Annotated in this window: 51 protein-coding genes, 7 pseudogenes and 3 riboswitches (1 of these 61 cut by a window edge); of the genes and pseudogenes, 25 read left to right on the top strand and 33 right to left on the bottom strand. The window is 53.2% G+C overall.

What is annotated here, in order from left to right; translation table 11 throughout:
- A pseudogene (locus tag AP057_RS03555) lies at positions 1–1193 on the bottom strand (ISLre2 family transposase); the annotation flags it as partial.
- Here AP057_RS03555 and AP057_RS03550 point away from each other — a divergent pair.
- Positions 1192–2118, top strand: a pseudogene (locus AP057_RS03550) (IS4-like element IS5377 family transposase); the annotation flags it as partial. The pseudogenes AP057_RS03555 and AP057_RS03550 sit on opposite strands and share 2 nt — an antisense overlap.
- An 11-nt stretch (positions 2119–2129) precedes the next feature.
- Positions 2130–2513 (top strand): annotated as a pseudogene (locus AP057_RS15990) (transposase); the annotation flags it as partial.
- Between the two features lie 210 nt (positions 2514–2723).
- Here AP057_RS15990 and AP057_RS03545 read toward each other — a convergent pair.
- Positions 2724–3386 carry a hypothetical protein gene (locus AP057_RS03545; protein WP_055358084.1) on the bottom strand — a complete coding sequence of 221 codons (663 nt, stop codon included), beginning with the start codon at positions 3384–3386 and terminating at the stop codon, positions 2724–2726.
- A gap of 171 nt (positions 3387–3557) precedes the next feature.
- Between AP057_RS03545 and AP057_RS03540 the strand changes: the two genes are divergently transcribed.
- From AP057_RS03540 to AP057_RS03530, 3 genes are all read left to right on the top strand, one after another.
- Positions 3558–3752, top strand: a complete 195-nt coding sequence (locus tag AP057_RS03540) for a hypothetical protein (protein WP_033015881.1) — start codon at positions 3558–3560, stop codon at positions 3750–3752.
- Positions 3753–3946: 194 nt separating this feature from the next.
- A complete protein-coding gene (locus tag AP057_RS03535) occupies positions 3947–4531 on the top strand; it encodes a cell wall hydrolase (RefSeq protein ID WP_055358083.1) in 585 nt (194 codons plus the stop codon).
- Between the two features lie 230 nt (positions 4532–4761).
- The gene (locus tag AP057_RS03530; RefSeq protein WP_033005507.1) at positions 4762–4941 is read left to right on the top strand and encodes a DUF2187 family protein; all 180 of its coding nucleotides are present in this window, start codon (positions 4762–4764) and stop codon (positions 4939–4941) included.
- 32 nt (positions 4942–4973) lie between these two features.
- Here the strand turns inward: AP057_RS03530 and AP057_RS03525 are convergent, their stop codons facing one another.
- The 8 genes from AP057_RS03525 to AP057_RS03490 form a co-directional block, all read right to left on the bottom strand.
- Positions 4974–5657: an NAD(P)H-binding protein gene (locus AP057_RS03525; RefSeq protein WP_055358082.1), complete on the bottom strand. Its 684-nt coding sequence runs from the start codon at positions 5655–5657 to the stop codon at positions 4974–4976.
- Positions 5658–5710: 53 nt separating this feature from the next.
- On the bottom strand, positions 5711–6208 hold the full coding sequence (gene queF / locus AP057_RS03520) for a preQ(1) synthase (protein WP_025948364.1): 498 nt from the start codon (positions 6206–6208) through the stop codon (positions 5711–5713).
- A gap of 52 nt (positions 6209–6260) precedes the next feature.
- Entirely contained in the window at positions 6261–6995 is a 735-nt protein-coding gene (gene queE, locus AP057_RS03515; protein WP_055358081.1) for a 7-carboxy-7-deazaguanine synthase QueE, read from the bottom strand.
- A complete protein-coding gene (gene queD / locus AP057_RS03510) occupies positions 6995–7432 on the bottom strand; it encodes a 6-carboxytetrahydropterin synthase QueD (protein ID WP_033015875.1) in 438 nt (145 codons plus the stop codon). Before queD ends, queE begins: the two co-directional genes overlap by 1 nt.
- Entirely contained in the window at positions 7429–8100 is a 672-nt protein-coding gene (queC, locus tag AP057_RS03505; RefSeq protein ID WP_033015873.1) for a 7-cyano-7-deazaguanine synthase QueC, read from the bottom strand. The genes queD and queC overlap by 4 nt, the downstream gene beginning before the upstream one ends.
- Before the next feature lie 171 nt (positions 8101–8271).
- Positions 8272–9384, bottom strand: coding sequence for a GerAB/ArcD/ProY family transporter (locus AP057_RS03500; protein ID WP_055358080.1), 1113 nt, complete (start codon positions 9382–9384; stop codon positions 8272–8274).
- A 26-nt stretch (positions 9385–9410) separates the two neighbouring features.
- Positions 9411–10496 (bottom strand): Ger(x)C family spore germination protein, encoded by a 1086-nt coding sequence (locus AP057_RS03495; RefSeq protein WP_055358079.1) that lies wholly within the window; start codon positions 10494–10496, stop codon positions 9411–9413.
- An 11-nt stretch (positions 10497–10507) separates the two neighbouring features.
- Positions 10508–12022: a spore germination protein gene (locus tag AP057_RS03490; protein WP_055358078.1), complete on the bottom strand. Its 1515-nt coding sequence runs from the start codon at positions 12020–12022 to the stop codon at positions 10508–10510.
- A gap of 139 nt (positions 12023–12161) precedes the next feature.
- Between AP057_RS03490 and AP057_RS17410 the strand changes: the two genes are divergently transcribed.
- Positions 12162–12365 carry a hypothetical protein gene (locus tag AP057_RS17410; protein ID WP_033015868.1) on the top strand — a complete coding sequence of 68 codons (204 nt, stop codon included), beginning with the start codon at positions 12162–12164 and terminating at the stop codon, positions 12363–12365.
- Positions 12366–12538: 173 nt separating this feature from the next.
- Here the strand turns inward: AP057_RS17410 and AP057_RS03480 are convergent, their stop codons facing one another.
- A complete protein-coding gene (locus tag AP057_RS03480) occupies positions 12539–13585 on the bottom strand; it encodes a membrane protein (RefSeq protein ID WP_049625071.1) in 1047 nt (348 codons plus the stop codon).
- Positions 13586–13744: 159 nt separating this feature from the next.
- Entirely contained in the window at positions 13745–14491 is a 747-nt protein-coding gene (locus AP057_RS03475; protein WP_055358077.1) for a FixH family protein, read from the bottom strand.
- Positions 14492–14758: 267 nt separating this feature from the next.
- Here AP057_RS03475 and AP057_RS03470 point away from each other — a divergent pair, with 267 nt between their 5' ends.
- The 3 genes from AP057_RS03470 (at position 14759) to AP057_RS03460 (ending at position 17988) form a co-directional block, all read left to right on the top strand.
- Entirely contained in the window at positions 14759–16891 is a 2133-nt protein-coding gene (locus AP057_RS03470) for an ATP-dependent Clp protease ATP-binding subunit (RefSeq protein ID WP_055358076.1), read from the top strand.
- Between the two features lie 280 nt (positions 16892–17171).
- Positions 17172–17579, top strand: a complete 408-nt coding sequence (locus AP057_RS03465; RefSeq protein ID WP_050368421.1) for a nucleotidyltransferase domain-containing protein — start codon at positions 17172–17174, stop codon at positions 17577–17579.
- A complete protein-coding gene (locus AP057_RS03460) occupies positions 17569–17988 on the top strand; it encodes a DUF86 domain-containing protein (protein ID WP_055358075.1) in 420 nt (139 codons plus the stop codon). The genes AP057_RS03465 and AP057_RS03460 overlap by 11 nt, the downstream gene beginning before the upstream one ends.
- A gap of 27 nt (positions 17989–18015) precedes the next feature.
- Here AP057_RS03460 and AP057_RS03455 read toward each other — a convergent pair whose 3' ends face one another.
- The 5 genes from AP057_RS03455 to AP057_RS03435 all read right to left on the bottom strand — a co-directional run bounded on the left by AP057_RS03455 (position 18016) and on the right by AP057_RS03435 (position 22993).
- On the bottom strand, positions 18016–18669 hold the full coding sequence (locus tag AP057_RS03455; RefSeq protein WP_055358074.1) for a TetR/AcrR family transcriptional regulator: 654 nt from the start codon (positions 18667–18669) through the stop codon (positions 18016–18018).
- Positions 18670–18680: 11 nt separating this feature from the next.
- Positions 18681–19706: an ABC transporter permease gene (locus AP057_RS03450; RefSeq protein ID WP_055358073.1), complete on the bottom strand. Its 1026-nt coding sequence runs from the start codon at positions 19704–19706 to the stop codon at positions 18681–18683.
- Positions 19703–20431 (bottom strand): ABC transporter ATP-binding protein, encoded by a 729-nt coding sequence (locus AP057_RS03445; protein ID WP_049625072.1) that lies wholly within the window; start codon positions 20429–20431, stop codon positions 19703–19705. Before AP057_RS03445 ends, AP057_RS03450 begins: the two co-directional genes overlap by 4 nt.
- 131 nt (positions 20432–20562) lie before the next feature.
- The gene (locus AP057_RS03440) at positions 20563–21078 is read right to left on the bottom strand and encodes a GNAT family N-acetyltransferase (RefSeq protein ID WP_055358072.1); all 516 of its coding nucleotides are present in this window, start codon (positions 21076–21078) and stop codon (positions 20563–20565) included.
- Between the two features lie 220 nt (positions 21079–21298).
- On the bottom strand, positions 21299–22993 hold the full coding sequence (locus AP057_RS03435; RefSeq protein ID WP_055358070.1) for a M3 family oligoendopeptidase: 1695 nt from the start codon (positions 22991–22993) through the stop codon (positions 21299–21301).
- Between the two features lie 269 nt (positions 22994–23262).
- A riboswitch (Lysine riboswitch) is annotated at positions 23263–23443 on the top strand.
- A 74-nt stretch (positions 23444–23517) separates the two neighbouring features.
- Here AP057_RS03435 and AP057_RS03425 point away from each other — a divergent pair.
- The 4 genes and pseudogenes from AP057_RS03425 to AP057_RS03410 all read left to right on the top strand — a co-directional run bounded on the left by AP057_RS03425 (position 23518) and on the right by AP057_RS03410 (position 28055).
- Positions 23518–24942, top strand: coding sequence for an amino acid permease (locus AP057_RS03425; protein ID WP_055358069.1), 1425 nt, complete (start codon positions 23518–23520; stop codon positions 24940–24942).
- Between the two features lie 123 nt (positions 24943–25065).
- Positions 25066–26352: pseudogene (locus tag AP057_RS03420) on the top strand (TolB family protein); the annotation flags it as partial.
- 401 nt (positions 26353–26753) lie between these two features.
- A pseudogene (locus AP057_RS03415) lies at positions 26754–27488 on the top strand (alpha/beta hydrolase family protein); the annotation flags it as partial.
- 18 nt (positions 27489–27506) lie between these two features.
- Positions 27507–28055: a short-chain dehydrogenase gene (locus tag AP057_RS03410; RefSeq protein WP_055358067.1), complete on the top strand. Its 549-nt coding sequence runs from the start codon at positions 27507–27509 to the stop codon at positions 28053–28055.
- A 61-nt stretch (positions 28056–28116) separates the two neighbouring features.
- On the opposite strand, the gene AP057_RS03405 is transcribed toward AP057_RS03410, so the two are convergent.
- Complete coding sequence (locus AP057_RS03405; RefSeq protein WP_033006192.1) at positions 28117–28683, bottom strand: phosphate propanoyltransferase; 567 nt, start codon at positions 28681–28683, stop codon at positions 28117–28119.
- An 89-nt stretch (positions 28684–28772) separates the two neighbouring features.
- Entirely contained in the window at positions 28773–29222 is a 450-nt protein-coding gene (locus tag AP057_RS03400) for a MarR family winged helix-turn-helix transcriptional regulator (RefSeq protein ID WP_014195273.1), read from the bottom strand.
- Positions 29223–29438: 216 nt separating this feature from the next.
- On the opposite strand from AP057_RS03400, the gene AP057_RS03395 reads away from it, so the two are divergent.
- The gene (locus AP057_RS03395) at positions 29439–30173 is read left to right on the top strand and encodes a ZIP family metal transporter (protein ID WP_055358065.1); all 735 of its coding nucleotides are present in this window, start codon (positions 29439–29441) and stop codon (positions 30171–30173) included.
- An 88-nt stretch (positions 30174–30261) separates the two neighbouring features.
- Here the strand turns inward: AP057_RS03395 and AP057_RS03390 are convergent, their stop codons facing one another.
- The 5 genes from AP057_RS03390 to AP057_RS03370 form a co-directional block, all read right to left on the bottom strand.
- Entirely contained in the window at positions 30262–30804 is a 543-nt protein-coding gene (locus AP057_RS03390; RefSeq protein ID WP_033015827.1) for an acireductone dioxygenase, read from the bottom strand.
- Between the two features lie 29 nt (positions 30805–30833).
- On the bottom strand, positions 30834–31466 hold the full coding sequence (locus tag AP057_RS03385) for a methylthioribulose 1-phosphate dehydratase (protein WP_055358063.1): 633 nt from the start codon (positions 31464–31466) through the stop codon (positions 30834–30836).
- A complete protein-coding gene (gene mtnX, locus AP057_RS03380) occupies positions 31463–32125 on the bottom strand; it encodes a 2-hydroxy-3-keto-5-methylthiopentenyl-1-phosphate phosphatase (RefSeq protein WP_015374251.1) in 663 nt (220 codons plus the stop codon). Before mtnX ends, AP057_RS03385 begins: the two co-directional genes overlap by 4 nt.
- Positions 32122–33363 (bottom strand): 2,3-diketo-5-methylthiopentyl-1-phosphate enolase, encoded by a 1242-nt coding sequence (gene mtnW / locus AP057_RS03375; protein ID WP_055358062.1) that lies wholly within the window; start codon positions 33361–33363, stop codon positions 32122–32124. The genes mtnX and mtnW overlap by 4 nt, the downstream gene beginning before the upstream one ends.
- 77 nt (positions 33364–33440) lie before the next feature.
- Positions 33441–33549: riboswitch (SAM riboswitch) on the bottom strand.
- 139 nt (positions 33550–33688) lie between these two features.
- Complete coding sequence (locus AP057_RS03370; RefSeq protein WP_033015817.1) at positions 33689–34864, bottom strand: pyridoxal phosphate-dependent aminotransferase; 1176 nt, start codon at positions 34862–34864, stop codon at positions 33689–33691.
- Positions 34865–34960: 96 nt separating this feature from the next.
- On the opposite strand from AP057_RS03370, the gene AP057_RS03365 reads away from it, so the two are divergent.
- The 6 genes from AP057_RS03365 (at position 34961) to AP057_RS03340 (ending at position 42100) form a co-directional block, all read left to right on the top strand.
- Positions 34961–35776, top strand: coding sequence for a carbon-nitrogen family hydrolase (locus tag AP057_RS03365; protein ID WP_055358060.1), 816 nt, complete (start codon positions 34961–34963; stop codon positions 35774–35776).
- A gap of 93 nt (positions 35777–35869) precedes the next feature.
- Positions 35870–36038: riboswitch (SAM riboswitch) on the top strand.
- An 85-nt stretch (positions 36039–36123) separates the two neighbouring features.
- A complete protein-coding gene (gene mtnK / locus AP057_RS03360; RefSeq protein ID WP_033015813.1) occupies positions 36124–37311 on the top strand; it encodes an S-methyl-5-thioribose kinase in 1188 nt (395 codons plus the stop codon).
- 69 nt (positions 37312–37380) lie between these two features.
- A complete protein-coding gene (mtnA, locus tag AP057_RS03355; protein ID WP_033015812.1) occupies positions 37381–38448 on the top strand; it encodes an S-methyl-5-thioribose-1-phosphate isomerase in 1068 nt (355 codons plus the stop codon).
- A complete protein-coding gene (locus tag AP057_RS03350) occupies positions 38435–39598 on the top strand; it encodes a sugar ABC transporter substrate-binding protein (RefSeq protein WP_033015810.1) in 1164 nt (387 codons plus the stop codon). Before mtnA ends, AP057_RS03350 begins: the two co-directional genes overlap by 14 nt.
- On the top strand, positions 39595–41145 hold the full coding sequence (locus AP057_RS03345; protein ID WP_055358058.1) for a sugar ABC transporter ATP-binding protein: 1551 nt from the start codon (positions 39595–39597) through the stop codon (positions 41143–41145). Before AP057_RS03350 ends, AP057_RS03345 begins: the two co-directional genes overlap by 4 nt.
- Positions 41087–42100, top strand: coding sequence for an ABC transporter permease (locus AP057_RS03340; protein WP_033015807.1), 1014 nt, complete (start codon positions 41087–41089; stop codon positions 42098–42100). Before AP057_RS03345 ends, AP057_RS03340 begins: the two co-directional genes overlap by 59 nt.
- 74 nt (positions 42101–42174) lie before the next feature.
- On the opposite strand, the gene AP057_RS03335 is transcribed toward AP057_RS03340, so the two are convergent.
- Both AP057_RS03335 and AP057_RS03330 read right to left on the bottom strand, forming a co-directional pair.
- Entirely contained in the window at positions 42175–42678 is a 504-nt protein-coding gene (locus AP057_RS03335; protein WP_033015805.1) for a methylated-DNA--[protein]-cysteine S-methyltransferase, read from the bottom strand.
- Positions 42668–44884, bottom strand: a complete 2217-nt coding sequence (locus AP057_RS03330; RefSeq protein WP_055358057.1) for a PAS domain S-box protein — start codon at positions 44882–44884, stop codon at positions 42668–42670. The genes AP057_RS03335 and AP057_RS03330 overlap by 11 nt, the downstream gene beginning before the upstream one ends.
- Positions 44885–45106: 222 nt before the next feature.
- On the opposite strand from AP057_RS03330, the gene AP057_RS03325 reads away from it, so the two are divergent.
- Positions 45107–46876: a B12-binding domain-containing radical SAM protein gene (locus AP057_RS03325; protein WP_055358055.1), complete on the top strand. Its 1770-nt coding sequence runs from the start codon at positions 45107–45109 to the stop codon at positions 46874–46876.
- Between the two features lie 56 nt (positions 46877–46932).
- Here the strand turns inward: AP057_RS03325 and AP057_RS17405 are convergent, their stop codons facing one another.
- The 5 genes from AP057_RS17405 to AP057_RS03310 form a co-directional block, all read right to left on the bottom strand.
- Positions 46933–47082, bottom strand: coding sequence for a hypothetical protein (locus tag AP057_RS17405; RefSeq protein WP_196332684.1), 150 nt, complete (start codon positions 47080–47082; stop codon positions 46933–46935).
- The gene (locus AP057_RS17400; RefSeq protein ID WP_011230441.1) at positions 47075–47242 is read right to left on the bottom strand and encodes a hypothetical protein; all 168 of its coding nucleotides are present in this window, start codon (positions 47240–47242) and stop codon (positions 47075–47077) included. Before AP057_RS17400 ends, AP057_RS17405 begins: the two co-directional genes overlap by 8 nt.
- Entirely contained in the window at positions 47239–47394 is a 156-nt protein-coding gene (locus AP057_RS17395; protein ID WP_162839643.1) for a hypothetical protein, read from the bottom strand. The genes AP057_RS17400 and AP057_RS17395 overlap by 4 nt, the downstream gene beginning before the upstream one ends.
- A gap of 248 nt (positions 47395–47642) precedes the next feature.
- Positions 47643–47903 (bottom strand): hypothetical protein, encoded by a 261-nt coding sequence (locus tag AP057_RS16890; protein WP_049624198.1) that lies wholly within the window; start codon positions 47901–47903, stop codon positions 47643–47645.
- 76 nt (positions 47904–47979) lie between these two features.
- On the bottom strand, positions 47980–49224 hold the full coding sequence (locus AP057_RS03310; RefSeq protein ID WP_055358054.1) for an MFS transporter: 1245 nt from the start codon (positions 49222–49224) through the stop codon (positions 47980–47982).
- A gap of 229 nt (positions 49225–49453) precedes the next feature.
- On the opposite strand from AP057_RS03310, the gene AP057_RS03305 reads away from it, so the two are divergent.
- Positions 49454–49654 (top strand): alpha/beta-type small acid-soluble spore protein, encoded by a 201-nt coding sequence (locus AP057_RS03305; RefSeq protein ID WP_025948410.1) that lies wholly within the window; start codon positions 49454–49456, stop codon positions 49652–49654.
- Between the two features lie 332 nt (positions 49655–49986).
- On the opposite strand, the gene AP057_RS03300 is transcribed toward AP057_RS03305, so the two are convergent.
- Positions 49987–51402, bottom strand: coding sequence for an amino acid permease (locus AP057_RS03300; protein WP_055358053.1), 1416 nt, complete (start codon positions 51400–51402; stop codon positions 49987–49989).
- Positions 51403–51722: 320 nt separating this feature from the next.
- Between AP057_RS03300 and AP057_RS15985 the strand changes: the two are divergent.
- The 3 genes and pseudogenes from AP057_RS15985 to AP057_RS03290 all read left to right on the top strand — a co-directional run bounded on the left by AP057_RS15985 (position 51723) and on the right by AP057_RS03290 (position 53976).
- Positions 51723–52041 (top strand): annotated as a pseudogene (locus AP057_RS15985) (DUF485 domain-containing protein).
- Positions 52026–52502: pseudogene (locus AP057_RS03295) on the top strand (cation acetate symporter); the annotation flags it as partial. The pseudogenes AP057_RS15985 and AP057_RS03295, both read left to right, overlap by 16 nt.
- A 286-nt stretch (positions 52503–52788) precedes the next feature.
- On the top strand, positions 52789–53976 hold the full coding sequence (locus AP057_RS03290) for an IS701 family transposase (protein ID WP_055358052.1): 1188 nt from the start codon (positions 52789–52791) through the stop codon (positions 53974–53976).
- Between the two features lie 68 nt (positions 53977–54044).
- On the opposite strand, the gene AP057_RS03285 is transcribed toward AP057_RS03290, so the two are convergent.
- Positions 54045–54395 carry the 3' portion of a GNAT family N-acetyltransferase gene (locus AP057_RS03285; protein WP_015374232.1) on the bottom strand. The gene runs 144 nt beyond the window's last position, so only the last 351 of its 495 coding nucleotides appear in the window; its start codon lies off the right edge, out of view; its stop codon occupies positions 54045–54047.

Here is a 54395-nt window from a genome sequence, read left to right as displayed (position 1 = left end):
CCGTTTGGCCTGTTCAACCCGCTTGGACTTCGTCGAGGCCGAGGCTGCCCTCCGGGGCTCTTCCTCCTCCAACCGCCCCTTTCTCCACCCGGCCCCGTCGATTCGGGCTGCCATCGCTTTCAGAAACGCCCGAAGCCCTTGGTCTTTCCAGCTGCGGCGGGATTTCACCCGATGCGCAAACCGGCTCATCACGCTCTCGGCGTGGCCCATCGCACGCATGCCGGTCGTCTCCACCCCTTGCTCCGACAGCCACTCCCGGTAGTCCCGGATGCATCCCGGCATCGACTCGATCCGGCGAATCAAGGCGGCCAGCTGTTGTTCTTTGCCTTCGTCCTCCAACGTGCCGACCGCGCTGTTCAGCTCCACGAGAAGCCCTCTTCGTCTTGTTTCGCCAGCTTCTTCCGCACGTCCCGCCAACACGGATGGTCCGAGAGGCATTGGCGCAGCTCCCGCGCCACATGAAATCGATCCAGCTGAAAGCACGCCCGTTTTCCGAAATACTCCCGGCAGGCCGTGATCCACGACGCCGCGTCGCCGTTGATGATCAACAGGTCCCGGCACGGATCATAGGCATATTCCTTCATCAGCCACTCTTCGAACCGTTCCCACACGTCTCCCTCCCCTTCATGGAGGTAGTGGCGCCGGTTCACCAGCTCAAGCTGCGACCCGTTTCGTTTCCATCCCTCGTGAACCGCCAAGATTTTCTCCTCTTTCGCCCGTTTCCCTTTCCCCTGGCGGGAAATGAACAGCCCATCCGCCTCCACAAACAGCACCCGGCCGTGCCGTTGGGAAACAGGGTGATGCAGCGAGACAGGGGCCTCCAGCACCAGTTGGCGAATTGCCTCGTGGCTTAGGACCGCATACCCCACGATCGACTCCAACGTACGGGCCGCTTTGCGGTAGGAAGAGCACTCTACGGCCAACTCGACCGCCGTTTCCTCGAGGCAAGGGCTGATCGACTGCGCTCCATCAAAGCCCAGTTCGGCATCCAGCAAGAAGGTATACGCCCCCGCCTGCCGATCATAGTAATCGTTCCGTCGAAACATCACTTCTCCAAACAGCGTTTGGATCGTGGTCGGCCGTTTGTCTTTCAGCTGATACCGGCGCTTGCCCCGCGCTTCCGCCAGTTGTTGATCAACCTCCTCCAAAAGGGCCGCCAACAAGACAGCGAACACCTTTTGAAGAGTTCTTAGATTCCATTATTCCACAGTATCCAAGAAAGCGAAAGAAGTTCCCTATGACATCATGAAACGCTTGTTGGCGTTGATCATTTCCAAGTGCAACCGCCAAACCCGCCGTTCGCTTCGGTTTCCCAAACCGCTTCGGGTGGTGGATTCGACGACCGTCACRGTCGGGAAAAACCGCCTSCCATGGGCKCCGTATCACGGCGAACGCGCCGGAGTGAAGCTGCACGTCGCGTATTCGCCGGAATCCTCGCTGCCGGCAGACGTGGTGGAAACGACCGGACTGCGTCAYGATGGCCCRGTGGGAGAACAGTTGACGAACGCTCAACAAGTGCTSGTGGAAGACCGGGCGTATTTCAAAATCGAACGCCTCGATCGATTTGTGGAGCAGCATCAGCTCTTTGTCATTCGAATGAAGGACAACATCGAACTTCATCAGAAAAAAAGCTTGAAACGCCTTTCCAGCACATCCTCATCGGTTCAAGCCGACTTCACGTGCCAGTTGGGGACGAAACAATGCCGCTCCACCAAGCGTCACCGGGTAGTGATCTTTCGAGATGCGAATGGCCGCGACATTCGGGTCGTGACGAACCTCTTCCATGCGTCTGCGGAAACCATTGCCGACATGTACCAACAACGTTGGACTGTTGAGGTCTTTTTCCGTTGGGTGAAGCAATATCTGAATGTCCCGACCTTGTTTGGCACGACGGAAAATGCGGTATACAACCAACTGTTTGCGGCGTTCATCGCGTATGTGTTGCTGCGATGGCTGTATGATCAAACCAAAAAACAGACGAACGTCTCTCTTTCCTTCATTTCGTTCGTTCGCCGTTTTTTCTCTGGGCAGCTTCCTCTCGATTGGAAATCCGGGATGGCCGCTGCTTTGTTTGAGTATGCCCAAATTTATGGAAGGCGTATGTATAATTTTGGATAATCAACACTCGTGAGCAGATTGAAATCATTCCTAAGCATCATGCCAGGTTCTTTGAGATTCAGTACAAATATGAAATGCCTGAAGATCAAAGAGAATTAAATGACCAAAAAGCACTGGCAATTGATTTAGGATTAAACAATTTTGCCACTTGTGTCACATCAGATGGCAGATCATTCATCATTGATGGGCGGAGATTAAAAAGTATAAATCAATGGTTTAACAAAGAAAATGCCAGACTTCAAAGCATAAAAGATAAGCAAAAAATCAAAGGCACCACTCGTAAACAGGATGTCAATGGCGCATTAAACATCTTAAAGAAAAGTAAAGCTGTAGACCTGAGTGTCTTATGCTCTAGCGGCGAAGTGGACACGCCTCAAAGAATAAGGATTGCTTGAAGCAGTCAAACTTCTTTGGAAGCCCCCACTTCAAATTTTCGCTAGAAAATTAAGTGGGGGTAGTTCACACCTTTCGTTCTCTTGATGCAAGAGAAAGGTGGATGAGGAAAGATACCGATTCATCCCCCACTTGCGCTCACGCATGGAAGTGAGGATTTTCTCGGCTCCAGATGTAAAAAAGACCGCCATTCGGCGGTCTTTTTTGGCATCTTACCGATAGGGGCCATACGAGATTGGAAAGCCAGGCGCATACGGGGTTCCTCCGCCATAATATGGAGGCAGCGGCGCAGCGGGATAGCCATAGCCATACGGCATCACCGGGGCATACAGCTGCGGCGCCATCGGTGGATAGTACAGCGGCGCATACGGATGTGCGCCAGGAACGAAACCTGGTGTCGCACCAGCAGCCATTCCAGACAGCGTGCCAGGAACGGCCACGGGAGCCGTGCTGCCAGCCGGGGGAACGTTTTCTGCATACGGGGCCGTCATGCCATACGGAATAGCGGCGTCATCAGGCGTCATCGGCGGCGTGTTTTCTTTCCCACCCATCGGCCAAACGGAAGCATGGGCCATATTCGGCCCGGCTCCTAAACCGAGCGGCGGCGCCGGCAGCATCATATCGGAGCTGTCCGGACTGTCAAATTCGTCCGGACTGTCAAGGTGGGCCGGACTGACCAAAGGAGCCATCGGCACAGCCGGCGGACACCAGTAGCCATAAGGAGTCACCGGCGAATAATACGCTGTCGGCATTGCCGCTGGTGCGGTCGGCAGCGGCGCCACGGGCGGTGCATTATTGTCCATTCGCTCGGCCTTATCGCCTTGGTTTGAGGCGTTCAGAAACGGATCATTCATATGAGGGTCCCAATGATTCATTGTCCTCTCCCTTTCTCGCTCATAGTTGTCGGGGCGCGTACCCATCCATATTGTATGTCGGCACAAGCAAAGGGTGTTTGCCCGGCCAAAATATAGGTATTTATCCTAAACGCCGGTTGCGCTATGATAAATAACAGCAGCAACCTCACATGGACGTTGGGAGGGAATCAGATGGATGAAACGTTGGCGGCCAAACAAATCCATGATTTGCGCAACGGAATCATCTCCGAACTGCTGGTGAAAAAAGAGGACTTCCCTGTTTTTCGCGCCGTGCTCGTCAAACAGCCCGATTTTAAACGATTTCGCGGCATCGCCCAGCGCGGCGGCCACATTATTTATCACTATACAGATGTTCCGCGCAGCTGAACGTTCCCGTCTTTGCGGCTTCACATCCGGCTTTCCGCCCCGAAAGCCGGATGTTTTGGCTTGCGGAGAAATTTCCATTCCTCCTATGAAACTAGTCATTTCAATGCTTCGCGCACTTTTTCCATTATTTCGATAATGAATCATCTTCCCATCCTTGTTACTCTAGTAGCGAGTTTACGAGAGGAGGGATCAGGATGAAAAAAGGAAAAGCATGGGTGATGGCGGTGTTGTGCGGAATATTTTTCTTTGCCGGCCATGCCGATGCGGCAACCATCCACACTGTCAAGCGCGGCGACACGCTTTGGAAAATCGCGAAGCAATACGGCGTGCCGCTCAAACAGCTGATGCAAAAAAATAGAAAAGACGATCGGCTGTATCCTGGCGAAAAACTGATCATCCCGAACGCAGGCATTACAGCGGCGGAAAAAGACTTGCTCGCTCGCCTCGTCCATGCTGAGGCGAAAGGGGAGCCGTACGCCGGGAAAGTAGCCGTGGCAACGGTCGTGCTCAACCGCGTCGACCATCCGGATTTTCCGGATACGATCCGCGCTGTTATTTATGAGCGCTCTGGCGGCCATTATGCATTCACGCCGGTCGCAAACGGAACGATCAATGAACCCGCTGACCGTGAATCATATCGCGCCGTTGAAGAAGCACTTGCTTTTCGCGGTTTAGGAAACGGCTCGCTCTATTTCTACAATCCGAAAACGGCGAAAAGCAAATGGCTGCGCTCCCGTCCGGTGACGGTCGTCATCGGCAACCATGTGTTTGCCAAGTAGACGAAAACAAGGGGACGGCTTCGCCCCTTGTTTTTTTTAAATATCAGATTTTAGGAAAGAAACCTCTTTACTTGTGCATAAAAATAAGGCAAACTAGTAAAAAAGCGCCTGCTCCTTTTTATAAAGAGCGGGCACAACGGCCAGGGCGCACCAGCCGGCCGCCTTTTCGGCCGATCACGCCCGTTTTAGCCGCCGACGACTATATTCGGTTTAAAAAGGGGAATGATAGAATGGTGAAAAAAGCAAAAGTCGGGGACATTATTGAATTTAAAAATGGATTGCGCGGCATCGTGGAAAAAGTGAACGAAAACTCGGTCATCGTCGATTTGACATATATGAAAAACTACCGCGAGCTTGATTTGCAAGAGCGGACGGTGGTCAACCATAAAAATTATAAGATTATTGAATAGAAAAAAGAGGCCGTCAAGAGCCTCTTTTTTGTTTACGAAATGCGGGCGAGTTCATCACATTCATAGATGTGGACGCCGTTCGCTGCGGACGCCGCCCGGTAAAACATCGCCAAAGCAAGCTGATGGGCGTCAACCGGCTTATATTTTTTCCATTTGCCGACGAACAAAAACGGCAGCCGGCATAACAGCCACCCGGCGAGCATCTCGCCAAGGCGGAACTCCCGACGCTTGCCGACGAGCAACGATGGACGGAAAATATGAAGCGATGGGATGGAAAGCCGCTGCAACGCCTCTTCCACCTCTCCTTTGACGCGCTGGTAAAAAAACGGCGAACACGGGTTGGCGCCAACCGAAGAGACGGTCAAAAAGCTTTTCACGCGGCACTTTTCCGCCAACGCCGCCGCGCGCAGCGTATATTCATAGTCAACTTGAATGAACTGCTGCTTCGTTTTCGCCTTTTTCCGCGTCGTTCCGAGGCAGCAAAACACATCATCGACATAAAAATGCCGCTCATACGATTCAAGCCGCGCAAAATCGACGACGACTTGCTGCAGTTTTTCATGTTTAATCGGCAGCGGGGTGCGGACAAAAATGGTCACTTGCCGGTACAAATCCGACTCAAGCAGCAACTTGAGCAGTTCCCCGCCGACCAAGCCGCTCGCCCCAAGCAAAAGAGCTGTTCTTCGCTCCAACGCCAAAACCTCCAAGGCAAACATTCATTGTCCATTATATAGGAGTTGGAGCGAAAAAACTACCTCTTTTTTCATCTCTAGCGGTTGTCGACTTTTTCTGGATACAAGTCGTGGTTGAGCAGCCGATATTCCGCCATTTTTTCGTATTTCGTCCCCGGGCGCCCCCAGTTGCAGTACGGATCGATGGAAATGCCGCCGCGCGGGGTGAATTTGCCCCACACTTCGATATAGCGCGGTTCCATGACTTTAATCAAATCGTTCATAATGATGTTGACGCAGTCTTCGTGAAAGTCGCCATGATTGCGGAAGCTGAACAAATACAGCTTCAACGATTTGCTTTCGACGCATTTTTTGTCCGGGATGTAGCTGATGTAAATCGTCGCGAAGTCCGGCTGGCCGGTTTTGGGACATAGCGAGGTGAACTCCGGACAATTGAACTTCACGAAATAATCCCGGTCAGGATGTTTGTTGTCAAACACTTCAAGCAGATTGGGGTTGTACGTAAACGAATACGTTGTCCCTTGATGGCCAAGCAGCGTCAAGTCTTTCAATTCTTCCTCTTTTCTTCCTGCCATTCCTTCATTCCTCCCTCATTATTCATTGCCGGGCGAATCGCCGCACCCCGCTTTACACGCCGCGCTTGTTTCCCCAAAGAAGCGTGTGCAGCTGCGGCAGGATGTGGACGTCGGCCAGCTCCTCCGAATCGGCGGCTCGTTCCACCAGCCATTCCAACCGATGGAGAAGCTTCGCGCGGAGTGCATCCACATCTGAATCGGCCACATCGGCGTTTCCTGTCTGCAAATAAAACGGAACACCTGGGTAGCGGCAGTGCACCTCTTTCGCATACGCCAAATCGGTGTCATCAAAGACGACGACTTTCAAGCTGATGCGCCGCACCCGGCTTTGGTCAGCCTGCAGCCGTTCCATGATTTGATCGAGCGCCGACCAGTCGGTGTCCATCCCCGAACTTGGCGGTTTTGGGGAAATGGTGACATCGTCTACATCGAGCAGCCAGTCTTGCCAGCGGCTCCCTTGCGTTTCAACCGCAACGCGCACCCCTTTTTCGTGAAGAAGGGCGACAAGCTCTCCAAGAGCGGCAATGAGAAGCGGGTTGCCGCCTGAAATCGTCACGTGGCGGAAGCGGCGGCCGCCCATGGCTTCAAGCCGCCGCCAAATGTCGTCTGCCGTCAACTGCTCGATCTCGTCTTTCGCTGATCCGTCCCACGTAAACGCCGAATCGCACCAGCGGCAGCGATAATCACAGCCGGCTGTGCGGACGAACATCGTCTTTTGGCCGATCACCATTCCCTCTCCTTGGATGGTCGGACCAAAAATCTCCAACACCGGAATCGTGCGCGTCATTACCGGTCCCCCGCTTTCGGCCGGTAGACGACATAACTTGTCGACGTTTCGCGGACAAACACTTGCAAACATTTCGGCTTGTGCGGCAGCGTATCCAAATAGCGCTGAATCGTTTCATAAATCGTGCGCGCCACCACTTCCGACGTCGGAAACCGATTCGGGTCATGACCGTCAAACCAATCGCTATGGTCGTTGAGCAGCGTATGGTCCAGCTTGCGATGAACGAGCTGTTTTAACGTTTGAAAGTTGACTAAAAAACCGCTCTCATCAAGCTCATCGCCGGCGACCGTCACATTGACGATGTACGTGTGGCCGTGCACGTTTGCGCAGCTTCCGGCCGCTTCGTGCGGGATGAAATGGGCGGCGGCGATGTGCATATCTTTGTTCAACTCATAACGGTAATCGTGCCAAACTTGAGGATAGAGCTGATGCATCATTGTGCTTCCACCCCCGCTTTTTCCCGCAAATAGTCATCCAATCCGCGCTTGCGCAGCACGCATGCTGGACATTCGCCGCAGCCGTCGGCGATGATGCCGTTATAGCACGTCAGCGTCTTCGTGCGAATGAACTCGAGCGCCCCGAGCTCATCCGCGAGCTTCCACGTCTCCGCTTTCGTCAGCCACATGAGCGGCGTATGAATGACAAATTCGTAATCCATCGCTAAATTCAGCGTGACGTTCAATGATTTGATAAACACATCGCGGCAGTCCGGATAGCCGCTGAAATCTGTTTCGCACACTCCGGTGACGAGATGGCGCGCGCCCCGTTGTTTGGCAAACACCGCGGCGAATGATAAAAACAACAAATTGCGCCCGTCCACAAACGTCGTCGGCAGCTCGCCTTCCTTTTGTTCGATGGCGATATCATCACGCGTCAAGGCGTTCGGCGCCAATTGCCCAAGCAGCGACATATCGAGCACCGTATGGCGAACGCCAAGCTCAGCGGCAATTGCCTGAGCGACTTCAATTTCGCGGCGATGACGCTGCCCATAGTCAAACGTCACCGCTTCCACTTCCCCAAACTGCTCTTTCGCCCAAACCAAACACGTCGTGCTGTCTTGGCCGCCGCTGAAGACGACAACCGCCTTTTCTTCCTTCATCTTCATCACAATCAACCTCCTTCTGAATCAGCAGAAGAAGAGGTTTCCAAAACAAAAAGGCCATACCCCTAGGATACAGCCGTCCCTAGTTTTTTATAGAGGGTTTTGCTAGAAACCTCTCCCGTACAAGCGTACGGAATTGCGATTCTTCTGTTTTTCTTCTTTACTATACCATACTTATGGCTTTTGTTGTAGCGCCTTTTTCACTTTTTCCGCCACCCATACGTACACATACAGGAGCGGAACATACACCACGACAAGATAAAATCCCGCCTTCGCTGTCCATTCCGTCAACTGCTCAATATGTGTCTTCTCCTGAAAAAACATTCCCCCGACAAACAAGCAAGCGAGCAGCACCGGAAGCGAACGGCGCTGCTGAACAGCAAACAGCTGTTTGATCACGCGCGTCACCGCCCAAATAGAGACCGCGATGATCGGGAACACAACAAGCACATAAATCGAGATGACAATATACTCCATCCGCTCGATAAACGGCACTTCCGGAATTTTGGCCATCGTCAGCGTCGGCCATGTAATATGCTGAATTTGCTCTTTGTTATAAAACACGATGGAAATAAGGATCAAAACAAAATAAATGAACATCGTAAATGCGTTGGCCGCATGCGCCCACTTTTGCGAGGACGGAGCCTGTTTTAAAAACGGGTAATACATCAGCAGCATTTCAAACCCTAAATATTGCAGCACCATCTCTTTCGATGCTTTTGCCAATTGCCCAAACGAATGGTCGAACACCGGCAATAAATTCCGGTATTGAGCATACTCAAGCGGAAAGAAAAACATCGGAAAAATCGTCAACAGCGGAATCACCACCCCCCAAACGCATAAGCCGACAACGACGCGAAACCCGCCGGAGACGACATAATACGTCATCAGCAAAAACATAAGGCTGAACTGCCACGCCCCCATCAACGGGAACACCCATACTTTAATGACTTCAATGTATGATTGAAGCACCATAAACGCCGCCAACGCGTAGTAAAAAAGAAGTCCAAGGCTCAGCACCCCGCCGATCCACCGCCCGAAGTACTGTTCATGAAGCGACACGAGGTCTCCGCCTGATGGCAAATGCGACAGCAGCCGATACATGAGCCAAATCAACACGTGCGCCGACAGCCCGGCCATTAAGACTGCCATCCAGGCATCCTGCCCCGCCTCTTTCATCAGTGGACGCTGAAAATTGAGTGCCCCGACCCCAACTTGCGTAGCATGAATGACAAAAAACACAAGAAACGGGGAGATGAGAAACCGTTCCTGAATGGCCTGCTTCATCCTAATCCCTCCTCATGTTCCCCGTCTTATTCGCCAATGCCGGTATGGACGATATCCACCGTGACGTGCGGGCGGATGTCTAGTTCCGGGTATTCACGGTAAAACGCGTCGGAATCCCAATGTCTTGTCACACTGCGAACAAAATCGCCGATGCCGAGCGGGTCAATCCGTTTTTTCTGAAAATAACGGAATAACCGACGCATATTATGCTCCAATTCATTTTGCATTTTTTTCTTCACATCAGCAAACAAATCTTGACCCGGCTGATCGAGCCATGACGGGTAATCTCTCACCGACGCATGGATATGGACGAACACATCAAGCACATGGCGGCCTCCATCACGCTTCCATTCATATTTCGGCTTCGCCCATAAGTTTTGCAGCATCACCCGATCCTCGCCCTGTTTCCCGCGATTCCCAACCTTCAGCTGGTAGACGCCGTTTTTCGTTTCTCCAAGCAAAATTTTCATTAAAAACGAATCACGCAAACTCACATGCCCCACGTATCGGTCGTCGCGAAACAACGCGACCCCTTCAAGCTTGGCGAAATCTCCTTTTTTCTCAAAATACGGCAAAAACGGATCGCTGCCTGGGGAAAAATAGCGATACAAAAACAAGTGCAAATTCGTTTTCGGCAAGTTCATCGACTGCTCATTCTGCTCCACCAGATTCGGCAAATACAACGTATCGCTCAGCGTCGTGTTCGCCGCGATTTTCAGCAGCTCCTTCGCGCTTTCTTCCGCCACGCCAAGCAGCAAATGACTGCCGACTTTGTTGTTGCGCGCGAGGCTGTGCGTAATTTGCGTCACCCCCCGCCTGGCAAACTCCTTGCCGAACAAAATCAAGCGCAGCTGCCCTTCCTCAACCGGCAGCGCGGATTTCGATGACAGGCGCGGAATCAAGTCGTAGACCGTCGGCGACGTCGTCGTCAGCATATTCGGCTTTGTCATCGGCCCTTGCTTGAACGTCGGGTACACCGCGGTGCCCGTGTAGCGGCCGTTCTCGAAATCATACCCCATCTGTTGGATAATTTGAATTTCATCAATCGGCCGCGAACTGGCGCAGCCGCCAAGCAACAGCAGCGCACCGAGCCATAGAAGCCCACGCCTCATCACGATCCCCCTTACTCATCAATATCGCGTTTTTGCTTCGCCGCATTCGGATCGTAACGAAACCGCGACCGCGGACGAAGAAACATCGGCCGCTCCGCCGTTTCACTGTATGGCGAACGAACGAATGTATCGCGGAAGCTGCGCACACGAAATGGATAAAACGGCAGCAAATACGGATAGCCAAACGACTGCAGCCGCCCTAAATGAATGAGCAGCCCGCAGACGGCAAAGATAATGCCGATCCCGCCCCAACATGCAGCAAACAAAATAAACGGAAACCGAATGAACCGGATCGTGTTGGACATTTTGAAAATCGGCGTTGTAAACGAAGCGAGCGCCGCCAACGCGACGACAATCAACAAAAACGTACTCGTCAGCCCGGCATCAACGGTTGCTTGCCCGATGACAATCCCGCCGACAATCCCGAGCGTTTGTGCGACTTTCGTCGGCAGCCGCGCCCCGGCCTCGCGCAACAGCTCGATCGTAATTTCCAAAAACAGCACCTCGAGCATCGGCGGAAACGGCACGTTCGCGCGGGAATAAATGATCGGACCGAGCAAGTCTTCGGGAATCATTTCATAATGATACGTCAGCACCGCCACATAAATCGGCGACGCTAACACCGAGAACGCAACGCCGAAAAACCGAATGAGCCGCAAAAACGTGCCGAGCACCCATGGCAAATAATAGTCTTCCGGCGACGTAAAAAAATCGAAAAGAGCGGCGGGGCCAATCACGGCATACGGGGAGCCGTCGCAAAAAATGGCCACCTGACCCGACACAAGCGCATAGATGGTCCGGTCGATCCGCTCGGTCGAGATAAAAAGAGGAAACGGCGTCCGTGAATTGTCCGCGAGCAGCTGATCCAAAATGGCGTTGTCAAACACGACGTCAAAATGAATGGACTCAAGCCGCTGCGTCACCGTTTGAACGACTTCCGGATTGGCGACGCCATCGATGTAGGCGATGACCACTTTCGTTTTCGACACCGAACCAATCGACATTTCCCGAAAGACAAGATTCGGCGTCACCACTTGCCGGCGGATGAGATGCAAGTTGACGCCGACATTTTCCACAAATCCGACTTTGGGCCCAACGACGCTGAATTCGTTTTCCGAATCATTGTTTTCCCGAAGCCCTAAATTTTCGGCGGCGGCGCCCATGAGCGCCGCTTTGTTCGGTTGCTCGCGGAAGGTGACCGCGACAAACCCTTTCAGCACCTTCTCTTCAATCAGCGCCGTGTCTTCGCTCACTTCAATGCGCAGAATCGGCACGATTTGCTGCAAGTCTTCCAAGCGGACCGTCGGATGGTTTGGAATGTCGTTTTGCAAATGGCAAAGAATCCGCTCTTGCAGCACTTGCGGATCGACGAGTGAATCAAAATAATAAATCGACAGCTCCTTGCCTCCCACAACAAACGACACTTCGACAAAATCGCTCGATTGCCGCAGCGTTTCCCAAAGCTGCGAAATGGGCCGCTGAGGGGGGCGTTTTTTCTTTTTTTTCCAAAATGAGAATAAACCCACGAACATCCCCTCGCCTTTCCGTTTACGGCATAGTCTTCCAATCGATCGATATTTTTATGCATCCCCCTTTCATCTTATTGATTAGACAAAATATTCTATATATTATTGAAAATAGATAAATAAAAAAAGAGAATCGTCTATGAGCGAACTGACGAAACAGCGTCGGTCGAAACGAGCGTTGAAAAAAATGACAGAAACGGCCGACTTTTCCGATATGGTGCAAGAGACGGAGGCGGGGCTCGAGCGGCAAACACTCGCTCTTCATGAACTGGCGGGAGAAGCTGACGCCCTGGCCGACGCAGCCCGCAATTTGGAAGCGATGATCGCCCGTTTTCGCTCGTAATCATGCTTTCAACATCCGCATGCGGGAGGACCATCTCGAAAAAAGCCCCCGTTTTGCGAAATGCAATGAAAGCGAGGGAATGCCTATTGGGTGGGCGGTGTACGGAAAAACAATAAGCCCTTTCACCCCCGCACCAGAACAGAAGAGGCAGGGAAAGCGAAAGGGCCTGTTTGCTAACGCGGCAGCTTGCGGCGCCAAAGGAGCCACAATAACATCAGGCTCATGTAGCCAAACAGCGGATAAAGAAACGACAACAACTCCCCATAGCGAAACGGGCTGACCGCGACAAACACCAACACGAGCAGCACGCCGATCCCTTTTCCACTGATCGGCACCCAAATGCGCGCTTGACGGGCAAGCCCAAACAAGCCGCCGATGACCGAGGTAAAAATTTCTCCGTAAATGACGACGACATACAACCAATATAGCATGGCAAAAAACGCACGAACTACTTCGGCCATCGGAATATCGTAACCATCCTTTTGCGGAAACGACAGCAACACAATATGGTTGAGAAGCAACAACCCTGTTAGGATCCCCCCACCCAACATCGCTCCGCGCCTCACCGCCCGCTCACTGGCCGCTTCGCGGGCAACGGGCACCAACACCGCTTGCGCCATCGCCAAGTTAAACGCCGCATACGAAAACGGGGACAACATTGCCTTCAGTGAATAATCCGATGCCGCTATATCCGGTCGGCATAAGTCTCCAGCCATCATCATTTTGATCCATACGGCAACGCTCAAGATCATCATCATCGGCACGACGAACACGTTGACGCCAAACAGCCCTTTGCGGTCAAACAACATGACAAGAAGCGCCAAACCGAGCGTCAGTGTGACGCCCGCCTGTCTCGGCCAGCCGATCTGCTCTTCAAACACGGCACCCGCCCCGGCGATCATCACCGCCGTCACCCCCGCGATCATCGCCGTCATCACAAGCGTCACAAACGGACTCAACATTCTTCCGAACAAATAGCGATTCAATTCATCATAGGACGCGGCTCCAATGCGGCGCGCCATCACCATGAGCCGCGCGCCCCCCCATATAAACAAACAACCGCTGATGATGATGCCAACCGTTCCAGCCGTCCCATAACGAGTGAAAAATTCCATAATCTCTCTTCCGGTCGCAAATCCTGCCCCAATCACCGTTCCAACGTAAACAGCAGCGATTTGCCACGCCTCCGACCAATCGTGTCTCTTGCCCAAATCCTCCATCTCCCTCCTTGTCCGTTGCTTTTCCATATATATGTATATGTCCGGCATGGACAAGAAAGACGACAGAACGAAAAAAGAAGGCATCCGAGACAAGATGCCTTCTCACACACCGCAAACTCTCTTCATTAATATGGCATGCGATGTGAAATCGCGTTTCCATCAATGAACTGTCACGTGTTCGACTTGATGTTCGTGCAGCCCGCCGCTTCCTTCGACGTGCACTTTCACCGAATACGTTCCTTTGTTGGCAAACATGGCCATGGCTTCGTACTCGCCGTTTCCTTTTTCCTTTGCATCGACAAATTCATGCTTATTGTCCGCCTGCCAAATCTCAAAACGAACGGTCGCACCTGTCAACGGCCTCCCATCTTTGGAGAGGCGGACGGTCAACGCCGCCGGTTTTCCGGCTTCGAACGAACGGGACGACAGCGAAATGGCGACGGTGCCATGATGGTGTTCTTCAGCACTGCCTTGGGAATTTTCGCTCGCACCGTCGGCCGTCGCCGCCTGTTCCGGGTTGCCGGCGACAATATCTTTTTTCGGCATGTTATGCATATCGCGCGCCGTCACATGGGCGACGACCGAATATGTTCCCGCTTGGGTAAACGTTTTTTCCACCGAGTAGCGGCCATCGCCGTCATGCTTCGCTTCAAGCATTTCCCGCTCGCTGCTTCCGTGTTTCCATACTTCAAACTTGACTTCGCTCGCATCGTCCACTTTTTCACCGCCGTACGTCACGACGCAGGCGAGCTTGGTCGGCTTGTTCAAATCGATATGATCCGGCGCATCGATTTTCACGTCAAGCACGGCCGGCGTCTCAGCTTGCTTGTTGTGATTTGTACAAGCAGCCATGATCATCATCCCCAAAAGTACAACAGCAAACGCGAAACCAACCTGTCTTCTCATCTTCACCTTTCTCCTTTTTCCTTCAAATTCATGATCATCATGAGCACCAAAGACGGAGTCTTTTCCGCCTCTTTTTCTGTTTTTCACTCTATCATAGTTTTGCCGCAACTACATTAGTATTCACCATTTTTTCAAAAACATTTCGTCGTTATCACAATTTTTTTGTACAAAACACTTGAAAGTCAAAAAAGGTCAAAGTATAATAAAGTCGTAAGGTCAAAGAAAGTCAAAGTCAAATCCCGAATAAGAGAAAAGGGGGTATGCCTCATGCGCTGCCAAGCATGCCAACAACGTGAAGCAACAGTGTTTGTCAACTTGCAATGGAACGGGGAAAAACAACAACTTCACCTGTGCCATGAATGCTATGAAAAGCAAAAACAACAACTGTCCATTCCAATGAACTTCGGCTTTTCGCCGTTTTCCTTTGATGACTTCTTTACTAGCCCGTTCACAGCCGCCAACGCCGGAATGAGCGCGCCGAAAACGATGGCGAAACGCCCGCAAAGCCATGGCGGTGGATTTTTGGATCAATTCGGCCGCAACTTGACGCAAATGGCCAAAGCGGGCTTGATCGATCCGGTCATCGGCCGCGACAAAGAAATCGCCCGCGTGATCGAAATTTTAAACCGCCGCAACAAAAACAACCCGGTGTTGATCGGGGAGCCGGGTGTCGGGAAAACAGCCATCGTTGAAGGGCTTGCGCTGAAAATCGCCGAAGGGCAAGTGCCGGAAAAACTATTGAACAAAGACGTGTACTTGCTTGATGTGGCGTCGCTTGTCGCCAACACCGGCATCCGCGGTCAATTTGAAGAGCGGATGAAACGGCTCATCGCCGAATTGCAAGAGCGGAAAAACATCATCTTGTTCATTGACGAAATCCACCTGCTCGTCGGCGCTGGCGCCGCTGAAGGCTCGATGGACGCCGGCAATATTTTAAAACCGGCGCTCGCCCGCGGGGAACTGCAAGTCGTTGGGGCGACGACGCTCAAAGAATACCGGCAAATTGAAAAAGACGCGGCTCTTGAGCGCCGCTTCCAACCGGTCATCGTCCACGAGCCGACCGTTGAGGAAGCGATCGTCATCTTAAAAGGCATCCAGCCGAAATACGAACAATTCCACCATGTCCGCTATACGGATGAAGCGATCGAAGCGTGCGTGAAACTGTCGCACCGCTACATTCAAGACCGCTTCCTCCCGGACAAGGCGATCGACTTGCTTGACGAGGCCGGCTCGAAAGCGAACTTGCGCCTCGGTCCGACCGATGAAAAACAACTGCAAGAGCGGTTGATGCAAATCGCGAAAGAAAAAGAACAAGCGGCGAAAGAAGAAAACTACGAATTGGCGGCGAAACTGCGCGATGAAGAGCTGAAGCTCGAAAAACAACTCGAGCAAGGCGTCAACCAAGAACGCCCTGTCGTCGATGCCGCCGACATCGAACAAATCATCGCCGAGAAAACCGGCATCCCGGTCGGCAAGCTGCAAGCCGATGAAAAAGAAAAAATGAAACATCTTGAAGAACACTTGGCGAAAAAAGTGATCGGCCAAGCGGAAGCGGTGAAAAAAGTCGCCAAAGCCATTCGCCGCAGCCGCGCCGGCTTGAAAGCGAAAAACCGCCCGATCGGTTCGTTCTTGTTCGTCGGCCCGACCGGCGTCGGGAAAACGGAGCTCGCCAAAACGCTCGCTGAAGAGCTGTTTGGCACAAAAGACGCCATGATTCGCCTCGATATGAGCGAATACATGGAGAAACATTCCGTCTCGAAGCTGATCGGTTCGCCGCCGGGCTATGTCGGCTTTGAAGAAGCCGGCCAGCTGACGGAAAAAGTGCGCCGCAATCCGTACAGCATCATCTTGCTTGACGAGATTGAAAAGGCGCACCCGGATGTACAGCACATCTTCTTGCAAATTTTAGAAGATGGCCGCCTAACCGACAGCCAAGGCCGCACCGTCAGCTTCAAAGACACGGTCATCATCGCGACAAGCAACGCCGGTGCGACCGACAAAAAAATCACCGTCGGCTTTGAAAAAGAGGGCAACGGGCAAACAAGCGTCCTTGACTCTTTGAGCGCCTACTTCAAGCCGGAATTTTTGAACCGCTTCGACGCCATCATCGAGTTCAAGCCGCTCGAAAAAGCACACTTGCTTGAGATCGTCGACTTAATGCTCGCTGACGTCAAAGCAGCGATGCGCGAACAAGGCATCGAACTCGAAGTGACCGAAGCGGCGAAAGAAAAACTGGCCGAACTCGGCTACCATCCGGCCTTTGGCGCCCGCCCGCTCCGCCGCGTCATCCAAGAGCATGTCGAAGACAACATCGCCGACTGCCTGCTTGACGCGGATCAATCGGTGCGTGCGATCCGTATCGATGTCAAGGACAATGCCATTGTGGCGGAAATCGCCTAATTGTGGCGTAACGACCAACGCGCACACCTATATCATCCATCACCCGAATGACTCGAACATCGCCCCATCCCGTTTTCGGGGTGAGGAAGTGTTTTAGGGAAGAGCAGCAAAAAGAGCCGCCCCGAAGTTTGTATGTAAGGAGGAAATGAATCAATCAGCCCCTGCTTCTTTCGCTCAGAGGGATTGGCGCATCATCGCCATCCCTTTTTCTTTTTCCATCTTTTCGCCAAGAACAATAAGATTTTGCTATAATGAAGAAAAACGCAAGGGGGCATCGCGATTGCCAAACGAAATGGAGACGATCATCATTCAGACGCTCCGCCCGGCTCTTCACCCGTTCGTCATCTACCTGTTCGGTTCAGCCGCCCGTGGGGCGATGCGCCCGGACAGTGATGTCGATATCGCCTTTGTCAGCGACGGCGAACCGCATGATCCGTATGAGCTGTTTCGGCTCGCGGGGCATTTGGCTGACAAGTTAGGGCGAGATGTCGATCTTGTCGATTTGCGCCAAGCCAGCACGGTGTTTCAAGCGCAAGTCGTCTCGAGCGGAAAGGTGATCGATTGTTGCGACGAACGGAAACGAATGGAGTTTGAAATGAAAACGTTGAAAATGTATGCAAAGCTGAATGAAGAGAGGGCGCCAGTATTAAAACGAATTGCAGAAAGTGGGTCGGTGTATGAAACATGATGTGATTTTGAATAAGGTCAGCATCATTGAACGATGTCTGAAACGAATTGACGAAGAATATGACCACGACCCCCAAAATTTACAAAATTATACAAAACAAGACTCGATCATTCTCAATTTACAGCGGGCGTGCGAGGCATGCATCGATTTGGCCATGCATATTGTGGCCGAGCAGAAATTCGGATTGCCGCAGCATAGCCGCGATGCATTCGCTCTCCTCGAAGAACATGGGGTCATCTCCCCTTCCATAAGCAAAAAGATGAAGGCGATGGTCGGATTCCGCAACGTCGCCGTTCACGACTATCAACAACTGAACCTTGGCATCTTGCAAGCCATCGTCGAACACCATCTTGATGATTTCAAACAATTTACGAAAGCCATCCTCGATTATGCCAAGAAAAACAGCTAGGCCGGCTCCCACGCGGAAGCCGGCCGGTTAGCGCCGCAGACCGTTCATCAACACGTGAATCGTCCGCTCCATTTCCGCCTCATCGTCCCAATTGTGGTCAGGCAAAAGGAGAAAGCGGCCGGCCAAAAAGCCGGCGAGCGATGTGATCGTCAAGCGGATGACCGAATCAACCGGCAGCTCGGCCAACTCCCCTTTCTCTTGAAAATGGCGGACAATGCGGGCGAATTTTGGATACACGTGCTCTGTAAACACGCGTTGAAAGCACTGTTTAATCTCGGAATGAAAGGCGAGCTCCTGCCAAAGCACACGAATCGCTGGCAAATACTTTTTCACAAAGGCGTAGCGATTGGAAAACACCGCGCGCAAAAACTGTTCGTACGTCTCATATTCGTTGTCAAACACTTCACGGACAAACTCTTTCGCCAAAAACGGGGCGACGGACTGAAACAATGTCGGCGTGACGATCGCCAACAATAAGTCTTTTTTCGTCTTATAGTGGCGGAAGATCGTGCCTTCCGCCACCCCGGCCTTTTTGGCGATTTCACTCGTGGAAGTCGCCGCATAGCCTTTTTCGGCAAACATTTCCACTGCGGCTTCCAAAATTTTCAGTTGCTTTTCACTGAACTGCCCTTCCTTGCCGCCGATTTGCAGCAATTCCTGAATCCATGAATGCTCGCTCATGACTCTACTCCTTACAGCTTGCGGTATTTTTTCAATGCTACTACATTTAATAGCATAAACAGCATCGTAAAGCCAAGTAGCACGTACACATCAACGGCGATGGCGCTAAAACCTTCTCCGCGCACCATAATATCGCGCAGCGCGTACGCCCCGTAGGTGAGCGGCATGATGACGCTTAAGGAACGAAGCCATTGTTCCATCGTGTCGAGATTGAACAAACCCGAGAAAAACACTTGCGGCACGACGACAAGCGGGATAAACTGCACCATTTGCAGCTCGTTGTTGGCGAACGCCGACAGCAGCATCCCAAGCGCAAGCGCTGTCATCGCCAGCAAAAACGTAATGAGCAGCACATACCAAAACGAACCTTCCATCATCATGTCAAGCACATCAATGGCAAACCGTGAAATTAAGCTCGCTTGAATCGTGGTAAACAATCCGAACCCGATCATGTAGCCAACGCCCATTTCCCAGCGCCTGAGCGGCGTCGCCATCAGCCGCTCGAGCGTCCCGTTCGTCCGCTCGCGCAAAAATGACACTCCAGCAATCAAAAAGACAAAAAAGAAGACGAAAAAGCCGATCAGCACGGGGCCGAAATAATCAAATGACGCCATGTCGCTTGATCCGTGCCAATACGTTGTTTTCAGCTGAAACGGGGGCTTGGGCGCCATGGACTGAAACGCCTTTTGCACCGCGACCATCACCGCCTGATTGGCCGTCGGGTCGCTTCCTTCCAGCGTAAGGTGCGGAGCGCTTCCGCTCATGTCAAGCCACGCGTCAATGTCTTGATCGTCCAGCTGCTTTCGCGCTTGTTTTGCTGACAGCTCTTTCACGTTCGCTCCTGCTTCTTTCAACTTGTCAACAACCACCTCAGGCACGTGTTCGCTGACGGCAATGGCTGGTTTGTATTCTTCGCCATTAAACACCAAATCCATTAACAACAAGACGAACATCGGCGCGACAATCATGAGCGCCAGCGTGCGCTTGTCGCGGAAAAACTGGCGGATGATGCGGACGACAATGGCCAACACTCTCATCGACGGACACCTCCAAACGTCAAAAACGCTTGCTCAATCGTTTCCGCGCCTGCTTCCTGTTTCAATTCATCCGGGCGGCCGACGGCGATCAGACGGCCTTCGCGAATCATGCCAAGCCGCCCGCACTTTTCCGCTTCATCCATCACATGGGTCGTGACGACAATGGTTGTGCCGCGCTGGCGAATCCGCTCAAGCTCCGCCCAAATCGATTGGCGCAGCAACGGATCGATGCCGACCGTCGGCTCATCCAAAATAAGCACGTCCGGTTCATGAAGCAAGGCGATCGCCAGCGACAACCGACGCTTCATCCCTCCTGAATATTGGTGCACCAGCTTTTTTCGATCATTCGTTAAGTTGACAAGCGCCAACATGTCATCGATCCGCTCCTTTTGTTTTTTCCCTCGCAACCCGTAGATGGAAGCAAAAAATTGCATGTTCTCCAGCGCAGTCAATTCTCCGTACAGGGCATCCGACTGGGCCATAAAGCCGATCCGCTTCATGGCGCCAAGATTGGGCATATTCACGCCGAGCACGCGAATCGTCCCTTCGCTCGCCGCATCAATGCCGGCGATCATGCGCACCAACGTCGTCTTGCCCGCCCCCGACGGGCCGAGCAGGCCGAATATTTCCCCCGTCTGGACTTCCAACGACACATCGTCGATGACTACTTTTTTTCCAAACCGCTTGGAGACACGCTCGACTTGAATACATGGATTGGCGGTCATTGCTTTTCTCCCTTTTGCATAGTAGTGAGTAATCACTCATATATAGTATAAAAAAGATAAACCTTTTTGTAAAGTGAGTAATCACTCACAAAACAAATTTTTTGAGCTGCCGAACTGTCGGCAGCCCCTTCCTAGTTCATCGTTTGCATGTCTTGCCAGCCGTAGCACCACTCCCATAATGCTTTTCCACCGATTTCCACCCTTTCCTCGGCCAGTTTTTCACCGCCAAGCCGTTCGTAAAAACCGCGTGACGGATTGTCGGCAAGCACCCAGACGACCAGCGAATGAATGCCTTTTTGCGTCAAATCGCCGACGAGCGCTTGCACGAGCTGCCAGCCGAGCCCTTTTCCTTGCACCTCTTTAAGCAAATAAATCGCATACAGCTCCCCGTCATACTTCGCTATCAGACCGTCGGCTGCCCGATTTGGTCCGCCGGAGACGAATCCAACGACGCGTCCGTTTTCCTCGGCGACAAACACGGAATGGTCCGATTGGCGGAGCACCTTCTCCCATAACGTTTGTTTTTCTCCCACTGCCAACGTCTCCAAGTACGCGTCCGGCACGATGCCGCTGTACGTCGTCTTCCAACTTTCGACGTGGACCGAAGCGATGGCCAGTGCGTCGACCCATGTGGCTTTACGGATCATCGTTTTCCCCCTTTTCCCCAGTTTGATAGAAGTTTTCAAATTGAACGCTCTCCCACCTACGCTTGAGCTTTGAGGTGAGAGATTGTTGGAAACACCCGCCCCACAGCAGGCTGTCAACCAAGCCATCCCCGCCCAACACGTGGAAGTGGGGGTCTTCTCGGCGCGAGATGATAAAGAAAAGCAGGGCGGTGCTGTTCCCGCCCGCCTTCTTTGCTTCTTTTTACAAGGCTTTGTCATCGACGCTGTCCAACCACCGCTCGATATGGCCGACGACCGAAGCGACCGCCCCGTCAGCAAACGGCGACTTTAGGTTGGCGCTTTTGACGAGCTCAGTAAACGGCCGGCTGCCGCCCAATCGGCAAAGCGCCACATAGTCGCGCCAGGCTGATTCCCGGTCTTCCTGCGCCCGCTTCCAAAACTGGAACGCGCACACTTGCGCAAGGGTGTAATCGATGTAATAAAACGGATCGGTGTAAATATGCCCTTGCCGCTGCCAAAACCCGCCGCGCTCAAGGTAGTCATGGCCGGCGTAGTCTCTTGTCGGCAAATACGCTTTTTCGATGCTGCGCCAGACACTCTTCCGCTCCGCTGGCGTCATATCCGGGTTCTCGTAGACCGCGTGCTGAAATTCATCGACCGCCACGCCGTACGGCAAAAACAAGAGCGCGTCGCTCAAATGGGCGAACCGGTATTTGTCGGCGTCTTCGCCGAAAAAGAGCTCCATCCACGGCCATGTGAAAAATTCCATGCTCATCGAATGGATTTCACACGCCTCAAGCGTCGGCCAGTTGTATTCCGGAATGTCGTAATGACGGCTTTCATACACTTGGAACGCATGTCCGGCTTCATGGGTCAATACGTCAATGTCGCCGGATGTGCCGGTAAAGTTCGAGAAAATAAACGGCGCCTTGTAATCATCGATATAGGTGCAATAGCCGCCGCCCGCCTTCCCTTTTTTGGCGACGAGGTCCATCAATTCGTGTTCGACCATATAGCGGAAAAACTCGCCGGTTTCCGGCGACAGCTCTTCATACATGCGCCGGCCGTTGTCAACAATCCAAGCGGCGTCCCCTTTTGGCGCCGGGTTGCCGCTCGGAAACATGAACGGCTCATCATAATATGTAAGCCGGTCGACCTGAATCCGCTGCCGCTGGCGCTCGCGCAGCTTGGACGCGAGCGGGACGATGTGCGTTTTTACCTGCTGGCGATAGCCTGCAACCATGTCGGCATTGTAATCGGTCCGGCCTAAACGGGCATAGCCGAGCTCAACAAAGTTTTGGAAACCGAGCTTGCGGGCGATCGCTGTGCGGACGTGGACGAGCTCATCATACAGCTCATCGAGCTCTTTTTCGTGGTCCGTGAAAAACGAAAACCGCGCTTCGCTCGCCCGTTGGCGCATCGTGCGGTCCGGCGACTCGACAAACGGCTGCAGCTGGGCGAGCGTCCGCTCCTCTCCTTCAAACATGATTTTCGCCGATGCGATGAGCTTCGTATATTCGCTGGCCAGCTTGTTTTCTTTTTGCAAGTCCTCTACAATCGCCGGCGCGTATGTTTTCAGTTGCGTTTCCGCCAACGCAAACAGCTGTTTCCCCCATACTTGTTCCAATTCAGCGCGGAACGGCGAGGAAACAAGCGCGCGGTAATAATCGTTGACAAGCCCCTTGACGATCGGCTCCGTTTCATCGAAAAAGTCTTGTTCTTTCTTATAGAACTCATCGTTTGTATCGATCGTATGGCGAATATGGCAAAGGTTCGCCATCGTGCTGTAGCGGCGGCGCAGCTCATTGATCCGCTTCATCGCCTCGTGTTGCAAGGCGGCGCTCCCGGCGCGGCGGAACGAATCAAGCGCTTCTTGAAACGATGCTTGCAATTGAGCGATGTCCGGCCGCTCGTAACGAAATTCGGAAAACTTCATGCTCTGTCCCTTCTTTCCTTTCATTTTTATATTTTTTCATCACTCAGCCGATCTACTGTTTATTCGCCATGAATCCTCAAAATCCTTCTCGATTTCCCATTCTCTGGGTTCATCACCACAAATTATACTAATCATTTCACTCATATTTCGCAACCTTTGCATCATATACATTTTCCAAAAACATATTGACGTTTTTTGTTGAATTGAATTGACGTTTTTTGTTGAATTGAGTAATATAATGTCGACAACGATATACCCCCTCTCCACTTCAATGGGATAGAGGTTGCGGTGAACAAAAGTAGCGCTGTCGAGGCTCGGAGCGGTCGATGATGCAGCGGGAAAGGGTTCACCGCCGAAGTTTGCGGCGCGCTCCGGCGGCGCAAGCTGGGCCTGCGTCCGAACAGGCGCAGGACTGCCATCGCCCTTGGGCGATGGAGCGCTATCGCCATTCAGTTGGATGCGAATCATGCACCCGCTGAAGAGGCGCGGGTGCTTTCTTTTTTTTTGAAAGGAGCGTTTTGACCTTGGATCAGCAACGAAAACTTGGCATTTGGGTGTTAACCGCGCTTGTCGTGGGCAATATGGTTGGTTCCGGCATTTTCATGCTGCCGCGCTCGTTGGCGGAGGCTTCGAGCCCCATCGGCGTGATGCTCGCCTGGCTGCTGACCGGAGCCGGCGTTCTCATGACGGCGCTTGTTTTCGGCAACTTGGCAATCCGCAAGCCCGACTTAGGCGGCGGACCGCAAATTTACGCGAAGGAGCTGTTTCCGAAAGGCTCCAATCTCTCGATTTTATCGGGATTTATGTCATCGTGGGGCTACTGGGTCGGCAACTTTGCCGGCAATGTCGCCATCATCACGACGTTTGCGAGCTACTTGTCGACATTTTTCCCTGTATTAACGAGCGACAAAACCGTTCTCACGATGGGCTCGTTTACGCTAAAGCTTGGGAATTTGCTTACCTTTCTCGTCTGCACGGCGCTTCTTTTGGGGATGCATATCATCATTTTGCGCGGTGTAGAAGGCGCTGGCAAGCTGAATTTTGTCGCCACCGCGGCCAAAGTGCTTGGCTTTTTCCTATTTATCGTCATCGCCTTGTTTGCCTTTGACAAAGCGGTCATCGGCCCGCTTGATGCCCCGCGTTATGACGGAGACGGACAGCCGATCGGTTTGCTTGGACAAATCAACAACGCCGCGTTATCGACACTCTGGGCGTTTGTCGGCGTTGAATCGGCGATGGTGTTCGCTTCCCGCGCGCGCAAACAAGCGGACGTAAAACGGGCGACGATCGCCGGCCTGCTCATCGCCTTAGCCATTTACATCGGCATCAGCTTTTTGGTGATGGGCGTCTTGCCGCAACGCGAACTGATTCAATCGGAAAAACCGCTCGTTGATGCCATCATTGCCATCGTCGGACCGGCGGGCGGCTACGTGTTGGCTGGTCTTGGGCTCATTAGTCTGCTCGGCTCGACGCTCGGCTGGATCTTGCTGAGCGCTGAGGTGCCGTACCAGGCGGCGAAACAAGGGCTGTTTTTGACGGCCTTTTTGAGAGAAAACAAGAAAAACGTGCCAAGCTTCTCGTTGACGCTATCGAATGCATTAGCCCAGCTGTTCATTTTCTCGACCATTTCCCATTCGATGGCGGCAGCGTTCGATTTTGTCATTTACATCGCTACGCTCGCTTATCTCGTTCCATATTTGATTGCTTCCGTCTTCCAGCTGAAGCTCACGCTCACGGGGGAAACGTATGCGGCAGGACGGGAGCGGCTCGCTGACGGCATCGTTGCGGCGCTGGCAACATTGTATTCCGTCTGGGTCGTCATCGCCGGGACGGCGGATATGAAAACGTTCCTGCTGGGCGTTGCCTTGCTGGCAAGCGGCGTGATCTTCTACCCGCAGGTGAAAAAGGCAGCGCAGCAGGCAAATGAAAAACAAAAACTGTCGGCATAGCTAAAAAACGGACGCCTATCGTTTGGGCGTTCGTTTTTTCTGTTTTAGGCAGGATCTTGTCTTTCGGAAGACGAAATATACAATGTAGTTCCATTTTACTTAAAAGAAAGAGGGGGCCAACTGATGAACAACAACGAACAACCGACAAAACGCCGCGGCATAACGGCGGAAGATTTGCTTCGCCTCCGCTCGGTGCGCGACCCGCACTACGCGCCGGACGGGACGCGCGCCGTGTTTGTGGAAAAATCGATTGATGAGGAAAAACAATACCGCTCCCATTTATGGATATGGGCGGCAGACGGCTCCGTCCGTCAATGGACGTTCGGCCGCTGGCGCGACATGAAGCCGCGTTTTTCCCCAAGAGGTGAAATAATCGCCTTTTTATCTGACCGCTCCGGACGCACACAGCTTTGGCTTTTGCCCGCCAATGGCGGTGAGGCGCGCCAACTGACGTTTTTCAAAAACGGTGTGCGCGATTACGTTTGGTCGCCGGATGGAACGTTTCTCATCGCCCTAACGACGCTTGGCGATGATGAAACGATTGAAGACCGCGAAGAACCGGAAAAGGCAGAAGTGAAGCGAGCCGACCTGAAACCGCGCGTGGTCGAGCGGCTGTATTACAAATCAGACGCGGCTGGTTTTCTTGACGGCAAACGGGCGGTGCTCACGCGCATCGATGTGCTGTCAGGAAAAATCGAAGCGTTGACGGGCCGCGAGGAGGAAATCGGTTCGTTTGCGATTTCGCCAAACGGACGGACGCTTGCCTTTGTCGCCAACCGAAACGAGGATCCGGACACAACCTTTACGCGTGACATTGTTTTGCTTGATCTCGAGAAAAAAACAGAAACGAACTTGACGAACGGCTGCGGCACATTCGCTTCGCTCGCCTGGTCGCCGGACGGAACGAAGCTCGCCGCCATCGGCCATGATCTTGCTTATCTCGGGGCTACGCTTCACCGGCTTTACATCTTTGAGCCGGAGCGTGGAACGAAGCGGGTGTTGACCGCCGATTGGGATGTCCATCTCGGCGATGCCATGGTCGGCGACACACACGCTGATGCGAAAGGGCCGGGACCGATTTGGGCGAGCGACGGAAGCGGCCTGTATGTCACCGCCTCGGAGCGCGGACGCGTCAACGCATATTTCGTCTCGCTCGCCGGCCCGATCGTTCCGGTGATCGAAGGCAACTTCCATTTATACGGTTTAGCCATCCACCCAAGTGAACAGCAAGCCATTGCCGCCATCAGCTCGCCTACGTCCGTTGGCGATTTATATGCGGTCTCGCTTGCCGATGGAACGAAAACGCGGCTTACGCGTGCCAATGAAGCGCTCGAAAACGAAGTGGTGTTCGCCGATGCCGAACCGTTTACGTATCGATCGGCGGACGGTTTGGAGATTCAAGGCTGGATCGTCAACTACCCCCACTTAGCTAACGCTTGAAGTGGGGGCTTGCAACTCCCCAGAAGTACAAGCGGACTTCGTCCTCCTTCCTTGACTTGGGGTTGCATCAGGGCAGGTTGACAACTACCCAACGACGCAGGTCATGCCTGCATCGTTACCGATTCTCTCGGTGTGTCTGTTGGCAGTACTTGGCTTCCACACACAACAGACGGATCTACGCTCGATGTTTTACGGTTACAACGTTTCCTGTAACCAACTCCATACATCGAGTAGCAGTTATTGGAGTGCCTTTATTAAACGGTTTTCTCCACGCCTTTATTATATCATACACAAAAGAAAAGGGGAACGCGCATTCCTCTCCCACTTACTCCCTTTGGTCGTTGAAGTGGGAGTCTCCTGCGCGAAATAGGATGAAACCGCCTGAGCTTGACGAAGGGGAAAAGGCGCCGCTTGTCGTCGAAATTCACGGCGGGCCGCATGCGATGTATGGATTTACGTTTTTCCATGAATTGCAGCTGCTCGCTTCATCCGGTTATGCCGTGCTGTTTACGAACCCGCGCGGCAGCCACGGATACGGCCAGTCGTTTGTCAATGTGGTGCGCGGCGACTATGGCGGCATGGATTATGAAGACATTATGGCTGGCGTCGACGCCGCCATCAGCAAGTTCGACTTTATTGACAAAGAACGGCTTGGCGTCACCGGCGGCAGCTACGGCGGATTTATGACGAACTGGATCGTTGGGCATACCGACCGATTCAAAGCGGCTGTCACTCAACGTTCGATTTCCAACTGGCTCAGCTTCTCTGGCGTGAGCGACATCGGCTACTTTTTCACGAAATGGGAAGTCGGCTACGACGTTTTGGAAAACGCTGAGCGGCTTTGGCATCATTCGCCGCTCAAATACGTCAAACACATGCGCACACCGCTTTTGATTTTGCACAGCGAACGCGATTACCGCTGCCCGATTGAGCAGGCCGAACAGCTGTTTGTCGCCTTAAAGCAGCTCGGGCGGGAAACAAAGCTCGTCCGCTTTCCGGACGCCAACCACGATTTGTCGCGCACCGGCAACCCTGCTCTTCGGCTTGAGCGTCTTCGCCATATCGTCGACTGGTTTGACCGCTATTTGAAAGGAGCATCGCATTAATCCGAAAGGAGAACCACCATGTACGCACTCGTCATCGGTGGGACAGGCATGTTAACCGACGTGTCGCTTTGGCTCGTGCGAGAAGGGTACCATATATCCATCGTCGCCCGGAACAGGGAACGGATGGAACGGCTCATCGCCCGCGCCGCACATCTGGAGGCCATTACCCCGCTTTTGGTCGATTATCGCGATCATGATGTACTATGTTCCTTGATTCACCAAACAATCAATGAAAACAGAGCCTTCGACCTTGTTGTCGCATGGGTGCACAGCGACGGGAAACAGGCGTTTCCGGCCATCATCCGGGAAAATAGCAGACATCCCGGTCCTTGGCGTCTGTTCCACGTGCCCGGCAGCCGGGCCCATCCGGCCGAGGCAAAGCGGGAACTCCGTTTGTCTTCCGCTTGCCTGTACCGGCAAATTCAGCTTGGCTTCGTGATCGAAGAGCACAGCACGCGTTGGCTCACCCATCAAGAAATCAGCAGCGGCGTCATTGACGCCATTCGGCGTGATGCGCCGTTTCATCTTGTCGGCACACTAGCATCAGAGAAGAAGCGGCCGCATTAATGGGAAGCGCCCTCTCGTTTGTACCGAGAGGGTGCTTTGTCCGCCTTTGGCGCGGATGGTTTCACGATGGAAGCAGTTCGACATAATCGCCCGTTTTCAAGCCGGCCGCGTTCGCTTCATCGGTGTCAATGTGCATATCTAACGCAAAATCTTCGCTGACGCGGACGATCACTTCGTCAAAAATGAGCGCCCGCTCCCCTTGCGTTTTCACTTTCACAACTTGTTTATCGCGGACGCCAAACGTCTCGGCATCTTTCGGCGTCATATGAATGTGGCGCTTGGCAATGATCACCCCTTTGTCGACGGTCACCGTCCCCTTCGGCCCGTGAATCGTAATGCCCGGCGTTCCGTCAATATCGCCGGATAAGCGGACCGGGGGCGCGACGCCGAGCTTGAAGCTGTCGGTTTTCGAAATTTCAAGCTGGGTGAGCGAACGGACCGGTCCGAGGACGCGGACGTTTTCAATTTTCCCTTTCGGCCCTTCGACCGTCACCGTTTCCTTGGCGGCGAACTGGCCAGGCTGCGACAACGGCTTGAGCACCGTCAGCTCGGCGCCTTCGCCAAACAGCGCCGCCATGTGTTCTTTTGATAAATGAATGTGGCGATTCGATACCCCTACTGGAACCATCAATGGTGATCTCTCCTTTTTTGCTGGCTATGGTATGTTCTTTATATAACGTATCCATTTCCGGCAAAATTAAAGAGGCCGACCTCGCGTCAGCCCCTTGTTTTTGCCCCATATCCTAATTTTTTCAGCAGCGCAATCGCCTGCTCTTTTTCTGCCGCCGTCAGCGCCGAAACCGTTTCGTGAATTTTTTCCGCATGCTCGGGAAATACGCGCTCAATAAACCGCCGCCCCTCTTCTGTAATGGACGCGTACGTGACGCGCCGGTCCTTTTCGCAGGCGCGGCGGACGATCAATCCTTTGTTTTCCAGTTTGTCAATGACGTAGGTGATGCTCCCGCTCGCCAGCAAAATTTTTTCGCCAATTTGCTGGAGCGGCTGATCCCCTTTATGGTATAACAATTCTAACACGGCAAATTCGGTCGGATTGACCCCGAATGAGTGGATTGATTTGTTCACTTGGTCGCTTACGGCGCGGTAAGCCCGCGACAATACGATAAACAACTTTAGCGATTGCTCGAGTTCTTGCTCTTTTTGTTCCATGCCATCCAACCCTTTGCATTTAACCATTTCTTACTTGCATTATACTTGAACAGCAAACAGGCAGGCAACCGTTTTTGCCAGGCGCTGGTCCATTTTTCTCACCAGCGGCCGTTCCTTTCGCTATGATAATTTTGTTATAGGGCAGCGCTTGGGCGATTGTCACATTTGTGGAAACAGCGCATACGAAAAAATAAAGGCTGATGAAGGGGGAATTGGATGAACGGGGTATTGACCGGCAGTGTGCTGTCCGCCTTATCGACCGGACTTGGCGCTGTGCCGATTTTGTTTATGGCCAAATCGCTCACCCACCGCTGGCGCGATGTACTCCTCGCGTTTTCAGCCGGCATTATGATGGCGGCCTCGATGACAAGTCTTATTCCCGAGACCCTGCGGTCCGGCGGTTTTGAGGCGCTCGCCATCGGATTGGCGGCGGGGGTGCTCGTGTTAACGTTGCTTGAGATGACCGTCCCCCATATCGACTTGGAGCATACGAAAAGCGGCTTGCAATTCGACGAAAAGGCGATGCTCATCATCGCCGCCATTGCGATGCACAATCTCCCCGAAGGGCTGTCAGTCGGGGTGAGCTACGCCTCAGACGGCGCTTCGCAAATCGGCAATTTGATCGCATTGGCCATCGGCTTGCAAAACGCGCCGGAAGGATTTTTGGTCGCCTTGTTTTTAGTCAATCAGCAGATTGGCCGCTTTAAAGCGTTTGTCATTGCCACGTTAACCGGCGCGGTCGAAATTGTGACGTCTTTGCTCGGCTTTTATTTAACCTCTCTCTTCCGCGGCCTCGTTCCATACGGGTTAGCGTTTGCCACCGGGGCGATGCTGTTCATCATTTACAAAGAGCTCATTCCCGAAAGCCATGGCGACGGCAACGAACGGATCTCGACGTACGCCTTTATTATCGGCATTTTGTTTATGATTTTGTTAACCGAATCGTTTTAGCGGTCTCTCCTTCCGTCATCGAGGCAAGCGCTCCTCTCCATACAGAACGAAACACCCCGCTGCCTTGCCTGGCAACGGGGTTTTCTCATTATTGGACAGCCTCTTCTTTCTCTTCATACGGATGGGCGACCCAACCGGACGGGTTGATGAACAGGCGGACGGCTACGACTTGGCGGTCGTCCATGAGCGTAAAGTAGTGCGGATTCCCTTCCGGCACGGAAATGACATCGCCGGCTTCCAGCTCGACGTCAAAATAGCCGGTCTCTTTGTCGCCTTTGATAATGAAAATGCCATGGCCGGCCGTAATGGCGCGCACTTCGTCTTCCGTATGGATGTGCACTTGTTCAAATTTTTTCAGCAGTTCATCCAAGTTCGGCGTCGCATCGGACAGAGCGACGATATCCCATGTTTTGTAGCCGCGGCGCGCCGCCAAGTCTTCAATTTCATCTTTGAACGCCGCCAAAATTTCATTTTTCTCTTCATCGGTGAGCACGTATTTGTCGCGCAAATGCTCCGGCAGTTTGGCAATGTCCCAATGCTCGTACAGGACGCCTTGGCTGTTTAAAAAGGCGCGCACATTCTCCTCTCCTGTAATCACTTCACCTGTTTTTCTCACTTTGATGACGGCCATGTCAAAATCCCCCTTCTAAAAGATGTATATTAACCAACCGGCAGGCCGGCCCGTTGCAAAAGCAGCCGCTTCACCTGCCAGCTGAACAAAAACTCCCACGCTTCCAAATGTTTTTTCGCTTCAAACGCCGTTCGTCCCCAGACGGTAATGCCGTGGTTGTGGATCAACACAGCGCCGGCGTCGCCATGAACATGGTTCGCAAACTCCCGAGCCAGCGTCGGGATGTCGGCGTCATTGTTAATGATCGGGATGCGCACTGCGGCGTTTTCTTCCCAAATGCCAAACGCCTTGATGATTTCTTGGCCGGAAAAGACTGCTTCCCCGTTTGACGCATACAGTTCAGAAATCAAATTGTTGTCCACGGTATGAACGTGCAAGACGCAACCGGCGTTTGTGCGGTTGTAAATTTCCACATGCAGCAGCGTCTCCGCTGATGGCTTTAAATGTGTTTTCTCCGCTGGTCGGCCAGCAGCGTCAACGAGCAAGAAGTCCTCATCCGTTTGCTTCCGCTTATCCTTGCCGCTCACTGTCACCAAAAACGTCAACGGGTCGTCCGTCACTTTGATCGACAAATTGCCGCTTGTTGCGAAAAACCAATCGCAGGCGGCGAGCTCGGCTTTCACTTCCGCAAGCTCGTTCCACTTTTTCACGACGATGCTCATACGATCACCTCCATTCGCTGCAACGCATCCATCACGTCAAAAAACGTCGCAAATGGCGCGTGCGGCAGGTCAAGCTCTTGACATTTTTCAAGCAGAAAATCGCGCGCCAGCACATAGTCGGCTTGCCTGGCCACCGCCAAGTCGGTGATCGAATCGCCGATGACGACGTGATACCCGTCCGGGCGGGCAAGCCTGCGCAATAGCGACGGCTTGCAGCAGCCGCAGCCGTTTTGGCACCGGCTGTCACATGCATGCGGCCATGTGATGCGGATCGTCTCACCGCTGAAATCGGAACCGTTGCAAAAAATCCGCTCCGGTTCAATGAGCCCTTCAAGCAGCGGATAGACGAAAAAGTCGATGCCGCCGCTCACGATATAGAGCGGGATGCTTTGCTCTTTTGTCCATGCGACAAACTCGCGGAACCCTTCGCGCAAGCGGGCGGTGCTAAGCAAAAAGTCAACAATCTCCCCTTTCAGCGCTGACGGAAGAAGCGAAAACATTTTTCCGACGCCTTCCTGAACGGAGATGCGCTGGGCGAGAATGTCGTCCTTTAGTGCCTCCCACTCCGGCGGGGCGAACTGTTTCATAATCGCGATGATGTTGTCGTTTTCCGTGATCGTGCCGTCAAAATCGCAAAAAAGAACGAGTTGTTTCGTCATGCTTCCACCTCAATAGCGCCCCAGCGGTCGATCGCCTTTTGCAGCGCCTCGTTGTCTTTCGCCGCTTCACGAAGCGGACGGCCGACCAGCGCTGCGTCGATGGCGGCGCGAAACGCCTTTCCGCCGCCGATCGCCCCGTCCGGGTGGCCGTGGATGCCGCCGCCGGCGTTGACGACGCTGTCAAGGCCAAAATCGCGGACAAGGAGCGGCACCAAGCCCGGATGGATGCCGGCCGATGGCACTGGAAACGCCCGGGCAAACGGCTCTTGTTCATCGGTCAGCGCCCGGGCGATGCCAAGCGCCTGCTCGCGCTCCAAGGCGACGCTGCCGTACGGCGATGGGAACAGAACAAAGTCGGCGCCGGCAAGCCGCAAAAGCTTTCCAAGCAAGAGCGACGGGGCGACGCCGTAAAACTCCGACGGCGTGATCGCGCCGCTGAACGCCGGGTGGGCCATGATCGGAACGGAAATCTCTTCATCTTCCCGCAACCCTTGTAGGACGTCCAATCCATAGGCGAACACGTTGAACAACAGCACATCGGCGCCAAGCACAGCCGCCCGTTTCGCTTTTTCTTTCAGTTCAAACGTTTTGCCGGTCAAGTTGACGGCATACAGCGTCCGCTTGCCTGTTTGTTCGTACACCTCTTCGAGCGCCGCTTTGCCTTCTGTAATGCGCTTCGCAAATGGCAGACGATCGCTGTCAAACAAAATTTCGTCATCTTTGACCAAGTCAACGCCGCCAAGCGCTTGCTTTTTCAACTCTGATGTCAAATACGCCAAATCGCGGCCAACGATGCCTTTGAAAATGCTCATCAACAGCGGGCGGTCGTACACTCCGACCTTTTCGCGAATGCCGGCGATGCCAAAGCGCGGCCCCGGAAACTGCCGCTTCCATTCTTCCGGAAATTCCAAATCAAGCAACCGCACTTCCCCGTCAAGCGACAGCTTGCCGAACGTCGTCACCAACAATGCTGGCAAATCGGCGCTGAAGTTGACGGTCGGGTAAGCGATTTTGACGATTGCCCGCTTCAACCGCTTGCCGAAATAGGCGTTTACCCGCTCGCTCTCGCCAAGCTCTTCGATCGCAACGACTTCCCCTTTATGCTTGCGAAGCTGGTCTTGCTCTAGCTGCGGCAAGTCGGTCCATGTGCCGACTGTCAAGCCGAGCGCGATTCCTTCCGCTTTTTGGCGAATATCGTGTTCATCATGAAGAAAATACGTCGCAATGACTGCACTCATCGTCCATCCCTCTTTCAATATATGGCGAAATAAAAAAGCCCCTTCCTAAGAAGAGGCGTCATTCATTCATGGCGCTCTTCTTATCTCCCAGCGTTTCCGCTGCAAGAATTAGCACCGTGCTTAGCGTGCGCCAAGCCGGTTGCCGGGCTTCATTGGGCTCGTCCCTCCGCCTGCTCTTGATAAGAAAGCCTGCTCGTTTATGCACTTGTCAAACGATTGGCAAATTTACTTTGAATTATGACAGCCTTTGCCGCCGTTGTCAATCATTTTTTTAAAACAGCCTGGTCAACGTTGTCCCGTCAACGGTTCATTGCCGCTCTTTTTTTCAAAACAATCCGAGCCGGCCGATCCGCTCCGCCGCTTCGCGAAGCCGCGCTTCATCGGTCAACAATCCAACGCGCACATACCCTTCGCCGTGTTTTCCAAAACCGATGCCTGGGGCAACGGCGACATGCGCCCGCTCAAGCAACAGATCGGCAAATTCGGCGGATGATGCGCCTTTTGGCAACGGAAGCCAGGCGAAAAATGATCCAGACGGCGCCGGCGCTTCCCAGCCGATCGCGCGCAAAGCATGAATAAACGTATTGCGGCGCGCCTCGTACAAGGCAACGAGCTCCGCGACGCAGTCTTGCGGGCCGAGGAGCGCAGCTGCCGCCGCTTCTTGGACGGCGCCGAACAAGCTGACGTACAAATGATCTTGCAACAACTCAATGGCACGGATGATCCGCTCATTGCCGACAGCGAACGCCACGCGCCAGCCGGCCATATTGTACGTTTTCGAGAACGTGTAGATTTCAACGCCAATGTCTTTCGCCCCGTCCACTTCTAGAAAGCTGACCGGCTTTTGGCCGTCAAAGCCGATCGCGCCATAGGCAAAATCATGCACAACGGCTATGCCGTACTTTTCCGCAAATGCCACCGTTTCAGCAAAAAACTCCTTCGTCGCCGTCGCGCCGGTCGGGTTGTTCGGATAGTTTAAAAACATCAGTTTCGCCCGGTCGGCCGCCGCCCTGGGAATGGCCGAATAATCCGGCAGAAACTCATTCTCCGCGACAAGCGGCATCATTTCCATCCGCGCGCGGGCGAGCGCGATTCCCGACCAATAGTCCGGATAACCCGGGTCCGGGACGAGCACGACATCGCCCGGGTTGACGAGGCAAAGCGGCAGCTCGACAAGCCCGGCTTTGCCGCCGAACAAGATGGCGACCTCGCGGGCCGGGTCGATCGTCACCCCGTACTCGCGCGCGTAAAACGCCGCTACGGCTTTTTTCAAAAACGAGTAGCCTTGAAACGGCGAATATTTATGGTATTTCGGATTGGCCGCCGCCCGCTGCATCGCCTCGACGATATGCTTTGGCGTCGGCTGATCCGGATTGCCCTGCCCTAAGTTGATCACATCATAACCCGCCTTGATCTTCGCACCGACTTTCGCCACGAGCGAGGCGAAAAACTGCTTCGGCAGCTGTTCAAGCAGTTCGGAAAAGGGAAATTCGATCGTCATCGTCCACACCTTCTCAAACATTCTTGAAATTCTAGTGCAACATCATATATCGTTAAAAGCAAAATGTAAAGAAAATTTTTTCCGAGGTGAACGCTCATGACGATCCGCATCGCCTGCCTGCAGCTTGACATTGCATTTGGCGATCCAGCAAAAAACGAACAGCAAGCCGAACAGGCCGTGGAATCCGCTGCCAAAGACGGCGCTGACATCATCGTGCTGCCAGAGTTATGGACGACCGGCTACGATTTGACGCGCCTGGATGAAATTGCCGACGAAGGCGCCGAACGGGCGAAGGCGCTCGCTTCCCGATTGGCGCAAACGTACGGCGTCCATTTCGTCGCCGGTTCGGTCGCCAAAAAAACAGCCGCCGGCGTGACAAACACGATGATCGTGGCCAACCGCCATGGCCAAATCGTCGGCGAATACAGCAAGCTTCACCTGTTCCAATTGATGGATGAACATTTGTATTTGCAGCCGGGAAACGAGCCAGGCTTGTTCTCGCTTGACGGGCTGCCGTGCGCTGGGGTCATTTGCTATGACATCCGATTTCCGGAGTGGATTCGCGCCCATGCGTTGGCCGGAGCGGAAGTGCTGTTTGTCGTCGCCGAATGGCCGCTTCCCCGCCTTCACCATTGGCGGACGCTCTTGATGGCGCGGGCGATTGAAAACCAATGCTATGTCGTCGCTTGCAACCGGGCCGGACGCGACCCGAACAACGTCTTCGCCGGCCATTCGCTCATCATCGACCCATGGGGCGAAATTATCGCCGAGGCGGACGAGAAGCCGGGCATTCTCTCGGCCGACATCAATCCCTCGCTCGTTGCGGACGTCCGCGCACGCATCCCGGTGTTTGCCGACCGCCGGCCGCACGATTATGAAGAGGCGGCAAAAAAATTTTTCAAAACGTATTGACAATCCGCCAGCCCAACCTGTATCATTCGAATCAAGCAACCAAACGATTGTTAACATCGTGAAAATTGCAAAAACTTAATAGCTAGATCGGTACTCTTATCAAGAGTTGGCTGAGGGAATTGGCCCAATGAAGCCCAGCAACCGACCGTAATGCTATCGTGAGATAGGGCGCACGCCAAAGGCGGCGCCGGAAGCGAACCGCTTCCGCAGGGCACGGTGCTAAGTCCAACAGAAAGACCGATGTCTTTCTGAAAGATAAGAGGCGCGAAGACGATGCATCTTCAAGCCTCTTTCCGTATGCGAAAGAGGCTTTTTCATTTGCCAAAACCTAAAGGGGGAACGTGAAAATGACGATTGTCCAATCCACTGTTTACGAACCGCTCACCGAACAAAAAGCGACCGCCCTCGCCGTCCGCCTCGGCCTATTCCGAGACGGGGCGCCGCTTGTGTGCCGCGAAATCGGCGACGGAAACTTAAACTTAGTCTTTCATATCGTCGATCAGGAAACGAAGCAAGGCGTCATCATCAAACAGGCGCTCCCGTACGCGAAAGTCGTCGGCGAAAGCTGGCCGCTCACGTTAAAGCGCGCGGTTATTGAAAGCAACGCGTTGCGCACGTTTGCCAGCTATGTACCGCAATACGTGCCGAACGTCTACTATTCTGACGAATCGCTTGCCATTACCGTGATGGAAGACTTGTCCCGTCTGCAAATCGCCCGCAAAGGGTTGATCGAAGGGAAAACATTTCCGCTTTTGTCCCGGCATATCGGCGAATTTATCGCCAAAACAGCGTTTTACACATCCGATTTCGGCATGAACCAGCAAGAGAAAAAGAAATTGGCGCAAAGCTTCGTCAATCCGGAGCTGTGCAAAATCACCGAAGATCTCGTCTTCACCGATCCATTTTTCGACCATGACACGAACAACTTCGAAGACGAGCTGCGGCCGGACGTCGAAACGCTTTGGAATGACGACCGCCTCCGTTTGGAAGCGGCGAAGTTGAAGCGCAAGTTTTTAACCGAAGCCGATGTGCTTCTGCATGGCGATTTGCATACCGGCAGCATTTTCGCAAGCACCGACGAAACGAAAGTAATCGACCCGGAATTCGCTTTTTACGGCCCGATCGGCTTTGACCTTGGACAGTTTTTCGCCAACTTGCTGTTAAATGCGTTGTCCCGCCCTGACGTTGAGCGCCAACCGCTCTTTGATCACATCGACCGGACCTGGGACGTCTTTGCGTCCATATTCTCGGAGCTTTGGCGCACCAAAAGCATCGAGACGTACGCCGCAACACCGGGCTTGCTTGACGAAGTGCTCCGGCATGCGTTCATCGATGCTGTCGGCTTTGCCGGCTGCGAAGTCATCCGCCGGACGATCGGCCTCGCCCATGTGGCCGACCTTGACGGCATCGAGCAGAAAGAAGCCCGCCTTGCCGCCAAACGACACGCGCTCCGCCTCGGCCGCCGCCTAATTGTCGAGCGCAACGAGCTGACCGGAACGGACGGCTTCCGCCGAGTGTTTGCAGAAACCGAATAGTAACACGGCGACGACCGGCCCAGTGCCGGCCCGGATCAACGGAAAATGTGAAAAGAAAGGAAGACGACGATGGACACCTTTGCCATCCCGCGCTCTGTCGAGTGGCGCGAGACGCATATCACGATTTTAAACCAACAAAAATTGCCATTGGCAACAGAATATATCGACCTGCATACGCTTGAAGACGTGTACGATGCGATCGCCTCGCTGAAAGTGCGCGGAGCGCCGGCGATCGGCATCACCGCCGCTTATGGTCTGGCGCTCGCCGCCTCGCATTATAAAGCGGAAACGGTCCACGAGTTCCATAGCCGCCTAAAGCAAGACCGCGATTATTTGGCAAGCGCCCGCCCGACGGCCGTCAATTTGGTTTGGGCGCTTGACCGGCTCACTGCCGCCGCCAAAGACGCCGCCTCAGTCAACGAAGCGAAAACGGTGCTTATTCACGAGGCAATACGCATCCAAATCGAGGACGAAGATGTCTGCCGCCGCATCGGCGAACATGCGTTATCGCTTTTTCGCCCAGGCGAGCGGGTGATGACGATTTGCAACGCCGGCTCGATCGCCACCGCCCGCTACGGCACGGCGCTCGCCCCGTTTTATTTGGCGAAAGAGAAAGGGATCGAGTTATCCGTGTACGCCCTTGAGACGCGCCCCGTTTTGCAAGGAGCGCGTCTGACCGCCTGGGAGCTGATGCAAGCAGGCGTCGACGTCACGCTTATTACGGACAACATGGCGGCGCAAACGATCAAAGCGAAAGGGATTCGCGCCATTATCGTCGGAGCCGACCGGATCGCACAAAACGGCGATACGGCGAACAAAATCGGCACGTTCGGCCTCGCCTTGCTCGCCAAATCGTTTGGCATTCCGTTTTACGTCGCCGCACCGTTGTCCACCATCGATTTGGCGACAAAGACAGGGGCAGACATCCCGATTGAAGAGCGCCATCCGGATGAAGTGACCCATCTGGCCGGCGTGCGCGTCGCCCCGGAAGGCGTCAACGTGTATAACCCGGCGTTTGACGTGACGCCAAACGAACTGATTACCGCGATCATTACCGAAAAAGGCATCGTCCGCGGCAGCTACAGCGCGGCACTGCCAGCGTTATTTGCAAAGGAGGAGCAGCATGAAACGATTTAAGGCCTTATCGTTCCTTTCTCTTCTTTTCTTTGCCGTGTTCTCCGTCTTGGCCGGCTGCACGAACGAGCAAGACGCCGTGAGCTCTAAGCCGGCCAACGAAACGAAGCAAACGGCCATCCAAGGCGACACCGTCTCATCCAACAGCCAAACCGCATCGAGCAGCGAACAGGCGGCCATCCCGGAGAAGCTGAAAAAACCGGTGAAGATCGCCGCCATTATGCAAATGTCCATCGGCACGTTCTCGTCGCAATACATCGCCGGCGTCAAAGAACAAGTGCAAAAGTTCGGCGGCGAAGTGCAAATTTACAACGCCGACAACGACTTGACGAAAATGGCCTCATACGTAGAAACGGCCATCACGCAAAACGTTGATGCCATTCTGCTTGATCACGGCCGCGCTGATGCACTCGAAGGCCCGGTGAAAAAAGCGGTTGAAAAAGGCATCCCGGTCGTCGCCTTTGACAACGATTTGAACATTCCCGGCGTCACCGTCATCGACCAAGACGACTACAGCCTCGCCTGGAAAACGTTAAAAACACTCGCCGAAGATTTAAATGGAGAGGGCAACATCGTCACGATTTGGGTCGGCGGTTTTACTCCAATGGAGCGGCGCCACGTCATTTATGAGGCGTTCAAAAAACGCTATCCGAACATAAAAGAAGTCGCCAAGTTCGGTACGGCGAGCGCCAACACGGCTTTGGACACGCAAACGCAAATGGAGGCCATTTTGAAAAAATATCCGAACAAAGGCGACATTGACGCCGTCTTCGCAACTTGGGACGAGTTCGCCAAAGGAGCGACGCGCGCCATCGAGCAAGCCGGGCGTACGGAAATCAAAGTATACAGCATCGATTTGAGTGACGAAGACTTGCAAATGATCCAAAAACCGAACAGTCCGTGGGTGGCGACAACAGCGACGGATCCGGCGGAAGTCGGCCGCGTTCAGGTGCGGTTCGCCTATCAAAAAATCGCTGGCGAGAAAACGCCGAACATTTACTCGCTCGAGCCGCATTTAGTAAAACGGACCGACTTGCCCGATAAGCAAGTATCGATGAACGAGCTTTCGCAATACATCCCGGGCTGGGGGCAATCGAACGTCGCCATCTCGCCATGGATGAAAACGTTGGAAGCTCAGGTGAACAAAAAATGAACAGGCTGTCAATGCGAGGCATTGAAAAATCGTTTGGCGCGGTGCGCGTGCTTGACGGCGTGGACTTTTCCGTCCGTCCAGGCGAAGTCCACGCCCTTTTGGGCATGAACGGCGCCGGCAAAAGCACGCTCATGAACATTTTGGCCGGCGCCATTCCTCCCGACGCCGGCACGATCACGATCGATGGCGTCAACTGCACCTTTTCGTCGCCGCTTGACGCGAAACGAGCCGGCATCGGCTTCGTCGTCCAAGAGGTCGACACGGCGCTTTTCCCAGGATTGCCCGTTTACGAAAACTTGGCGGCTGATGAGCTCGCTGATGTGAAGAAACAGCCGATCCGCTCGCTGCGCCGGGAAAAAGAACGGGCCGCTGCTCTGCTTCGCCGCGTCGGCCTTGCCATTTCGCCGGCAAAGCTCGTGCGCGACTGCTCGCTCCATGAAAAACAGCTGATCGTGCTCGCCAAAGTGTTGTCATCGAATGCGCGCTACATCATTTTGGACGAACCGACCGCCGCCTTGAGCGAAGCCGAAACGAAGCGGCTGTTTGCCATCATCACGGAACTGAAACAGCAAGGCGTCGGCTTTATTTACATCTCTCATAAACTGAAAGAAGTGCAGGAAATCGCCGACCGGTTGACGATTTTGCGCGACGGCCGCGTCGTCTACCATGGTTCCGCCCGCGGTTTGCCGCTTGAAGACATCGTCCTTCATATGACCGGAACAAGGCGAGCCGCCGCCATGAAACAAACGCGCGCGCATGGAAGCGACATCGCGTTTGCCGCCCTCGGAATTTTGATCGACAAAACCGGGACAACAGTCGACCTATACGCCCACCGCGGCGAAATCGTCGGCATCGCCGGCTTGGTCGGCGCCGGCAAGACGGAGCTTGCCGAAAGCCTCATCGCCCACCGGAACACATCCGGCGAGTGGGAAATTGATGGCAGACGCTATGTGTTCTCATCGCCTTATGAAGCCATCGACGCCGGCCTTTGCCTCATCCCGGAAGAACGGCGCAAACAAGGGCTGTTCTTGCCCGAGTCAGTGAAAACCAACATCACCGTCCGCCTCCTTTCCCGGCTGTCGCGCTGGCAATGGATCAGCCGAAGGAAGGAAACGGACGCCGCCGACGAACTTGTCCGCTCGCTCGGCATCCATCCGCCGTTGCCTTCGACCGCTGTCCGCCACTTAAGCGGCGGCAACCAGCAGAAAGTCGTCATCGGCAAATGGCTGAACACAAACGCGCGTGTTTTTCTATTCGACGAGCCTACGAAAGGAATCGATGTCCACGCCAAACAAGAGGTGTTTTCCATCATCCGTGCTCTCGCCGATGAAGGAAAAACAGTACTATATTTTTCGAGTGAATTTCACGAGCTTCTTGAGGTGTGCGACACCATCTACATCATGGCTGACGGCCGGCTGCTCACCCGCCTGCCGGCCGCAGAACTAACCTATGAACAGCTTGTGTACTATTGCAGCGGAGGTGAGATCGATGAGCCAGCCAGCCGTTTCCACAGCGCCGTCGAAAAAAGCGGCGCCGTTCATTCTTGAATTTTTGTATAAACATGGCACACTGCTTGCCATTTTGGCTGTAATCGCCTATTTTGGCCTGACACAAGACCGGTTTTTTACCTATGAAAACTTCAGCGACATTTTGCGTTCCATTTCCATCGTCACCTTGGTGGCCATTGGCATTACATTTTCGCTCATCGTCGACGGCCTCGATTTGTCGGTCGGTTCGACAGTGAGCTTGGCGACGATTGCCAGTGCGGCGGCGCTTGTCTTGCATCGCCAAGAAATTTTCGTCACCTTGCTCGTGCCGCTGTTGCTCGGCGTCGCCGTCGGGTTGCTTAATTCGTTGTTGATCGTCAAATTCAAACTGCCCGATTTGCTCGCCACGTTGGCGACGATGTACGCGATCAACGGCGTGCAGCTTACGTATACAAAAGGATTTTCGATTTATAACGACATGCCGCTGCCTGATGGCGGCACGGCGCCGGGCAAATTTATTCCTTCCTTTTTATTTATCGGCCAAGGGGAGCTGTTTGGCGTGCCGTTTTCGGTCTTGCTCATGCTCGTTGTCGTCATGGCCGCCCACTTGTTTTTAACATACACCAAACCTGGCCGTCTCTTTTATTTAACGGGTGAAAACCGGGAAGCAGCACGGCTCTCTGGCATCCCAGTCAACCGTTACCGGACGTATGCGTACGTCATCAGCGGCTTTTTCGCCGCCTTGGGGGGCATCGTGCTCGCCTCGCGCATCGGCACCGGGCAAGTGTCGGCCGGCGCTTCGTTTTTGATGGACGGCGTCGCCGCCGCCTACATCGGCTTTTCTGTCTTCGGCGCCGGCAAGCCGAACGTCATCGGCACCCTGTTCGGTTCGATTTTGATGGGCGTGTTGTTGAACGGCTTGACGATGGCAAACGTCCCGTATTACGCTCAAGACATTATAAAAGGCGCCATTTTAGTCGGCGCCCTCGCCTTGTCGCATTGGCAAAAAAAATAATGTCCCATTCCCTGCCCCCATGGATTCGCGTCATGGGGGCGGGCGTCATTTTGGGAGGCATACACACCCGCCGATCAGCTGAAGCGCGATTGATAGCGCCGCTCCAGCTCCAGCAGCTTTGCTTTTACATCGGTCCGGCTTCCGGCGTAGCCGACGAGGGCGCCGTTTTTGCCGACAATGCGATGGCACGGGACGATGATGGCGAGCTCATTCGCCCGGTTCGCCTGGCCGACGGCGCGAACCGCCTTCGGGCGGCCGATTTGCGCAGCGATGTCAGCGTATGTCGCCGTCTCGCCGTATGGGATGCGGCAAAGCGCCGCCCACACTTCTTCTTGGAAGGGCGTCCCTTTCCATTTCAGCGGCAAATCAAACGTCCGGCGGCGGCCGTGAAAGTACTCATCCAACTGTCGAAGCGCGCGTTCAAGCAACGGCGACCGGCTTTGGACAACCGGATGCCCGCCCGCAAACGCGCGCCATTCTTCCGGAAACAGTTCAACTTTCATGATCGCTTCGCCGTCGGAAGCGATGTATAGATCGCCAAGCAGCTCCGACCGGTATACGGCATATTCAATCGCCATCGTCGTCTTCCCTCTCTGTCCGCTCAATCGGCAACGTAATATGGAACGTCGTGCCGACCCCGACTTCGCTTTCCACGTCAATTTTCCCTTGATGTTCTTCAATGATCTTATAGCTGACCATCAAGCCGAGTCCGGTGCCGCGCTCTTTCGTCGTATAAAACGGCTCGCCGAGTTTTTTGATTTTATCTTTCGGAATGCCGACGCCTTGGTCAGTGATGGAAATGCGAACATTTTTGCCCATGCGGGCGATCCGCACCGTGATGTCCCCGCCTTTGGGCATCACTTCAATGGCGTTTTTCAAAATGTTGATAAACACCTGCTTCAGCTGATTCAGCTCGCAATACACCGGCGGCAGCCCGCGGTCGAAATCGGCAATGATTTGCACGTTATTCATCATCGCCTGGGCGCTGATCAAATCGATCGTATCCTGCATGATTTTGCAAATGTCGTTTTGCTTGTATTGCACCGCCTGCGGTTTGGCCAAAACGAGAAACTCGGTGATGATCGATTCGATCCGCTTCAATTCCGACATAATGACATTAAAATACATCGAATAATCGCCGTCAATGCTTCCTTGCAGCAGCTGGATGAACCCTTTTAACGCCGTCATCGGGTTGCGGATTTCGTGGGCGATGCCGGCAGCGAGCTCGCCGACGACATTGAGCGTATCCGATTTGCGCAGCTGCAGCTCCATCTCCTTCCGCTCGGTCATATCGCGAAACGTCATCATTCCAACGCCGGAAATGACTTCTTTTTTCAACGAAAACTCGATGATTCGCTCCTTTGTCTCATCGGAAAACTCGACTTCGCCGCTCGCCTCGCCAGCGCGCTGACACTCAGCCATCAGCTTGTTCAACTGGCGGCGCGCCCGGTCCGGAAGAAGTTCGCCGACCTTCCGGCCAAGAAGCGCCTCCTTTTCAGCAGAAAAAATGCCGCAGGCGATTGGATTGGCGTCAATGATGCGATGCTGCTCATCCCAAAGCAAAATGCCGTCCATCGAGTGATCGAAAATACTGCGGAATTTTTGTTCGCTTTCCCGCAGTTCGCGCTCGATTTTCCGCCGCCCGCTCACGTTGCGGAAAATTGTCAAATGGTAGCCGTCAATCGCCCCTTTTTTCATCGTAAACTCAAGCTGTTTCTGTTCGCCGTTTGGCATATGGAACGTCAGCTCATCGCGAATTTCCCCTTTTTGGCGGAACTCGCTGAAAATCCGCTTCACCTTTTCATCCCCATATTCCACAAAATCGAGCAAATTGCGGCGCACAAGCAAATTCAAAGGCAGCTCAAACGTCCGGCTCGCGGCCGGATTGGCGTTCAATATGTAGCCAAAATCATCCCAAATGAGAATCGCCTCATGCGCCTGCTCGAAAATGGCCCGAAACCGCTCTTCGCTTTTTTGTAGTTTGATTTCCATATTTTTTCGATCGGTCACATCGCGCATAATGGCCATGTAAAAGCCGCTGTAGACGTTCGACGTCACCGTCAGTTCAAACATTTTCACCGTTCCGTCCGGGCGGACAAGCGACAACTCGCCTTTGGCCGTTCCCTTTTCTTTCACTTCCGCGAGCAGCCGTGCGAACTCATTGACGCATTCGCAGGCGACGAACTGCTGAAACGACAAATTGAGCAGTTTTCCTTTTTCCAAGTTCAAGCTCATCGAAAACGCCGGATTGACATCGATAAAACGCCCAAATTCATCGAAAATGACGATGCCGTCGACGGCGCGGTTGAATACGTCGCGAAACAAAAACTCATGAATGATTCGTTCGCGCTCAAGCGCCTTATGAGCCGAAACGTCGCGCATCATCACGAGGTCAAATTCATGAAACACGTCTTTTTTTATCGAAAATTCGATATGCTTCACCTTGCCGTCCGGCAGCTTAATGAGCAGCTCGTCGCTGAACGAGCCGAACTTTTGCAGCATCGACTGCTGAAACAGCAAAATATCCGGCGGCACGAGCTCCAAAAACGAGAAAAGCGAACGGCCGATCAAGTCAAACTTATCCATCTCAAACAGCTTACACGCCGCTTCGTTCACATCGACAAACTCGCCGTTTTTATTTAAAATGACAATGGCGTCGAGCGATCGCTCGAAAATGACGGAATAACTGTTGAGCCGCTCCTTTAGGCGACGATTTTCCTCTTCAAGCTGCCGCACATCCGGCGTCGCATTTTGTTCTTCCCGAGGAGAAAGGCTTTGGACCATATCCATCTCTCCCTCTAGAAATGTTGATGTATCAAGGCTCCTTGTCTATTCAAACCGTTCAACGAAATATATATTCGATGTGGAAAAATTTACTCCTCCCTTCGCTCATGAAGATTTTGTGAATTCTTTTCTCTACCGTTCGACAAGTTTTTCTTCTTTTTCGTTTGGTTAAACTGCGTTATAATGAAAGGTTAGTACGCTAATCAAAGGGGTTTTGCTTCTATGAATATTGTCTGCACGACATTGAACGCCAAATACATTCATATGAACCTCGCCATCCGCTATTTAAAAGCATACGCTCAGCCCGAGTTTGACGTCAAACTCGTTGAGTATACGATCAAAGACCCGGCGCTGAACATCGTCGCCGATTTGTACCAGCGCCGGCCGGATGTCATCGGCTTCAGCTGCTACATTTGGAACATTGAAGAGACGATCAAAGTCGCCAAAATGTTAAAAAAAGCAGCGCCGCACATTCTCATCGTCGCCGGCGGCCCGGAAGTGTCGTACGATGTACGCGAATGGATGGAGCGGGTGCCGGAGTTTGACTTTATCGTCGTCGGCGAAGGAGAGGAAACGTTTAAACAGCTGCTTTTCGCTTTAGACGGCCATGGAGACGTCCGTGATATCGCCGGGCTCGCGTTTCGCGACGGGGGCCGCATTGTCATCAATCCGCAGCGAAACAAAGTCCGCCTTGCCGACATGCCGTCGCCGTTTCGCTTTCCGGAAGACATTCCCCATCTTCCGAACCGGGTCGTGTATGTTGAAACGAGCCGCGGCTGCCCGTTCAGCTGCCAATTTTGCCTGTCCTCGATCGAAGTCGGCGTCCGCTACTTTGACCGCGAAAAAATCAAAGACGACTTGCGCTACTTAATGCGGCACGGGGCGCGGACGATCAAGTTCGTCGACCGGACGTTCAACATCAGCCGCAGCTATGCGATGGACATGTTTCGCTTTTTAATTGATGAACATGTGCCCGGAACAGTATTTCAATTTGAAATTACCGCCGACATCATGCGTCCCGAGGTGATCGAGTTTTTAAACCGCGAAGCGCCGCCCGGCCTGTTCCGCTTTGAAATCGGCGTCCAGTCGACGAACGACGAAGTGAATCGGCTCATTATGCGCAAACAAAACTTCGCCAAACTTTCGCGAACGGTAACGATGATTAAAGAGGGCGGGAAAATCGCCCAACATTTGGATTTGATCGCCGGTCTTCCCGAAGAAGACTACAACTCGTTCCGAAAGACGTTTAACGACGTATTCGCCCTCCGCCCGGAAGAACTGCAGCTTGGGTTTTTGAAACTGCTGCGCGGCACTGGGTTGCGCCTGCGCGCCCATGAATACGGCTACGTCTATATGGATCATGCGCCGTATGAAGTGCTCGCCAACAACGTCTTGTCGTTTGATGACGTCATCCGCATCAAGCAAGTGGAAGACGTGCTTGAAAAATATTGGAACGCCCATCGAATGGACGAAACGATCGAGTACTTGGTGACCGATGTGTTCCCGTCGCCGTTTGACTTTTTCCAGCAGTTTGGCACGTATTGGGATGAGCGCGGCTGGGCGCGCATCGGCCACCAACTGGAAGACTTGTTCCGCCGCCTGCATGAATTTTTGCGCACAGCCGTCCCGGACGCGCTGCCGGTCGCCGAGTCGCTTATGAAATACGACTATTTGCGCAACCAAAAATACAAACCACGCAAGCCGTGGTGGAATGAGAAAACGGACAAAACGGCGCGCACGGCCATCTACCGTGCGCTGCTTGAGCGCCCCGAGGTGCTTGGGGAGGACTTTGCCGCCCTCGGGATCGGGGAAAAGGAGCTGTTTAAACATACGGTCGTGGAAATCGTGCCGGTTGATGTCGGCCGCTATATCGCCGCGAAGCAGCTCTCGTTTGCACCAACCGTCATCGTCGCCTATTTTGATCCGTCCGGAACCGGCGCAACGCTGTTTTCCGCGCCGCTGTCCGCCTTGTCCGCTTCGGCATCCGCCTAACGGCCAAACGCCGGAGGCACGGCTTTTTTGTGCACCACGTGAAAAAGCAGGGAGCGTTATCCCTGCTTTTTTCGTTCCTTTTCATTTTCTTTCGCCCGTTTTTGTTCCTCCATGATCCAAAGCGGCTCGTGGGCAGCGAAATCGCCCCATTCAAACGCCATTTCTTCATTCGTTCGAGCGGGCCGCTTCTTATGCTCTTTACCCATCCCCGCCTCCTTGCCGCCCTTTTTTCGAATTGCGGTTCGCGCCGCGGATCATGTCCTCCTCGCCGGCATATTGTGCCGCAAATTCGGTATCCGGCAAACTTTCCGTTGGCGTTTTATTGTTGTTTTTCGCTGCGTCAAATTTCACTTTTCGCTTCATCATCGTTTCGTCTCCTCCTCATCAACCGTTTTCCGCTCATAAGCGACAAGCACAATTTCTTCTCCTGTTTCTTCACGCAGCCGCTGTTCGAGTTGCTGGAGCTGGCGAAGCGTCCCCTCTTGCAGGCGGGCAACCGGGAATGCAATGTCAGTCACATCGATCCTCCTTCCCGCATTTTTTCTTATCGTGTCTCCGCTGCGCCAACTTTATGCGCCGCTATGGTTTGAGTACCACTTTAACTTCCCTCCGAAAGAAGTCTCCTACTTCTAAACGTGAAGGTGCGCCAGCATCAGTGAAAGTGGGAGATGAATTTCGGTTGGCGTTAGCCAACGAATAGGATAGAATATGGCTAGAACGGACACCTTCGGAACGAAGGGAAGCGTAAAGGGTTCTTGTGTGTGGCTTACCGTTCAGCGAACACACACAAGTCGCTTGAAGCCCCCACCTCTAAGCGAAGCGTAGGTGGTGGGTAGTTCACTGAAGCCGTCTTTTTTTCATCGAAAATCTCGTATGCATATTGCGCCTCGTCAAGAGGAAGACGGTTCGTGATGATATCAGTCGGGTCGAATTTTCCTTCGACGATCCATTCGTACAGCGTCGGAATGTAATGAATGACCGGCGCCTGCCCCATTTTCAGCGTAATGTTGCGCGAAAGCACGCGCAAATATTCAGCTTGCCCGCCCGGGTAGCCGCCAAACGTTTCAGAATAGCCAAAGTTATGCCTTGGTATGTGACGGCTCTCATCCTCTTCCTCCTTTCTCTCCTTCCGGACGGATCAGCCAAACGACAAGAGCTCCGCCAAGCAACGCCAGCCCGCTGAGCAAGAACAAAAGCGGACCGGCGCCGCCTTTCATCAGCCAGGCTGCCAACGGCGGTCCGGCAGCCACGCCGATAAAACGAAGCGAACTGTAAAACGATGTCACCGTCCCGCGCTCGCTTTTCTCAATTCCTTCCGTGATAAGCGCATCTAAACACGGCAGCGCAGCGCCGATGCCGATGCCGGCTACCGAGAACAACACCAGCCAAACGGAAAGGGATGAATGAAGGGGAACGAGGGCCAACGCAGCCGCCAATAGAACGGAGCCGGCTGCAGCGCCCCATTTCATCCGCTGTTTCCGGTCGCCAATCGCTTTCCCGGCCGCAAATGAAGCGAGGCAGAGCGCCCCGAGCGGGATGGCGAGCACCCATCCTTTCCTCATTCCATCAATGCCATACACATCTTCAAGACGGCTTGAAAGGAAAAATAAAAACGCAAACAACACAAGCATCAACAAACCGCCGATGACAAACACCCCGATCAGCCAACGCCCTTCGCGGCGGAAAATCTCCGCCACCACCGCAATAAAATCCCGAAACGGCAACGGCCGCTCCCGACGCGCCGGCACCTGGATGGACCAAACCATCATTGCTGCCGATAGCAGGCAAAAGACAAGGAACGAAAAAAACGGAAAAAACCAAATGATGCCAGCCAGCATCGCCCCGAGAATCGGGCTTAGCACTTTGCCGAACGTGTTCGCCGTTTCAACCGTCCCTAAACAGCGGCTTGCCTCCTCCTCATCCGGAAACAAATCCCCGACAAGCGGCAAAACGATCGGAAACGCCCCGGCCGCCCCGAGCCCTTGCAACATGCGCCCGGCGATCATCCAGCCGTACGGGTCGCTCACCCGCCAAGCAGCCCATCCCGCCAGCCCCCCTCCCACCGCCGCCAGCAACAGGCTTGGAACGATGACCATTTTTCTCCCGATGCGGTCGCTTATATATCCGGCCAGCGGAATGAACAAAATCGCCACAACGGAATACATCGTGATCAGCAGGCTCGACTGCAGCGGCGTGATGTCGAGATGCCGTTCCATCGCCGGCAGCACCGGGATGAGCATCGAATTGCCCAGCGTCATGACAAGCGGAATCGAGGCAAGCGCAGCGACCGCCCACCCCTGACCAGCCTGCCTCCCTGCCGCTTTTGACAGCTGCACCGTCCATTCCATCGCTTCGGTCCCTTTCTTATGAAGTCGATATTTCCACTTATATGATGTGCGTTTTTCTGTGAAAATAATGAATCCATGAGCGGTTATTTTCATGCTTGGGTGGCGAGTAAAAGCTTACTCATGGATGTTTTTAATGGAAAATTAATCCTGTAATTCCCAACCATATCTCTTTGTTCGATCGTCCATACTAATCATACCTCATCAAAAAACCATCAAGGAGGAATTTCATATGGCTCGTTCAAGCAACAAACTGCTTGTTCCAGGCATCGAACAAGCGTTGGAACAAATTAAGTACGAAATCGCCCAAGAGTTTGGCGTACAGCTCGGGGCTGGCACGGTTTCGCGCGCCAACGGCTCCGTCGGCGGAGAAATGACGAAACGGCTCATTGCTCAAGCACAAAGCGAATTGGCAGGCCGAAAAACGGAATAAAGCCGAGCGGAATCACTCGGCTTTTTTCATTTTGGCATCCATCGCTTTCAAATGGCGGTGGACGTCGGCTTGGCGGCGATCTTTCTTGTTGTTGCGGTCGTCATCTGCTGTCTTTTTGGTTGCATAATGCCCCCCAACCGCGATGGACGGGCGCTTCCATGACTCCCTTTTTTAGGGGGAATTTCCCTGCCTGAAGGGGAACTTTCTTTATTTGAATCGGGGTTTTTCCGCATGAAAAAAGAGTGAAACGCGGTGTTGCCGAAAAATTTGACATAATGGAAAAAGGGGCTGTTTCCCCATTTGGGTCAACCCCTTTTTCATTGTTTGGCCGTTCATCCGGCATTTTCTTCCGTCCGTGCCATTTTATTCAGCTCACTATGCTTGCGGCCGTAGATAAAGTAAATCACTAAACCGATCAGCAGCCACGAGACAAAACCGATCCATGTCATCGCCGGAAGCTGAAGAACGAGGTAGCCGCAGAACAACACGGCCAAAATCGGGATGACTGGGACAAACGGAACGCGGAATGCCCGCTTTAAGTCCGGCTGTGTTTTACGCAGCACCAACACGCCGATCGAGACGGTGATAAAGGCAAAGAGCGTGCCGATGTTCGTCAGTTCCGCCAATTTATTGAGCGGAATGATGCCGGCAAATACCGCTACAGCCGCTCCCGTCAGCCACGTATTGACATACGGCACTTGGCGCGTCGGGCTGATGCGGGCAAACACTTTCGGCAACAAACCGTCGCGGCTGATGGCGTAGAAGAGACGCGTCTGCCCATACATCATCACAAGGAGCACGGTCGTAATGCCGGCGATCGCCCCGAGCGAAATAAAGCCTGCCACCCAGTCTTGGTGGATATAGTTTAACGCAAACGCCACTGGGTTTTTCACGTTGAGCTGCTCGTACGGAACGATGCCTGTCAATACGAGCGAAACCACAATATACAACAATGTGCACACAAGCAACGAGACGATGATGCCAATCGGCATATCGCGCTGCGGATTGCGCACTTCTTCTGCCGCCGTCGACACCGCATCAAAGCCGATGTAAGCGAAAAACACCGTCGCCGCGCCGGCTGCCACCCCAGAGAAGCCATACGGCATAAACGGCGTCCAGTTTTCCGGTTTGACATACCAAACACCGACCGCCAAAAAAAGCAAGATGACAGCCACTTTAATAAAAACGACAATCGTATTGAAACGGGCCGATTTTTTCGCCCCTAAATTCAATAAAAACGTAATGAACAGAATAATTAAAATCGCTGGCAAATCGATGAACGTCCCTTTCTCCGGATCATATGCGCTCGTCAATGCTTTCGGGAGTTCGATGCCAAAACCGGCAAGCAACCCTTGGAAATAACCGGACCAACCGACGGCAACCGCCGACGAAGCAACCCCATATTCCAAAATCAAATCCCAGCCTAAAATCCAAGCGATGAGCTCACCAAACGTGGCATAGCTGTAAGTGTAAGCACTCCCCGCCACTGGCACCGTCGAGGCGAACTCGGCGTAGCAAAGCGCCGCAAACACACACGCCAATCCTGATAAGATGAACGAAAGAACAAGTGCTGGGCCGGCATGTTCCGCCGCCGCCACCCCGGTCAGGACGAAAATGCCTGTCCCGATGATGGCGCCGATGCCGAGCATCGTCAAGTCGAATGCACCTAACTCTTTTCGCAGCGAAGCTCCTTTTGCCCCCGATTCTTTCATAAGCAACTGAATCGGTTTTTTACGAAACAAATTCATAGATGTCTCCCCTTGTCGTTTTTTGTAGAAAATTGTTGAATTTTATTGTCGAATACAGTTGTCATTCTACATGATCCTTGTTTTTTTGTAAAGTGCGAAAATAAGAAAAACAACAAAAAACTTTTTCCGTTTTGTGCGGCAAAGCAAAAAAATAGTTTTCAAAAATAACAAAAGAATCAATTTACAAATTTTTCAGATAAATGTATAATGAATGTGTGACAAATTTGTGTCAAGAAAGGGGGATTCACATCCGCCGCTTGCGGAAGAACATTCCATTACTCATTTTGAAAACGCTTTAATACAAATAAGGAGGGATCACGATGGCAGTGAAAAAGGAATCATGGGTCAATCAAGGGAGCGAACTATGAAACCATTGCCCAATCCGCTTCATTCCGCGGGCTCATTCAGGCGAAGAAGCGCTTCATCATCCCAGCCACCGTCTTTTTCTTCGTCTTTTACTTCGCCCTTCCGGTGTTGACGTCGTATTCGAAAGCGCTCAACGCACTAGCAATCGGACCGGTCAGCTGGGCGTGGCTGTTTGCCTTTGCGCAATTTATCATGACATGGGCCTTATGCATCCTTTATTCGAAACGCGCAGCACAATTTGATGCCATCGTCGAGCCATTTATTCCGTCTTGATCGTCGGCGTTTTGATGACGGTGTACGTCGTCTTCGGCGGCATGACGGCAACGAGCTGGGTGCAAATCGTCAAAGCCGTCTTGCTGATGGTCGGTACGTTTATCATTTCCATCATCGTCTTTGCTAAATTCGATTTCAGCATCGCCAAAATGTTCCATGAAGTCAAAACCGCGACACCGCTTGGCGAAGCGTTTTTAAACCCGGGCAACAAGTTTAAAGACCCGCTCGATACGATTTCACTCAACTTGGCGCTCGCGTTGGGGACGGCCGGGCTGCCGCACATTTTAATCCGCTTCTTTACGGTCAAAGACGCCCCGACTGCGCGCAAATCGGTCGTTTATGCAACATGGATCATTGGGCTTTTCTACGTCATGACGATCTTTTTAGGCTTTGGCGCCGCCGCGTTTGTCGGCTATGACAAAATCGTCGCCGCCAACCCGGGCATCATCTCGATTCCGCTCGGCTTTATCGGTGCGATCGTTGGCACGCTCGTCTCGTCGAAAAAATCGGATGAAAAGAAATATACGGAAATTGTCGTCAAAGCAAATACTGGGATAGGACGCGTGTAACACAGCAAAGAAGGGGCTGGCCCAAAACGTGCTTGCGTTTGGGCCAGCCCCAATTAGCATCTGTAGATGAGCAAATTCACTGACATAAATTGACAACTAAACAAAAAAGGAGACATGAACCCGATTCCTTGGTTAGAATAGATGTACCACCAACTATCCACAAGGAGGTTCATGTCTCATGAATAGATTAGCACATCACCAAGGAATCCACAAGTTTTTCTTCACGCTGGGGTTGACGCTGCAGCTTTCCAAACCGGTCATCAAGCATCTCATTCATATTGTCGATGCCTTGACCACCAAGGGATTCTCGGGAACATTGACTGATATTCATTACTGGAGCTTTCATCCGAATCATCGAACGACGCTCAGTCACTTTTTCACGAAAAGCCCTTGGAACGAGGAAAGGCTGCTTGGGAAGCTTCAAGAGTGGATCCTTTCCCAGGTCGAACGACTGGCCAAACGGAAGAATCAACCCCTTTTTGTTTCGATTGATGATACGATTTGCCAAAAAACAAAGCCTTCGTCACGGGCTGTGCACGCCATTCAAGGGTGCGACTGGCACTACTCGCATAAAGATCATCAATCGGTCTGGGGGCATTCGCTCGTTTGGCTGATGGTGCACACCTTCACGCAGGCGTTCCCATTTGCGTTCCGCCTGTATGACAAGAAAGCGGGAAAAAGCAAGATCGACCTGGCGATCGAGATGCTTTCCTCGCTCAAGGTGAAGCGGGCTCAGCGGGTGTATGTGCTCATGGATTCGTGGTATCCGTCTAAGAAGCTCATCGAAGCCTGTCTGAAACAGGGATTCCATGTCATCGCGATGCTCAAGACGAACCGGATTCTCTACCCGAAAGGCATCGCCATCCAAGCCAAGCAGTTTGCCCGCTATATCGAGTCCAAAGACACCCGCCTCGTCACGGTGGGGCAGGAGCGTTATCGCGTGTATCGCTATGAGGGGGCCATCCATGGCCTCGATGACGCGGTGGTGCTGCTGGCTTGGAAGGCGGATCAGCCGATGGCGCCGGAACATCTTCATTGCATCTTGAGCACCGACCGGGAACTCGGGGACGAAGACATCTTGCGTTACTAYGCYCAGCGYTGGACGATCGAGTGCTTTTTCCGGCAGGCGAAAGATCAACTGAAGCTGGATGGATACCGCGTTCGCCACATTCGGGCGGTGAAACGGTATTGGGCGGTGGTGCTGCTCTCCTGCGTGTACAGCATCGCCGAATCCCGMCAAAACCTCTCCACCGGGCTGGAGCTTCTTCGGTCGCGGAAAGRCCACAGCGTCGTCGAGTTCATTTATGACGCTGCAAAGCAAGATATTCCCATTGATGTGATCAAAAAACAGCTCCGTATCGCGTAAGGGGTACCCTGTTTGTCTCTCTAACCATGGAAATTATTGTAATGAAAAATGCTCATCTACAGTTAGCATTATAACAGTTTGTATAGGTAATATTCATTTACAAATTCCCCATTCACTCTTAACGATTGAACTCTCTCGCCTTCTAATACGAACCCCATCTTCCTATATAAGTTGAACGCCTTATCGTTCCCTTTCATGACCGTAAGTCCTAATCTCAAAATTCCAACTTCCTTTGCCCACTCAAACGCTTTGTTGAATAGTTTCGTGGCAATGCCCTGTCCTTGATAGTCTTCAAGAACTCCCAAAACAACATTGGCAGAATGTCGATTTCGTTTTACATCGCCTCCTATGACAGCAAGGAACCCGACAAGCTTGTTTTCCGTTTCAGCAACAAAGATCATTTTATTCGGCTCAGACAA

Source organism: Geobacillus sp. Sah69, assembly GCF_001414205.1.
GTDB lineage: Bacteria > Bacillota > Bacilli > Bacillales > Anoxybacillaceae > Geobacillus > Geobacillus stearothermophilus.
The sequence above is the reverse complement of the archived record's forward strand: the minus strand, read 5'-3'. Positions and strand labels throughout refer to the sequence as shown.

Coding starts and splice junctions, on each gene's coding strand:
- AP057_RS03545 (WP_055358084.1), bottom strand. CDS start 3,386: ATGAATCATTGGGACCCTCATATGAATGATCCGTTTCTGAACGCCTCA.
- AP057_RS03540 (WP_033015881.1), top strand. CDS start 3,558: ATGGATGAAACGTTGGCGGCCAAACAAATCCATGATTTGCGCAACGGA.
- AP057_RS03535 (WP_055358083.1), top strand. CDS start 3,947: ATGAAAAAAGGAAAAGCATGGGTGATGGCGGTGTTGTGCGGAATATTT.
- AP057_RS03530 (WP_033005507.1), top strand. CDS start 4,762: ATGGTGAAAAAAGCAAAAGTCGGGGACATTATTGAATTTAAAAATGGA.
- AP057_RS03525 (WP_055358082.1), bottom strand. CDS start 5,657: ATGTTTGCCTTGGAGGTTTTGGCGTTGGAGCGAAGAACAGCTCTTTTG.
- queF (WP_025948364.1), bottom strand. CDS start 6,208: ATGGCAGGAAGAAAAGAGGAAGAATTGAAAGACTTGACGCTGCTTGGC.
- queE (WP_055358081.1), bottom strand. CDS start 6,995: ATGACGCGCACGATTCCGGTGTTGGAGATTTTTGGTCCGACCATCCAA.
- queD (WP_033015875.1), bottom strand. CDS start 7,432: ATGATGCATCAGCTCTATCCTCAAGTTTGGCACGATTACCGTTATGAG.
- queC (WP_033015873.1), bottom strand. CDS start 8,100: ATGAAGATGAAGGAAGAAAAGGCGGTTGTCGTCTTCAGCGGCGGCCAA.
- AP057_RS03500 (WP_055358080.1), bottom strand. CDS start 9,384: ATGAAGCAGGCCATTCAGGAACGGTTTCTCATCTCCCCGTTTCTTGTG.
- AP057_RS03495 (WP_055358079.1), bottom strand. CDS start 10,496: ATGAGGCGTGGGCTTCTATGGCTCGGTGCGCTGCTGTTGCTTGGCGGC.
- AP057_RS17410 (WP_033015868.1), top strand. CDS start 12,162: ATGAGCGAACTGACGAAACAGCGTCGGTCGAAACGAGCGTTGAAAAAA.
- AP057_RS03480 (WP_049625071.1), bottom strand. CDS start 13,585: ATGGAGGATTTGGGCAAGAGACACGATTGGTCGGAGGCGTGGCAAATC.
- AP057_RS03475 (WP_055358077.1), bottom strand. CDS start 14,491: ATGAGAAGACAGGTTGGTTTCGCGTTTGCTGTTGTACTTTTGGGGATG.
- AP057_RS03470 (WP_055358076.1), top strand. CDS start 14,759: ATGCGCTGCCAAGCATGCCAACAACGTGAAGCAACAGTGTTTGTCAAC.
- AP057_RS03460 (WP_055358075.1), top strand. CDS start 17,569: ATGAAACATGATGTGATTTTGAATAAGGTCAGCATCATTGAACGATGT.
- AP057_RS03455 (WP_055358074.1), bottom strand. CDS start 18,669: ATGAGCGAGCATTCATGGATTCAGGAATTGCTGCAAATCGGCGGCAAG.
- AP057_RS03450 (WP_055358073.1), bottom strand. CDS start 19,706: ATGAGAGTGTTGGCCATTGTCGTCCGCATCATCCGCCAGTTTTTCCGC.
- AP057_RS03445 (WP_049625072.1), bottom strand. CDS start 20,431: ATGACCGCCAATCCATGTATTCAAGTCGAGCGTGTCTCCAAGCGGTTT.
- AP057_RS03440 (WP_055358072.1), bottom strand. CDS start 21,078: ATGATCCGTAAAGCCACATGGGTCGACGCACTGGCCATCGCTTCGGTC.
- AP057_RS03435 (WP_055358070.1), bottom strand. CDS start 22,993: ATGAAGTTTTCCGAATTTCGTTACGAGCGGCCGGACATCGCTCAATTG.
- AP057_RS03410 (WP_055358067.1), top strand. CDS start 27,507: ATGTACGCACTCGTCATCGGTGGGACAGGCATGTTAACCGACGTGTCG.
- AP057_RS03405 (WP_033006192.1), bottom strand. CDS start 28,683: ATGGTTCCAGTAGGGGTATCGAATCGCCACATTCATTTATCAAAAGAA.
- AP057_RS03400 (WP_014195273.1), bottom strand. CDS start 29,222: ATGGAACAAAAAGAGCAAGAACTCGAGCAATCGCTAAAGTTGTTTATC.
- AP057_RS03395 (WP_055358065.1), top strand. CDS start 29,439: ATGAACGGGGTATTGACCGGCAGTGTGCTGTCCGCCTTATCGACCGGA.
- AP057_RS03390 (WP_033015827.1), bottom strand. CDS start 30,804: ATGGCCGTCATCAAAGTGAGAAAAACAGGTGAAGTGATTACAGGAGAG.
- AP057_RS03385 (WP_055358063.1), bottom strand. CDS start 31,466: ATGAGCATCGTCGTGAAAAAGTGGAACGAGCTTGCGGAAGTGAAAGCC.
- mtnX (WP_015374251.1), bottom strand. CDS start 32,125: ATGACGAAACAACTCGTTCTTTTTTGCGATTTTGACGGCACGATCACG.
- mtnW (WP_055358062.1), bottom strand. CDS start 33,363: ATGAGTGCAGTCATTGCGACGTATTTTCTTCATGATGAACACGATATT.
- AP057_RS03370 (WP_033015817.1), bottom strand. CDS start 34,864: ATGACGATCGAATTTCCCTTTTCCGAACTGCTTGAACAGCTGCCGAAG.
- AP057_RS03365 (WP_055358060.1), top strand. CDS start 34,961: ATGACGATCCGCATCGCCTGCCTGCAGCTTGACATTGCATTTGGCGAT.
- mtnK (WP_033015813.1), top strand. CDS start 36,124: ATGACGATTGTCCAATCCACTGTTTACGAACCGCTCACCGAACAAAAA.
- mtnA (WP_033015812.1), top strand. CDS start 37,381: ATGGACACCTTTGCCATCCCGCGCTCTGTCGAGTGGCGCGAGACGCAT.
- AP057_RS03350 (WP_033015810.1), top strand. CDS start 38,435: ATGAAACGATTTAAGGCCTTATCGTTCCTTTCTCTTCTTTTCTTTGCC.
- AP057_RS03345 (WP_055358058.1), top strand. CDS start 39,595: ATGAACAGGCTGTCAATGCGAGGCATTGAAAAATCGTTTGGCGCGGTG.
- AP057_RS03340 (WP_033015807.1), top strand. CDS start 41,087: ATGAGCCAGCCAGCCGTTTCCACAGCGCCGTCGAAAAAAGCGGCGCCG.
- AP057_RS03335 (WP_033015805.1), bottom strand. CDS start 42,678: ATGGCGATTGAATATGCCGTATACCGGTCGGAGCTGCTTGGCGATCTA.
- AP057_RS03330 (WP_055358057.1), bottom strand. CDS start 44,884: ATGGTCCAAAGCCTTTCTCCTCGGGAAGAACAAAATGCGACGCCGGAT.
- AP057_RS03325 (WP_055358055.1), top strand. CDS start 45,107: ATGAATATTGTCTGCACGACATTGAACGCCAAATACATTCATATGAAC.
- AP057_RS17405 (WP_196332684.1), bottom strand. CDS start 47,082: ATGGGTAAAGAGCATAAGAAGCGGCCCGCTCGAACGAATGAAGAAATG.
- AP057_RS17400 (WP_011230441.1), bottom strand. CDS start 47,242: ATGATGAAGCGAAAAGTGAAATTTGACGCAGCGAAAAACAACAATAAA.
- AP057_RS03310 (WP_055358054.1), bottom strand. CDS start 49,224: ATGGAATGGACGGTGCAGCTGTCAAAAGCGGCAGGGAGGCAGGCTGGT.
- AP057_RS03305 (WP_025948410.1), top strand. CDS start 49,454: ATGGCTCGTTCAAGCAACAAACTGCTTGTTCCAGGCATCGAACAAGCG.
- AP057_RS03300 (WP_055358053.1), bottom strand. CDS start 51,402: ATGAATTTGTTTCGTAAAAAACCGATTCAGTTGCTTATGAAAGAATCG.